We start from the raw sequence: 57,671 nt of genomic DNA on the forward strand, positions 1-57,671 counted from the left end.
ACTCATTTTTGATAGGAAAAATCCACTTTTTTACCTTGAAATTTCGCTGCTTTTACTAGCCATCTCAAACCTTGATCTAACGCTTAAATTTATCGCTGTCATCGCTATTTACGCACTTTGTCTATTTAAAAAAGAGGTGATAAATTTAAAAATTGCTCTTGGCATTTTGGCAATTATCTTTGTCGTTTTTGTCATCCGTGGCGGGCTAAATCCTATAATCTTTCAACTTAAATTTTACGTCTTTAGAGATGCGCCTGAAGTTGGTGGCATGAGCTTTCACTTTTTTAATGTCAATCAAACTATCCAAGAGTCAAGCGTCGTTGATTTTACGCTATTTTGTGAGAGGATCAGCGCAAATGTCATAACATTTTTGATCTCTCTTGCTGGTGTTGCTCTTTTTTGTTACAAGCACCGCTCATTTGCCGTCTCGCTTGGCATGCTCGCACTTGGCTTTTTAGCATTTAAAAGCGGCCTTAGATTTACCATTTACGCTGTGCCTATCATGGCGCTTGGTTTTGGCTACTTAGTGGAGTTTGTGCTTGCAAATTTAAAGCTAAAAGGAGCCGTGCTAAATCTCATAAGAGCCTTCATAGCAGCTCTTGTGCTTGCTCCAGCGCTCATTCACATCTATGGTTACAAGGCTGAGCCAGTCTTTGTAAATAAAGAGGTTGAAATTTTAAATAAGCTAAAAAGCATCGCAGGACGCGAGGACTACGTGGTTGCGTGGTGGGACTATGGATATCCGATTAGATATTACAGCGATGTTAAGACGCTAATTGACGGCGGAAAGCACCTTGGACGTGAAAATTTTGCCGTGAGCTTTGCGCTTGGAAGCGACGAGATGAGCTCGGCAAATATGGCAAGGCTCGATGTAGAATACACTGAGCGAAATTTCAAAGAGCACTTTAATGGCAACTTGGCTCAAATTTTAAAAGATAGAAATTTAAGCGTTGATCAGTTTTTTAGTGAGATAAAAGAGGAAAATTTTAGCCTGCCAGCAAAGAGCAGAGAGATATATTATTACCTGCCAGATAGGATGCTTAGCATCTTCCCGACCATTTTGCAGTTTAGCAAGATTGATCTAAAAAGTGGTAAAAATTTAAACAACGGACTTTTTATCACCACTAGAGCGATCTCGCAAAGCGAAAAGGGCATTAGGCTAAGTGGTGGATTTACTCTAACAAGTGATGTCACAAATTTGATCTATGATGGCAATGTCTTACCACTAAGATCTTTCATAGAGACTGACTACAACGAGGCTGGCAAGCTAAATGTAAAAGAGTATAAAAATAATGAAAGTTCAAATATTTCTGTCATTTTTATGAGGGATTATGGTAGATTTATCATCCTTGATGAGAGCATTTTAAATAGCGCCTACATCCAGCTTTTTGTGCTTGAAAGATACGATCCAAAGGTCTTTGAGCCAGTCATACTTGACGGGGCGGCAAAAGTTTATAGGCTAAAGAGGTAGAGATGGCAAGGATAGGATTTTTAAGCCACGCTGATATGAGCATACACTTTTTTAGACGCCCTATCATGCAGGCTTTAAAAGATATGGGGCATGAGGTTTTTGCTATCGCTCCAAAAGGAAATTTCACTAATGAGCTTGCTAAAAGCTTTCACACCGTCACCTACGAGCTTGATAAGGCGAGCCTAAATCCGCTAACCGTGATAAATAACTCTAAAAAATTATCTCAAATTTTAGGTGAGCTAAATTTAGATCTGCTGCAAACTGGCGCTCACAAGTCAAATGTCTTTGGCACGTTTGCCGCTAAAAACGCTGGCATAAAACACGTGATAAATTTAGTTGAAGGCCTTGGTAGCTTTTATATCGATGATGATCTTAAGACAAAGGCAGTGCGCTTTGTCATGGAGAGCCTTTATAAGCTCTCTTTTGCAAAAGCTGATGCTTGCATCTTCGTAAATGACGCAGATCCAGACTATCTGATCTCAAAAAAATTGATAGATAAAAGCAAAGTGTACCGCATAAAAAGTGTCGGCGTCGATACTGCTAAATTTGATCCAGCTATCACGCAGGCGGCGGACCTTGGTGAAAAAAAGGTGGTTCTCATGATCGCCAGAGCCATGTGGCACAAGGGCGTTCGTGAATTTTACGAAGCGGCAGAAATTTTAAATGGCTATAAAAACTGTGAATTTGTCTTTGTGGGTGAGGGCTTTGCTGGTAATAAATCAACCGCAGACGAGAGCTTTTTAAAAGGTGGCAAGGTGCGATATCTTGGCGCTAGAAACGACATACCACAGCTTTTAAAAGCTTCTTACTTGCTGGCTTTGCCAAGCTACAAAGAGGGCTTTCCAAGAACGGTTTTAGAGGCGATGAGCATGGCTAAAGCAGTCGTTGCAAGCGACGTGACAGGCTGTAATGAAGCTGTAAAGGACGGCTACAACGGACTTTTATGCAAGGTAAAAGACGCAAGCGATCTTGCTAGTAAGATAAAAATTTTACTTGATGATGAGGAGCTTTGCGCTAAGCTTGGAGCAAATGGCAGGGACTGGGCAGTTAGTGAGTTTGACGAGAAGCAAATCGCGAAAAGATATATAGAAATTTATAGGAAATTTATAGATGTATAGAAATTTTTTAAAGAGGGTGATTGATATTTTGGGGGCCTTGTTTTTGCTCATTTTAACATCACCTATCATCATAGCAACGGCGATTTTTATCTATTTTAAAGTAAGCCGTGACGTCATTTTTACGCAGGCAAGACCAGGACTAAATGAGAAAATTTTTAAAATTTATAAATTTAAGACGATGAGTGATGAGCGTGACGCAAATGGCGAGCTCTTGCCAGATGAACAGCGTCTTGGCAAATTTGGCAAGCTGATCCGCTCACTTAGTCTTGATGAGCTGCCACAGCTCTTTAACGTGCTAAAAGGCGATATGAGTTTTATCGGACCAAGGCCGCTTTTGGTTGAGTATCTACCCATCTATAACGAAACGCAAAAGCATCGCCACGACGTGCGCCCTGGTATCACGGGCCTAGCGCAGGTAAATGGCAGAAACGCCATAAGTTGGGAGAAAAAATTTGAATACGACGTCTATTACGCTAAAAATTTAAGCTTTATGCTTGATGTAAAGATCGCCTTGCAGACCATCGAAAAGGTGCTAAAACGAAGTGGCGTCAGCAAAGAGGGGCAGGCGACGACGGAGAAATTTAATGGCAAAAACTAAGAAAATTTACATCTACGGAGCGAGTGGGCATGGTCTTGTGATCGCTGACATCGCTAGAAATAACGGCTATGATGAGATAGTTTTTTTAGACGATGCTAGCGAGTGTAAATTTAGTCCAGAGCTTGAAAAAGCTGACATCATAATAGCCATAGGCGATAATAAAACAAGGCAAAAGATCAGCCAAAAGGTGGAGGTCGCTGGCTTTGAGATAGTAAATTTGATCCATAAAAGTGCGGTTGTGAGTGAAAGTGCCGTGCTAGAAAAGGGCGTAGTAGTCATGCCAAATGCCGTGATAAACGCAAAAGCTTGCATAAAAGGGGGCGCTATCATAAACTCTGGCGCAGTGATAGAGCATGAGTGCGTGATAGGTAAATTTGCTCACATCAGCCCAAATGCAGCCCTTGCTGGAAACGTGAGCGTGGGTGAATTTACGCATGTTGGCATTGGCTCAAGCGTCATTCAAGGCATAAGCATCGGCAAGAACTGCATCATAGGCGCTGGAAGCGTAGTTGTTAGAGATATAAAGGACGGCATAAAGGCTTACGGCGTGCCTGCATGTGAGCGCGCTAAGATATAAATTTAAAAATAAGTGCTAAAATCGCCAAAAAATCACGAAAGGTATGAAAATGGATAGGGTTTTTTTATCTCCACCAAATATGAGTGGAAAAGAGCAAGAATATATAAAAAAAGTTTTTGAAAGCAACTACATAGCGCCACTTGGCGAATATGTCAATAAATTTGAAGATAGCATAAAAGCTTACACTGGCGCCAAAGATGCGCTTGCACTATGCGCTGGAACTGCGGCACTTCACCTAGCACTTCGCGTTCTTGGCGTAAAAGAGGGCGATTTTGTGCTGGCTTCTAGCTTTACTTTCATGGCTTCAGTCTCGCCGATACTTTACGAAAAAGCAACTCCAGTCTTTATAGATAGCGACGAGAGCTGGAATTTAAGCCCAGAACTACTTAAAAAAGCGATATCAAATTTACCTAAAAAGCCAAAAGCGCTAGTCGTCACTCATCTTTACGGACAAGCTTCAAAGATGAAAGAAATTTGCGAAATTTGCCAAAATGAAGGCATCGCTTTGGTTGAAGATGCAGCTGAAGCACTTGGTGGATTTTACGGCGGCAAGGCACTTGGCACATTTGGCGTGATGGGCGGATATAGCTTTAATGGCAACAAGATCATCACCACTTCAGGTGGCGGCATGCTAGTTGGAGATAGTGAGTTTGTAGAAAAAGCTAGATTTTACAGCACACAAGCAAGAGAACCTTTGCTTCACTACGAGCACAAAGACTACGGCTACAACTACCGCTTAAGCAACGTCCTAGGCGCTATTGGCGTGGCTCAGATGGAAGTTTTAGAAAAGAGAGTCGAGCAAAAGAGAAGAGTATTTGAAATTTATGAAAAAGAGCTTGGCGATATTTTAGAATTTATGCCAGAGCTGCCAAATTCTCGTGGAAACAGATGGCTTACAACCGGCGTTTTTGCTAAAAAAGATGCACATTTAAAAGTTATAAAAGCACTAGCTGATGAGAACATCGAGAGCCGCCCGCTTTGGAAGCCTATGCACTTACAGCCAGTATTTAAAGGCGCGCTAAGTTTTGTTGATGGATATAGCGAAGATCTATTTTCAAGAGGAATTTGCTTGCCAAGCGGCAGCGATATGAGCGAGCAGACACAAGAAAGAGTGATAAAAATAGTCAAGGAAAATGCGTAAATGTTTCATGCAACGAAGTTAAAAAGGCTCGTATTTTTCCTTCTTGGCGATGTTTTTATATTTGTTTTTTCGATATATGCAGCTTATCTTTTAAGATTTAACGCCGACATCCCAGATATCTACGTGCAAGGGCTTTTTGTAACGGCTGGATTTTTGATCGTATTTAAGCTCTTTTTTATGTGGATGTTTAAAATTTACAAGGTGCCGTGGAGATTTTTTGGCTTAAATGAAGCTCGTAAAATTTTCCTAGCTCACGTTTGCGCGGCGATCTTATTTACGATCGTATTTTTTATCATACAAGATTTTTTAAATCCTTACCCAAGAAGCGTCATCTTTATCGACCTTCTCATCTCGTGCCTACTCATCGGGCTTTTGAGAATTTCAAAGCGTATGGTGCTTGACTTTTCAAATAGACCCCACAAAGGCGAGCCTTGTATCGTTATAGGCGCGACCTCAAAGGCGCTTCACGTCTTACGTGGCTTAAAGCAGGGATACCTTGACTACTACGCAGTTGGCGTGGTAGATGGCAGAAGCGACCTTGTTGGCACATATTGTGATGGATTTTTAGTTCAAGATAAAAAAGATATACCAAGCCTTATAAAAGACTACGACGCAAAGACTGCTATCATAGCGCTTGCGCTCGATCAAGACGAGCTTCAAGCTTTAGTTGATGAGCTAACTGGATATGGCATAAGAGATATGAAACTCTTTTCGCTTATCGAAAATGAGCCGATCAAAGATATCTCGATCGAAGATTTGCTCGCTAGAAAGCCAAAAGACCTTAATCCAGAGGCTATTTCAAATTTCTTAAAAGATAAAAAAGTGCTTGTCACTGGAGCTGGCGGTAGTATAGGAAGCGAAATTTGTAAGCAGTGCTTGAAATATGGCGTAAGCGAGCTTATAATGGTCGAGCACAGCGAGTTTAACCTTTATAAAATAGGCGAAGATACAAGAGATAAAAGAACTGTTAGCAAGCTTGTAAATATCACAAATTTAAAAGACTTTGAAGAGGTTTTTGAAGAATTTAGACCAGAGATCGTCATCCACGCTGCAGCCTACAAGCACGTGCCGCTTTGCGAGCTAAATCCTCGCTCAGCAGTTGAAAACAACATCCTTGGCACAAAAAATGCAGTCGATCTTTCTAAAAAATATGGTGCTAAGAAATTTGTCATGATCTCTTCAGACAAGGCCGTGCGCCCAACAAATATAATGGGTACAACTAAGCGTGTTTGCGAGCTTTACGCACTAAATTCAAACGAAGCAGGTGTGTGCGAGATAGTTTGTGTGCGCTTTGGTAATGTCCTTGGCTCAAGTGGCTCAGTCATACCTAAATTTAAGGCGCAGATCGCTGCAAATAAGCCTTTAAGCGTCACGCACCCAGAGATCACAAGGTACTTTATGCTTACATCTGAAGCGTGTCAGCTAGTCCTTCAAGCAGCTTCTATCGCAAAAGGTGGAGAGCTTTTTGTGCTTGATATGGGCGAGCCAGTTAAGATCGTAGATCTTGCTAAAAAGATGCTTTTGCTTTCAAATAAAGAGCATCTGGGTATAGAATTTGTAGGGCTTAGACCTGGCGAGAAGCTTTATGAGGAGCTGCTTATAAACAAAGATGACGTTCAAACTAAGTATGAGTCGATCTTTGTGACACACTCACAGCCTTATGATCTGACCCTTTTAAATTCACAGATAAATGGGCTTTTGCAGCTTGAAGATGACGAGGTGGCATCTGCTCTTAAGGTGATCGTGCCAGAGTTTAATCATGCATTAAATTTAAAAGGCTAGTTTTGGTTATAAAAGATATTAAGAGATTTAGTGACACGAGATACAAGGCAAGGGCATATATCTGCTATTTATTTAGTAGAAATTTGCCAAACAGACTGCCTGGAGTCTGCTTAGAAAACATAAAAGCTGGCTTTGATAAGATCAGCCACGAGATAGAAAATTTTGATGCACTATACATCTTAGATGAAAATGGCATACAAATCGAAGACTCGATCAGCCTAAATGAAAAGTATAAAATTCCAAAAGGTGAAAATCGCGCAAATAAAGCTTACTACTACACCGCTGTGCGCGAGAAAAGGTGCGTTTTAAGCGATCCATATCCATCAAGTCTAAATGGAGGTTTGTGCGTCACAGCAAGCGTGCCTATCTACAATGAAAAAAATGAGCTTAAATTTATCGCTTGCATCGATATAAGCCTAGAAAATATCCTAAATATGGTCGATAGCGGCTTTGTTGAGGAGCATTTTGGTAGATTTTTAAAGACAGTTTATGCGCTCTTTTGTGCATCGCTTTTTATGATCTGTGCATTTTTATTTTGGCACGGTGTAAAGAGCTTTATCTCAAAGAGTATCGAGCATATAAATGTCGAAGAAATTTTTGAATCAACCATCATTTTAACGCTGGCTCTTGCCATTTTTGACCTTGTAAAGACGATATTTGAAGAAGAAGTTTTAGGCAAAAATCACGAAGAAAATAGCGTTATTTATAAGACAATGGTTAGATTTATCGGCTCTATCATCATCGCACTTGCGATCGAAGCGCTTATGCTTGTGTTTAAATTTGCTATCACCGCACCTGAAAATATCATAAATGCTATCTATCTAATAGGCGGCGTGGCGATGCTGATGGCGGCACTTAGCTTTTATCTCTTTAGCGTAAAAAGACAAGAGAACAGATGATTGCTATTATTGATTATGGCGCGGGCAACATCAAAAGCGTGATAAATGCTTTTAAATTTCTTGGGCATGAGTGCGTTTTGCTAAGTGAGCCTGAGAGTTTAAAAGAGCACTCACACATCGTTTTACCAGGTGTTGGAGCTTTTGGTGAGGCGATGAAAAAGCTCAAATTTAACGGCATGGACGAGGCGATAAAAGAGGCTGTGAAAAATGGCAAGGCTTTTATAGGAATTTGCCTTGGCATGCAGCTTTTGTTTGAAAAGAGCTTTGAATTTGGCGAGCATGATGGGCTTTCTCTTTTGCCAGGAGAGGTTGTTAAATTTGATGAAGCTAAATTTGATAAGCCACTAAAGATCCCACACGTTGGCTGGAATACACTCGAGTTTAAACAAAATAGCCCTTTAAGATTAGGATTAAAAGAGCTTGAGTATTTATATTTTGTGCATAGCTACCATGTAATCTGTGATGATAAATTTGCACTTGCAAAGACGGGCTATGGCTATGAATTTACAAGCGCGGTGCAGCATGAAAATCTCTTTGGCTTTCAGCCTCATCCAGAAAAAAGCCACGAGGTTGGGCTTAAAATTTTAGAAAATTTTGCGAGGTTGTGATGGAAATTTTCCCAGCGATAGATCTAAAAGAGGGGCAGGCGGTTAGGCTTAGTAAAGGGCTCATGCAAAGTGCTAAAATTTACAGCAACGAGCCAAGTGAGCTTGCTAAGAGGTTTGAAGGTTACGGCGCAAAATGGCTGCATGTGGTTGATCTTGACGGAGCATTTGCAGGAGAAGCTATAAATTTTAACACGATCGAAAAGATAGTAAAAGCTACGAATTTAAAGGTGCAAGTTGGTGGTGGCATAAGGGATGAAGAGCGCATAAAGCGCTATTTGGACCTTGGAATTAGCAGAGTGATCCTTGGCTCAGTTGCCCTTCGTGATCCAGAATTTACAGCAAAAATGGCTGGAATTTACAGGGTCGTAGTTGGCATAGATGCCAAAGATGGCTATGTGGCAGTGCAAGGCTGGGGCGAGGTTTCAAACATAAAAGCGGTCGATCTTGCAAAAAAATTTGCAGATGTGGGTGTAGAAGCTGTGATTTGCACCGATATTAACAAAGACGGAATGCTTGGTGGAGTTAATGTTGATTTTAGCTTGCAAATAGCTAGAAGCAGCAAGCTTGAGACTATAGCAAGTGGCGGTGTGAGCGATATGAACGACATTTTAGCACTTAAAGAGACAAATGAGATAGCTGGCGTGATCGTTGGTAAAGCTTACTATGAGGGACGACTTGATTTAAAAGATGCTTTCAAACAAGTTGGCTAGCGTTAAAGCTTTTATAAATTTTAATTAGCTAGAATAGGGCAATTTTTACTAAAAGGATATTATGTGAAGATTTTGGTTGTAGATGACAGCTCAACAATGAGAAGGATCATAAAAAATACTTTGCAAAGGTTAGGACATCAAGAAATTCTCGAGGCTGAGCACGGTCTTGAAGCTTGGAATATCTTGACGCAAAACGAGGGTATTGAGGTTCTTATTACTGACTGGAACATGCCTGAGATGAATGGTCTTGAGCTTGTTAAAAAGGTAAGGGCTGAGCAAAAATATGTTGATATGCCTATCATAATGGTAACAACAGAGGGCGGAAAAGCCGAGGTTATAACAGCTTTAAAAGCAGGTGTTAATAACTACATCGTTAAACCTTTTACGCCACAAGTTTTAAAAGAGAAGCTTGAAGACGTTCTTGGTTAATGAAAGATAAATTTTACGAATTAAGCATCAAAACATCAAATTTTTATGATGAAATTTTAGAGTTAGTTTTTTCTTTTGGGGTCACCTGTGTAGAAGAGCTAGATCATAAGATCATCATCAGGGAAGAGTATGATCTAAAAGATATAGCTTGGGGTGTCGAAGAGTATGCAAAAGGGCTCTCTAGTGTTCGTAAAATTTCAAATGATTTAAAAATTTCTCTTAATTTAAAAGAAAATAAAGACTGGCTAGGCGAATATAAAAAGGCAGTTAAGCCTATTTTGGTTGATAAAATTTATATTAGACCTAGCTGGGAAGAGCCACTTAATGGCGTAACAAATATAATAATCGACCCAGCTCTAGCCTTTGGTTCAGGGCACCATGAAAGCACAAATTCTTGCTTGCAACTTTTACAAAAATATGCAAAAAGTGGTGATAGCGCTTTAGATGTGGGATGCGGAAGCGGGATATTAAGCATAGCTTTAGCAAAGCTTGGCTGCAAGGTCGATGCCTGCGATACAGACGAGCAGGCGACGCAAAGTTCGCTAAGTAACGCCCAGCTAAATGAGGTTAAATTTAATAAAATTTGGACAGGTTCTATTGCAAATTTAGAGCAAAAATATGATATCGTCGTAGCAAATATCATTGCTGATGTCATTTTTATGCTCTCAAATGACTTGAAAAAATCGCTAAAAAAAGGCGGCTATTTAGTATTGTCTGGAATTTTGAACAAATACGAAGATAGGATTAAAGATACGTTTAAGGATTTGGAGCTAGTTGAGATAAAACAGGCTAATGATTGGGTTAGCTTTGTTTATAAGGAAATGGATGAATAATCAAAATAATAACCAAAATAATGGCGATAATAACGGGTTTTTCAACAAAAATCCCATTTTTATCTTTGCTATTTTTGCGATAGTTATAGTTCTAGCTTTTAGAAGCTTTAGTGGCGACGGACTAGGCGGCTCATTTGGGCTTGGTAGCAACGCTCAAAGCAAGATGGTGGCCTACTCCGAATTTAAAGATATGCTAAAAAATAAGCAACTAAATGAGGTTGCGATATCTGAAACCACGATAAAAGGCGTTGGTAGTGACAAAACCATCTATCTCGCAAAGCGCATAAATGATCCAACGCTCATTGGCATACTTGAGCAAAACGGTATAACTTACAGCGTTTATAGCGAAAATAACTGGTTTGGAGATCTTATATTTTCATGGATCATACCGGTGTTTATATTTTTTGCTATTTGGATGTTTATCGCTAGTCGTATGCAAAAGAATATCGGCGGTGGCATACTTGGCATAGGAAGTGCAAAAAAGCTTATAAATTCTGAAAAACCAAAAGTTAAATTTGACGATGTTGCAGGAGTTGAAGAGGCAAAAGAAGAGGTTCAAGAGATAGTTGATTATCTAAAGAGCCCAGATAAATATCTAAGACTTGGAGCTAAAATTCCAAAAGGTATTTTGTTAGTTGGCCCTCCAGGTACTGGTAAAACGCTTCTTGCAAGAGCTGTTGCAGGCGAGGCTAGCGTGCCGTTTTTCTCTATGTCGGCATCAAGCTTTATAGAGATGTTTGTTGGCGTTGGCGCAAGTAGGGTTAGGGATCTTTTTGAAAATGCAAAAAAAGAGGCCCCAGCGATTGTATTTATAGATGAGATCGATGCGATCGGTAAGAGCAGAAATTCTGGTCCGATGGGTGGCAATGACGAGAGAGAGCAGACGCTAAATCAGCTTCTTTCTGAGATGGACGGCTTTGATGCGGACAAGTCGCCAGTCATCGTCATAGCAGCTACAAATAGACCTGAAGTTTTAGATGCTGCACTTTTAAGACCTGGTAGATTTGACAGGCAAGTGCTTGTTGATAAGCCTGATTTTAAAGGACGTTGCGACATCTTAAAAGTCCATATGAAAGATGTGAAAATCGGCAAAGATGTAAATATCGAGGATATCGCAAGGCTTACTACTGGTTTAGCTGGCGCTGATCTTGAAAATATCATAAATGAGGCGGCACTTCTTGCAGGACGTAAGTCAAAGACTTTTGTCGAGCAGGCTGATCTGGTAGAGGCTGTCGAGAGATCTATAGCTGGCCTTGAGAAAAAATCACGCCGCGTAAATCCAAAAGAGAAAAAGATAGTCACTTACCATGAAAGCGGCCATGCCCTGATAGCTGAGCTAACAAAAGGTGCAAAAAGAGTGACAAAAGTCTCAGTCGTGCCACGCGGTCTTGCAGCACTTGGCTATACGCTAAATACGCCTGAAGAGAATAAATTTATGATGCAAAAGCATGAATTACTTGCAGAAGTGGATGTGCTTTTGGCTGGTAGGGCTGCTGAAGAGGTCTTTATAAAAGAGATATCAACTGGAGCTAGCAACGACTTAGAGCGTGCAACTGATATCATAAAAGCTATGGTTAGTATGTATGGTATGAGCGATGTTGCCGGTCTTATGGTACTTGAGAAGCAACGCGCGACATTTTTAAATGGCGGACAAAGCATAAAAGACTATAGCGACAAGATGGCTGAAAAAGTCGACGAGTTCGTAAAAGCACTTCTTCATGAGAGATATACGGCTGTGCTTGGTCTTCTTGAAATTTATAAAGGTGCCATTGAAAACATGGTCTCAGCACTTTATGAAGAAGAGACTATCGAGGGAAAAAGAGTTAGAGAGATCATCAAAAACTATGAAGAAGAAAATGGTCTTGAAAGCAGGCTTGTAGAGCTTGAAGAAGAGGAAAAAGGCAAAAAAGAGGAATAAAATGAGTGGTTACATCGCTAAAGCAGGGTATAAATTTATATTATTCTTTTTGATTTTATTTGTTATATCTGTTTTATTTGGTATTGCGCCGCTATTTTTTATAGCGTTGCTTCTTTTAACTCTTTATTTTTTTAGAGATCCTGAAAGAGAGCCTTTTACTGACGACAAACTAGCCTTACTTTCACCTATAGATGGCAAGATAAAAGAGATCAGCGTTTCAAATTTTGATGATAAAGAGGTGGCTAAGATAGTTATCTCAAAGCCATTTTTTGGCGTAGGTACGCTAAGAGCGGTGAGCGATGCAAAAGTTATTGATATAAAAAGAAGGCACGGACTATTTTTGTGCCAGGCTATGAAAATTTCAGAGATGCTAAATGAAAGAGCGATAATTCGTTTTGAAAAAGGAAATATCAAATTTGCTATGAAGATCATAGCTGGAGTTTTTAGTAGAAGTTTAGAAATTTATAACATTACCAGTCTAAAAGCCTCTAGAAAATTTGGCTTTTTAGGAAGCGGCGAAGTGATATTATACTTGCCAAGAGATACTAAAATTTGTGTAAGTGTTGGCGAGAGCGTTAAAGCTGCTTCACTTCTTGGATACTTTGAAGAGGAAAAATAAAATGAATAGCTTACAAAAAATGCAGTTAATGTATATCTTGCCAAATTTATTTACCGCAGCAAGCGCTTTTTTGGGCGTTATAAGCATCATTTCATCTATTCAGGGAAACTATTTTAAAGCTATTATTTACATCATTCTTTCACTGATTTTAGATGGACTTGATGGACGCGTGGCAAGACTTACAAAGACTACAAGTAAATTTGGCGTGGAGTTTGATAGTCTTGCAGACCTTGTAGCATTTGGCGTGGCTCCAGCGATCTTGTTTTATCTAACAGTTGGTGCAAAATTTGGCAGATTTGGTGCACTAATAGCAGCTATGTTTGTAGTCTTTGGAGCTATTAGACTTGCTCGTTTTAACGTCACCACCGGCACATACGAGCCAAATGTATTTATCGGACTTCCTATACCATCAGCAGCTATCATTGGAGTGCTTTGGGTTGGTATTTATCTAAAGCATGATTTTTTATATGGCTTTGAGTGGTGCTTGATACTACTTGAAGCGGTTTTGGCTATCTTGATGGTTAGTAATATCCGCTACCCAAGCTTTAAAAAGATGAATTTAAAACAAACTCATGTTATACGAATTTTAGTAGCGCTCGTGGTTGTCTTTTCTATGCTTTATCTATATCCTTACGAGAGTGCGACCTTTTTGATGAGCGTTTATATGCTTTATGGTATTATTAGAGCGGCTATAATGTTTAGCAAAAATCACAAAAAAAAGGAGAGCGAATGAGCGAAAATGGCATAATAAAATCGCGTAAATTTTTACCAAAAATCGAAATCAAAAACTCTCTACTGCTGCTACTTAGGTAGCAAATTCTTCTTTACTTAACTCATTAAATTTAAATATAAAAAATAATAAAAGGAAAAAAATGGATAAAAATAAAATTATAATCTTTGATACGACTTTAAGAGATGGCGAACAAAGCCCAGGAGCTTCTATGAACACAGCTGAAAAGCTTCAGATCGCACTTCAGCTTGAAAGACTTGGCGTTGATGTGATGGAGGCTGGATTTGCAGCGGCTAGTCCAGGGGATTTTGACGCGGTAAATCAGATCGCAAAGCAGGCCTCAAATATCACAGTTTGCTCGCTTGCACGTGCAGTTGAGCGTGATATTAAGGCAGCTGGCGAGGCACTAGCTCCAGCAAAAAATAAAAGAATTCACACCTTCATAGCAACAAGCCCGATCCACATGCAATACAAGCTAAAAATGAGCCCAGACGAGGTGATCAGGCGTGCGGTTGAGGCGGTACAATACTCAAAAACATTTTGCGATGACGTAGAGTTTAGCTGCGAGGATGCATGCAGAAGCGAGATGAACTTTTTAAAAGAAATTTGCGACGCAGCGATAAACGCAGGGGCAAAAACCATAAACATCCCAGATACGGTTGGCTACTTGTATCCAGAGGAGATCACAGCTCGCATTAGTGAAATAGTAAAATTTATAGGCGATAGAGCGGTAGTTTCGGTGCATAACCACAACGATCTAGGCATGGCTACGGCAAATTCGCTAGCCGCCATAAAAGCTGGTGCAAGGCAGGTTGAGGGCACGATAAATGGCATAGGTGAGCGTGCTGGAAATGCTGCGCTTGAAGAGATCGTGATGGCTATAAAAACTCGCCAGGACGTATTTGCGCCACTTTACACAGGCATCATCTCAAAAGAAATTTATCCAACTTCAAGGCTGATCGCTAGCATCACAGGCATCGAGCCACAGCCAAACAAAGCAATCGTTGGCAAAAATGCCTTCGCGCACGAGAGTGGCATCCACCAAGATGGCGTGCTAAAACACAAAGAGACCTACGAGATCATCAGTGCTGAAAGCATTGGTTTAGAGAAAAATTCACTTGTTCTTGGCAAGCACAGCGGCCGTCATGCGTTTAAAGATAAGCTTGCTAGCCTTGGATTTGACCTTGATAGCGAGGCGCTTAATAAGGCATTTGAGAAATTTAAAGACTTGGCGGATAAGAAAAAAGAGATATTTGACGACGATATCAGGGCGCTTGTGGCAGAAGAGATCACCAAGATCCCGCAAGCTTACGAGATCACGGACTTGCTTCAAAGTAGCGGTGGCAGCTTAGCAAGTGCCTCTATGAGCATCAGGCACAACGACGAGATCGTTAGTGACTCAGCCCTTGGCAATGGCACTGCTGATGCGATATTTAAGGTAGTTGATCGCATTAGTGGCATTAGTGGCACACTAAAAGACTACAAGGTCACAGCTGTTTCTCAAGGCAAAGACGCTCTTGCAAAGGTTGATGTAAAAGTTGAGTTTGAGGGCAAAACAGCCGTAATGGGTCACGGACTTGATATCGATACGATGATGGCAAGCGCTAAGGCCTATGTTGGCGCACTAAATAGCTACCTCCGCATACATAAAAACTAAAATTTTTGGCTGGCTGCTGAATTTGCAGCTGGCTACTTTAAATTTAACTCTCTTTGAATAAAGGTTTAAATTTATTGGTTTTTAAATTTCTAAATCTTTACCAATTTGAAAATTTAATCAAGCTATTTTTGAAAATTTTAAAATTCCATTCACCCCTAAGAATTGACTACTAAATTTAGATCTCGCAAAGCTCACCACTAAATTTAGAGCCGTGATATGTTTGCTCATAAAATTTAAAATTTACTAAGCACTTTTAGGGTTAGAAAACGCAAATATTTATAAATCCAAGAATTTAAACAAATATCCTAAAATAACCAAAAAATTTAAAGGAAATTTCATGCAAAATAAGCTTTTTACGCCGCTTAAGATAGGTGGCATCGAGATCAAAAACCGCATTATCATGGCTCCGATGTGCATGTATGAGGTCAAAAAAGATGATGGCCGTCCAAGGTGCTTCCACAAGCTCCACTACGCTACAAGGGCGATCGGCGGCGTTGGTATGATCATAGTTGAGGCGACGGCTGTTGAGGCGCGTGGCAGGATCACTAAAAAAGACCTTGGGCTTTGGAATGACGAGCAGATCGAGGCTCACGCGGAGCTTGTAAAGGGCTGCGCTAAATATGGCGCCAAAATGGCCATCCAGCTAGCTCATGCTGGCAGAAAGGGCACGTGTGAAGGCATTATTGCGCCAAGTGAGATCAAATTTAGCGATGACTACGCCACGCCAAAAGAGATGAACGCACAGGATATCGCAAGCGTAAAGCAAAGCTTTATAGATGCCGCAGTGCGTGCAAAGAGCGCAGGATACGAGGCTGTGGAGATCCACGCAGCGCATGGATATTTGATAAATCAATTTTTATGCGCTGGCACGAATAAACGAGATGACGAATACGGCGGCACTTTTGAAAACCGCATAAGATTTTTGGTTGAAATTTTAAAAGAGATAAAATCAAGAGTTGATATTGCAGTTGGCGTTAGGATCAGTGCAAGTAGCTGGCTTAAGGGCGACTGGGACGTAGAGGAGAGCGTAAAGCTAGCGCGTGAGCTAGAGAAAAATGGAGCTGACTTTATCCATGTCTCAGCTGGCGGAGTCTACGCAAATGTCGATGCCGCGCCAAAATTTACCCCACTTTATCAAGCAGGCTACGCAAAAGCGGTGAAAAAAGCAGTTAAAATCCCAGTTATCGCAGTCGGACTCATCACAAAGGCAAGCGAGTGCGAGGCGTTGCTGCTTGGTGATGTCTGCGACGGCGTGGCGCTTGGCAGGGAGCTACTACGCAACCCATATTTTGCTTTTGGCGCCATGAAAGAATTTGGAGAAAGCGAAAAGATAGAAAACGCCTATAAAAGGGCATACTAAGATTTTATGGCAAGGTGAGATCCTTGCCAAATTTCACTTTTCTTAAACAAAATATCCAAAATTTACTTGCTATTTTTTCTACACAGCAAATAGAAATTTCTATATTTATAGCTATAAAATCGCATTTATTTTAAGTTTTTACCTAAAATTTATATTTAAAATTATAATATTCAATCTCAAAATTAGATTATAAACTAAAATAGTAATTTTAATAATCAAATTAGGAGGAGAGATGGGATTTAAGGGCTTATTTAAGCTTTCTCTTGCAGCAAGCGTGGCAGTTTGCGCAAACGCAGCAGGCGAGAGCGTGCTAAGCGGTGTTGAGGTGACAAGTAGCAGTGGTGGATACGGCGTTGATGATATCAAAATTTCAACTAGAAACGCTGGTCTGGCAAAAGACGTGATGAGGGACATCCCTGGTGTCTACGTGGGCGGCACAAACGGCATGAACCAAAAAATTTATATGCGTGGTGTGAGCGATCGCGGCCTAAATATCACGGTAGATGGCGCAAAACAAAATGGAAACACCTTTCACCACAACGCCGACTTATTGATCGATCCTGATCTCATAAAAGCTATCGACGTCGAGGTTGGCTCAAGATCGGTCGTAAATGGCTCTGGCGCGCTTGGCGGCTCGGTCGCTTTTAAAACGGTCGACGCAAGGGACTTGCTTGAAAGCGGTGAGAAGATCGGCGCAAAGATAAAGACAGGATACGCCTCAAATAACAGCGAATTTTCTCAAGGTCTTATGCTCTTTACCGCCCCAGTTGAAGGGCTCGATTTTATAGCAGCTATTAATCACAAAGGTTACGGCTACGGCAAAAGTGGCAATAAAAGAAAGATAGGCGGCGACGGAAACGACCTTAGCTATCTTCTAAAGCTTGGTTATAGCTTCCTTGACGCGCATAGAATTTCTATCTCAAGAGAGCATAATGAATTTAAGGGTCTTTATCCTATGAGGGCCGAGTTTGGCAGCTGGTATAGTGACTCAAATGCTGTTGATAACCGCAAATATGAGCGCGATACGACAACGCTAAAGTATGAGTATAAGCCTAGCGATCTTTTAAATTTAGAGGTAACAGCATATAACACCGAGCACAAAAAAGATGACCCAGTCTTAAAAATTTTAGGCGTAAAGACAAACGGCATAAATGCAAAGGCTAAAAGCGTAGTCGAGAGCGGCGCTTTGACGCAGACGTTTAGATATGGCGCTGAGTTTTATCAAAGTAAAAATTTCAACAAACCAGATAATAACTACCCAGAAAAGGTAAATAACTACTCAGTTTATGCAGAAGATGCGCTAAATTTTAACTCGCTAACCATCACTCCATGCATCAGATATACGCACCATGAGCTAAAAGCTACGACGGCAGAGCTGGAAATGTAAAGAGCTACACCTATAAATTTAATGAATTTACGCCAGCACTTGCGCTTGATTATGAAATTCTTAAAGGGCTAAATGCGTTTGCAAGCTATGCAAGAGTCTTTAGAGGGCCTGACGTCATGGAGTCGATGATGGCAGGTGGAAGCAGAAACTGGGAAGCAAACAAAGATCTGAAACCTACAACTGGCAACAGCTACGAAACTGGTCTTAAATACCACGGCGATATAAATGAAGCTAGCTCATATAACCTCTCTGCAAAATATTTCATAACAAAATATAAAAATTTAATAGTTGATAACAACACAGCAAATGGAGCTTTAAAGAGGATAAACGCTGGCGGAGCTGATATAAGCGGTATCGAGCTACTTGCAAGGCTAAATTTAGACGCACTTAGCCTAGCTGCTAGCTACACTCATCAAAATGTAAAATATAAAGATAGAGTCGCAAACCCAGCAAGGGGCGGATACTACACTTCAAACATCATCGGCTACCGCGATCAAGGAGATAAATACACATTTAACGCAGAGTACGCATTTTCAAGGATCGATACGCTAATAGGCTACAACCTAATCTACTTTGCTTCAAAAAATACCGTCTCAGCTGGCGACGACAAGAGCGTCAAGATACCAAGCTATGCAGTTAGCGACATCTACGCTACCTATGCGCCAAGCAGCGGTAAATTTAAAGGGCTAGAGATAAATGCTGGAATTTACAACCTCTTTAACAAAGCATACGCTTCGCAGTCACAAAGAATGGCTGATTACACAGGCAGACAAGACACGATAGACTGGGAGCCAGGTAGAAATTTCAAGGTAAATGTCTCTTATAAATTTTAGCTTCATGGCAAGGTGAGATCCTTGCCAAATTTCACTTTTACACAGCCTATTTTTCACGCCTCGCTTTTTGCTGTTTGATTTAAATTTAATATAGTATCATTTGTGCGACTAAACTTTCAGGGGAGAAAATGAGGCAAAAGCACTTTGAAGTGGCAATTGTTGGAGCGGGCATTAGCGGGACGGCACTCTTTTACGAGTTGGCTGCATTTAGCGATATAAAAAAGGTCGCACTTTTAGAAAAATATGACGGCGTAGCGACGCTAAATTCAAGCGGCAAGGGCAACTCGCAGACCATCCACTGCGGCGATATCGAGACAAACTACACGCTAGAAAAGGCAAAAAAGGTCTCACAAGTGGCAAACATGCCGGTAAAATACGCTCTAAAATACAACTTAGATGGTAAATATATGTTCGCTCATCAAAAGATGACGCTAGCCATCGGAGATGCCGAAGTAGAGCGCATCAAGGAGCGATATGAGAGCTTTAAAGAGCTATTTCCTTATCTTGAAATTTATGACAAAGAGAAGTTAAAGCAGATCGAGCCAAATGTCGTTTTTGACGCAAATGGCAACGAGCGCCCAGAAAACATCATCGCCATTGGTGCGCAAAATGGCCAGTATACGACGATGGACTTTGGTGGCGTGGCAAATTCGCTCGTGCAAAATGCGCTAAATTTAGGTGGGGAGGGCTATGAGATCAGCCTAAGTTCAGAAGTGACTGACATGAAAAAGGTGGGCGATACATTTCACATCAAGATAAATGACGGCGAGGTGATCACCGCAAACTACGTCGTAGTCGATGCTGGAGCGCACTCGCTATTTCTAGCTCACAAGATGGGTTACGGCCTTCATCTTAGCACGCTGCCAGTTGCTGGGAGCTTTTATTTTGCTAACAAGCGCCTGCTAAACGGCAAAGTCTATATGGTGCAAAACGACAAGCTGCCATTTGCCGCACTCCACGGCGACCCAGACATCCTAGCTAATGGCAACACTCGTTTTGGACCAACAGCCCTTGTCATACCAAAGCTTGAGAGATTTCACGGAAATTCTAGCTTTTTTGACTTCTTAAAGTGCTTAAAATTTGATAAAAACGTCCTTGACGTCTTTACAAATTTACTTAAAGACGATGACATCAGGTCCTATATCCTAAGAAATTTCTTGTTTGAAGTGCCATTTATCAACAAAAAAGAATTTGTCAAAGACGCCAGAAAGATCGTGCCAAGCCTAAGCGAAAACGACCTAAGCTATGCTGTAAATTTTGGCGGTGTAAGACCGCAGGTGATCGACCGCAACAAAAAACGGCTTGAGCTTGGCGAGGGCAAGATCAGCACAGGCGAGGGCATAAGCTTTAACATGACGCCAAGCCCAGGGGCTACTAGCTGTTTTAAGACGGCAAGGGCTGATATGGAGGAAATTTGCAAATTTTTGGGTAAAAATTTCGACGAAGAGAAATTTAACGCCGAGTTTTTTGGGTAGAAGTGAGCATTTGATATTTTTAAAAAAGGTGTAGATATGTCAAAAACAGCACAACAAAGAAAAGATGAGAGCATAAAAATTTTAAAACAAGAGGGAGTGGCAGTGCTTGAGAGCTTGCCGCTTCGCTACGAAAACAGTGAAGTTACGCCAAGAGACGTGGACGAGATAGTAAGGCGTGCAGTTTGTTCATTTACAGCGATCATGTGTGCTTGCACGATCCGTGATGAGGGCTCTTTGGGCAAAGAAAATATGGCGTGGGCAAAGAGCTTTTTAGGCGATGCCTACGAAGGACTTAGCGTAAAAGAAAAAGAGGTCATTGAGGATAGAGCTGATATGGACACGGCTGTGAATATGGGCTGGAAATATGAGTCGCTTTGGGTACTTCTTTGGGCGCTTGGCATCGCTGAAGATATCGGCCAGATGGATAAAATTTGCGACTGTGAGTTTGTGATGAACGTCTTTAGAGATGGTGGGCTAAAAAGCCGCTCAAAGCTTCGTAGCATGGATGAAATTTTAAGCAAACTTGATCTAGTTTATCGCTACCACTGGGCGTGCGTAAATGCAAGAGTAAATGGCAAAAAAGCGGCCGGACTTGATGAAGAGGTCGTTATGGAGAGGCGTGCAGGACTTGAGTGGTTATGCTGCAAAGGGCAGGAAAATGACGACTTGAGCACTGAGTTTAACTGCTGGGACTATCCTGATCTAAACACTTGATCTAAGAAATTTTAAGCTCAAATGAGCTTAAAATTTATCTTAATGTAAATGCTATAGGAAAGCGAAGATATCGAGCTTCTTTTGGCTTTGGAAACTCAGAGTTTGCTTTCTACCTCGCTTTTAATAAGTGGCTAAAATGCTCATATATATATCGCAATAAGCTTAACTAGCTTAGTACGGTTTAAACGGTAGAAAAACTAACTCTCAAGTCCTAAATTTGCTCTGTATTCTTCGTATGTGCCTTTAAAATCAACGACTTCGCCATTACCTTTTAGGTGTAAAATTCTATTTGCAAAGGCGTCTATCAGCTCCCTGTCGTGGCTCACGCAGATGACTGAGCCATTGAAGTTGTAAAACGCCTCACCAAGCGCGATGATAGCCTCGAGGTCGAGGTGGTTGTTTGGCTCGTCCATAACAAGCAAATTTGGTCTATGAAGCATGAGCTGAGCTAGTCTTACTCGGTGTTTTTCGCCACCGCTTAGCGCTCCGACTGCTTTTTCTTGCTCAGCGCCACTAAAAAGCATCCTGCCAAGGCACTTTCTGATCTCGTCGATGTCCTTGTTTTTGGCATCTTGTAAGTACTCATAAAGCTTTAGCTCGCCATCTATCTTATTTACCGTATCTTGCGCAAAATATCCTAGCTCGATGGTCGCACCTATATGCACTTCGCCCGCGTCAGGCTTTATCTCGCCCATTATGATCTTACAAAGTGTGCTTTTACCAACGCCGTTGTGGCCGATGATAGCTAGTTTGTCGCCCTTTTCAAGCTTAAAGTTAAAGTTTTCAAATATCACTTTATCATCAAATTTCTTGCTTACATTTTTAAGCTCTATTAGCTCATTGCCTATCTCGCGGTTTGCACGAAATAGTATGCTTGGATCACGCCTGCTTGATACTGCGATCTCTGCTATGTCAAGCTTTTCAAGCTGCTTAGCACGTGAAGTCGCCTGCTTTGCCTTGCTCGCATTTGCTGAAAATCTCGCGATAAATTTCTCCAGCTCCTCTTTCTCTTTTAGCTTCTTGTCACGCTCCATATCATGCTGCTTTGCGATCAAATTTGCAGCCATATACCAGTCGTCGTAGTTGCCTGAAAACTCGCGAATTTTCTTAAAATCCACGTCCAAAATATTTGTGCAAACTCTATTTAAAAAGTGCCTGTCGTGGCTGATAACCACAAGCGTGCCCTCGTGGCGGTTTAGCTCGTTTTCTAGCCATGCGATCGCGTCTATATCAAGGTTGTTTGTTGGCTCGTCTAAAAACAAGATGTCTGGCTTTGGAAAGAGCACCTGGGCTAGCAAAACCTTAACTTTATCTGAGTTTTCGACCTCGCTCATAAGCTTATCAAATTCATTTAGCCCTAGCGAGCTTAAAATTTTTTCTATCCTAGTCTCATACTCGTAGCTTGGATCCTCCTCAGCGCTTATCATCTCAAGCTCGCTTAAGCGCTCATTTATCTCATCTGTAAATTCCTCACTCATATAGAGCTTCTCTTTCTCTTTGACAGCGTTGTATAGGCGTTTGTTACCATAAAGCACCGCATCTTTTAACGTGAAATTTTCAAACGCAAACTGATCTTGCCCAAGCACGCCAACTTTTAGTCCATTTTCTATGATGATCTCGCCGCTAGTTGGCTCGATAGCTCCGCTTAAAATTTTTAAAAATGTCGATTTACCAGCGCCATTTGCACCGATGAGCCCGTATCTGTTGTGGCGATTTAGCTTTAAATTTACATCCTCAAATAGCAAACTACTTGCAAATCTTTGAGTAAGTCCCCTAACTTCTAACATTATTTTTCCTTGAATTTATTTTTTGCGATTTTGCCTTAAATTTGATTAAAAAGCCATTTGCTACTTTAGCCTAAAATGCCCCGTGATCTTGTAGCTATAAAGTATGTTTTCTTCTTGCACACCAGAGCCGATATTGTGAATGACAAGCGGTATTTTGGCGTAAAATTTATCTGAGATCACGCCGATGTGAGGCAAATTTCCTGGTAGCGTCCAAGTGACGATATCGCCTGGTAAAAATTTATCATCACTTACCTCAAAACCTTTTCTTTTTAGATAGGTAGCGATGTTTAAAACACGCCTGTGATCGATGTTTTTATCAGCCTTTTTAAGTCCCCATTTTTTAGGATAAGCTGAAAAATTTTTGCTCATATCTTCAAAAATGAGCCTTTGCAGATCCATATCTTGATGCCGCAAAGCCCTTACTACAACGTCGGTACAAACGCCCTTTTTGATATCCACGTCGCCCATTGGGTAAGCGAGCCGCTCGTAGCTTGGATCGTAACTTATCGTCACGCCGATCTGCGATCTAGCGTCATTTACAAATTTATTCGCCGAAAAGGCAAAAATTTGCGTGGCAAAAAGAGCTAAAAGTAGAAATTTCTTCATTTTCTACTTTAAAAGCATGGTTTTTAAGATACGTTTTCCTATCTCAACGCCTGGCTGATCGTATGTGTTGATGCCTAGCATGATACCAGTGGCTGAGGTTAGTAGCTCGTAGTAAAAAATGAGCCAGCCAGCGTGAAACTCATCAAGCCTCTCAAGCGTGATCGTATCGACACTTATGCCCTCTTGCACCAGCGCCATAGCCGTCGCGTCGCACTGCAAATTTATAAGCTCATTTAGGCTTAGACCCGCCACAAAATCGCACTCTTCAAGCCCTTTTAGGCTCAAATTCGGGATAGTCTTGTCGCTTGCGTGATCTTTTATCTTTATAAATGTCACACTCTTATCTTTTACGCCGTCCATGATAAGCTGCAAAAAGCTGTGTTGATCACGACTGCCAACAAGTCCAACTGGCGTAAGGCCTACCCTTTTATAGCCTCTTTTTTTACCAAGGCTCTCAGCCCAAAGCTGCACGTACCAGTCGTTAAATTCAAAAAATCTATCGCAATAGCTAAAAATGACATTTATGCTGGCATTTCTGCTAGTAGCGTAGTGGTAGGCTTTTGCGACTATGGAGCTATCTTTTTGCTCGATGTATTGCTTCTTGCAAGCAAGCGCGCCATCTAAAAGTGCCTTTATATCGTAGCCACAGATACCAAGAGGCACAAGGCCGATCGCACTTAGCACGCTAAATCTCCCACCAACATTTTTTGGGATATTAAAAAATTTAATGCCATTTTCTTTGGCAAAATTTTCTAAATTTGTGCCTGGATCAGTTATGATGAGGAAATTTTTGCCTAAATTTTGAGGCTTAAAGTCATCAAGTAAGCACTTAAAAATAGTGATCGTCTCGATCGTGTTGCCTGATTTTGAGCTTATTACAAAAAGCGTCTCGTCAAATTTAACCCCATCAAGCGTGCTTTTGTAGCTACAAGGATCGACATTGTCTAAAAATAAAAGCTCTCTTTTTATCCCCTTTGTGCCTTCAAGCATTGATTTTAGCGCTTTTACGCCAAGACTGCTGCCGCCAATGCCAACAAGTACTACATTTTTGATATGAGCTAGCCCCTTTTCATACTCCCGGGTCTCGCCAAGCAAATTTTGCCCAAGAGCTGGTAGGTGGTAGTAGCCTATCTCGCCGCTTTCGTACTCGTCGTTTATGCGTTTGGCGTAGGAGTCGATGACCTCGCTGCTTGCAAAGTTAAATTTGAATGAAGTCTCTATCATTTACTGCGCTCGTAAAAGAAATTTGTAGCCTCGACAAAGCCATCGATACTGCCACAATCAAACCTTTTGCCCTTAAATTTATAAGCTAGCACCATGCCATCTTTTGCCTGCGTTTTTAGTGCGTCTGTGATCTGAATTTCTCCGTTTTTGCCTGGTTTTGTTCGCTCTAAGATGTTAAAAATATCTGGCGTTAGGATGTAGCGCCCAATTATCGCTAAATTTGTCGGAGCCTCAGCAGGATCAGGTTTTTCAACCATATCATCAACCATTATAAGATCATCTTCTATAAACCTACCACTTACGACGCCATAAGACTTGGTCTGCTCTTTTGGCACTTCCATCACAGCAACTACGCTGCAGCGATACTTTTCATAAATTTTAACCATCTGCGAAAGCACGCCCTCGCCGTTTTCATTTATGCACAGATCATCTGCCAAAATGACCCCAAAAGCCTCGTCACGAACTAGCGTTTTACCCGTATAAATGGCGTGTCCAAGCCCTTTCATAGCATTTTGCCTAGTAAATGAAAACGTGCATGAGTTCATTAAATTTCTAACTTCGCTAAGCAGTGACTCTTTTTGGCTGCCTGCGATCTCTTTTTCTAGCTCGTAGCTAATGTCAAAATAGTCCTCAAGCGCCCTTTTTCCGCGTCCTGTGACAAAGGCCATATTATCCATGCCGGCCTCAAGCGCCTCATCAACGCCGTAGTGAATGAGCGGTTTTGTAAGGATCGGTAGCATCTCTTTTGGGAGCGATTTTGTAGCTGGTAAAAACCTCGTTCCATATCCAGCCGCTGGAAATAGGCAAGTTTGTATCATTTTAGTCCTTCGTGAAAAATTGCAAAATTCTACTATCTTTTCCTTAATAATATAAATTTGTCTGAATTTACAAGGCTTTAATTAGCAAATTGATAAGATTTTTAAAATTTTAAAAAAGGGCAAATTTGCAGACGATTGATAGGATTTTTAAAGCTCAGCTTGATATAAAAAAGTCAAATTTCTTAGCATTTTTATGCCCGATAAGCTCGTTTAAAAGCTTGCATGAGCGCCTAAAAGAGGAGCATTTTAAGGCTGTTCACGTAGTTTGGGCGACAAGAGAGCTAAACAAATACGGGCAAATAGTCGAAAATCAAAGTGATGACGGCGAGCCAAAGGGCACTAGCGGCCAGCCAAGTCTAAATGCCCTGCGTGGCGCCAAACTAATAAACGTTGGGGTCTTGATAGTTCGCTACTTTGGCGGGATAAAGCTTGGCACTGGAGGGCTTGTAAGAGCCTACTCAGGGGCTGTGAATGAAGCGATAAATGAAGCGATAAAAGATGGTGGCGTGATCAAATTTGAGATAAAAGATGAGATCAAATTTTTTGCCCCTTTTTCACTGATGAGCCGTTTTGAGCACTATTTTTCCACTAAAAATTTAAGTGAATTTGAAAGAGAATTTAATGATACTGGAGCGATCTGGAGCGTAAATTTAAACGAAGCCGAGTTTGCTGAGCTGTTTAAATTTTGCAAAGAATTTGAAGCAAGCGAGTTTAAATTTCTAGCCTTGCCACTTGGTAGCAAAGCGCTGTTTATTTATTAATTGTAAAATCGCATAAATTTAAAAAGAAAGTAAAAAATGGAAATTTGGAACGACATTTATAACCACTTTAACCCAGTCGCCTTTAGCCTCTTTGGCTTTAGCGTGCATTGGTATGGGCTTATGTATATTTTGGCCCTTGTTTTAGCACTTGCCATGGCAAAGTATCTCGTTAAAAAAGATGATATCCCTATATCAAATCAGCTTTTGGATAACTACTTTTTTTGGGTAGAGATAGGCGTTATTTTGGGCGCTAGACTTGGCTGGGTTTTAGTTTATTCAGGTGAAGCAAGTTACTATCTAACGCAGCCTTGGCAAATTTTTAACCCTTTTCACAACGGCGAGTTTATAGGAATTCGCGGTATGAGCTATCACGGCGCCGTGGTTGGCTTTTTGCTAGCGACAATTTTATTTTGCAAAAGATATAAGCAAAACGCTTGGCAGCTACTTGATCTTTGCGCCATCTGCATACCTTTTGGCTACACCTTTGGCAGGATAGGAAATTTCTTAAATCAAGAGCTTTTTGGACGCGTCACAGACGTGCCTTGGGCAATAAATGTCTTTGGTCAGCCAAGACATCCAAGCCAGCTTTACGAGGCATTCTTAGAAGGTTTAGTTATTTTTGTCATTTTATTTTTATATAGAAAATATAAGAAATTTAATGGTGAACTCATAGCACTTTATGCCATTTTATACACATTTGCAAGATTTATTTGCGAGTTTTACAGAGAGCCTGATTCTGGACTTGGATTTATTATCTTTGGTCTATCGATGGGGCAAATTTTATCACTTATTATGTGTGGGCTCGGAATTTTTGTCTATATTAAACTTTATAAGAGTTTTACGAAAATTTAATGTCAATATTTAAAATTTATTAAAGTAAAGTTCTGATAACATTAGCTTTATCAATTAATGCTAATGTTTAAATTAGTATTAAGAAATGATAACTTATTTCAAATTTCTTAGGAGGGCTCATGACCGGGCTTATAGAAGGTTTTTTGGGGAAACGGTCGGACGGCAAAAAAAGCCGCACTCCAGCCGCTTGGGATAGATGGCAAAGTATTACAGGATTTATTCTAGCCTGTTTCATATTGTGCCATATGGTTTTTACTTCTACTATACTACTTGGCAAAGACGCATTTAACGCTGTCGTAGGATTTGCAGAGGCTAAATTTTTATTTGGCGAAGCTACTTGGTGGATCACAAATGTTATAGCTGCTGTTATCTTTGTAGTTTTTGTTACTCACGCCTTCTTGGCAATGAGAAAATTTCCTGCAAATTTTAGACAATACCTAATGTTTAGAGGCCATAAAGACCGCATGAAGCACCTTGATACCACACTTTGGTGGTTCCAGTTTTTAACAGGCTTTGCTCTATTTTTTGCAGCAAGCGCCCACATAATCGATATCATCTTTGGTGGTCACATCACTGCTGACAAATCAGCCGCTGCGTTTCACAAACTAGAAATTTTCTACTTCGCTCTACTTGTTTTCATGGTTGTTCATGCTGGCATTGGTATGTACCGCTTATATGTTAAATGGGTAAGCATAGATGGCGTAAACAAACACGAAATGCTCGCAAAAAGAAACAAGGCAAAAACTGTTGTATTTGCTGTTTATGGAGCACTTGCTGTGATCGCTTTGATCGCCGATTTCGTGTGGATCAGCCACTAAAAAGGAGCTAGAAGATGAATGTAAAATATTATGACGCATTAGTAATTGGTGGTGGTCTAGCCGGTCTTAGAGCTGCTGTGGCTGCCGGAGAAAAGGGCTTAAGCACCGTAGTTTTAAGCTTGATCCCTGTAAAACGCTCTCACTCTGCTGCTGCACAAGGCGGTATGCAAGCAAGCCTTGGTAACTCTAAAATGAGTGAAGGCGACAACGAAGATGTCCACTTTGCTGACACAGTAAAAGGTAGCGACTGGGGTTGTGACCAACAAGTTGCACGTATGTTTTGTCAAACTGCTCCAAAAGCTATCCGTGAGCTTGCAGCTTGGGGTGTGCCTTGGACTAGGATCACAAAAGGTGAAAGAAGCGCTATCATCAACGCTCAAAAGACAACTATCGTTGAAAAAGAAGAGGTTCATGGCCTAATCCACTCACGTGACTTTGGTGGTACAAAAAAGTGGAGAACATGCTATACAGCTGACGCAACTGGTCACACCATGCTTTTTGCTGTTGCAAACGAAGCGCTTAAACACAATGTAGAAATTCACGACCGCAAAGAGGCGATCGCTTTGATACACCAAAACAACCGCTGTTACGGCGCAATCGTTCGTGACCTAGTAAATGGCGAGATCACAGCTTATGTTGCAAAAGGTACACTTATAGCAACTGGCGGATACGGCAGAGTTTATAAACACACTACAAACGCTGTTGTTTGCGAAGGTATCGGTGCTGCGATCGCACTTGAGACTGGCGTAGCACAGCTTGGTAACATGGAAGCTGTTCAGTTCCACCCAACTCCGATCGTCCCATCTGGTATTCTTTTAACAGAAGGCTGCCGCGGCGATGGCGGAATTTTACGTGACGTTGATGGCTACCGCTTTATGCCTGATTATGAGCCTGAGAAAAAAGAGCTAGCTAGCCGTGACGTCGTTAGCCGCCGTATCATGGAGCACATCCGTGCAGGCAAAGGCGTGCCTAGCCCTTATGGCTATCACGTTTGGCTTGATATCTCTATCCTTGGACGCGAGCACATCGAGAAAAATTTACGTGACGTTCAAGAAATTTGCGAAATTTTTAACGGCATCGATCCTGCTGACACTGAAGTATATACTGACGAGACAGGGCATCAGCGTGGCAAAGGCTGGGCGCCGATCCTGCCTATGCAGCACTACTCAATGGGTGGCATCAAGACAAAACCAACTGGCGAGAGCCCAACACTAGCTGGTCTATTTAGTGCTGGCGAGGCTGCTTGCTGGGATATGCACGGCTTTAACCGCCTTGGTGGTAACTCAGTTTCTGAGACAGTTGTCGCTGGTATGATCGTTGGTGATTATTTTGCAGATTATTGCGCTAGTCACGAGATAGAGATAAATACAGCTGATATCGAGAAATTTGTTAAAAAACAAGAAGACTATCTAAATAGCCTCGTCACAAAAGAGGGTAAATTTAACGTCTTTGATATCAAAAACAAGATGAAAGAGGTAATGTGGGAACACGTTGCGATATTTAGAACAGGCAAAGGTCTAGAGCTTGCTGTTAAAGAGCTTGAAGCACTTTATAAAGAGTCACTTGATGTAAAAGTAAGCAACAAAGCACTATTTGGCAACCCAGAGCTTGAAGAGGCTTACCGCGTGCCAAAGATGCTAAAACTAGCGCTTTGTATCGCAAAAGGTGCGCTTGATAGAACAGAGAGCCGTGGTGCTCACTGCCGTGAAGACTATCCAAAAAGAGATGACCTTAACTGGCTAAACAGAACACTTACAAGCTGGAAAGAAGGCGACACTATGCCAACTATCACTTATGAGCCACTTGATATCATGAAGATGGAGATGCCGCCAGCATTTAGAGGTTATGGTGCAAAAGGAAATATCATCGAGCATCCAAACAGTGCTATCCGTCAAAAAGAGGTCGATGAAATTCGCGAAAAAATGCAAGCTGAAGGCAAGAGCAGACAAGAAATTCAAGAGGCTTTGATGCACTATGACCTTCAACCAAAATATAAAGCACCAAATGAAAGAGCAGGTATAGGAAATGAGTAGAAAAATAACCATAAAAGCTTTTAAATACAATCCTTTAAGCAAAGTTTCAAAGCCTCATTTTGCGACTTATGAGCTTGAAGAGACTGATGGTATGACGCTATTTATCGCGTTAAATCAAATTCGTGAGAAATTTGATCCGGATCTCAGCTTTGACTTCGTTTGTCGTGCGGGAATTTGCGGAAGTTGTGGCATGCTAGTAAATGGCAAACCAAGCCTAGCTTGCAGAACCCTAACAAAAGACTTTGAAAGCGGTGTCATAGAGCTTATGCCTTTGCCAGTCTTTAAACTACTAAAAGATCTAAGCGTAGATACTGGCAACTGGATGAATGCTATGAGTAAGCGCGTCGAGAGCTGGATACATACAGATCACGAGACAGATATCTCTAAGCTTGAAGAGAAAGTTGAGCCAGAAGTCGCTCAAGAAGTTTTCGAGCTTGATCGCTGCATCGAGTGCGGAATTTGCGTCGCATCTTGTGGAACAGCTATCATGAGGCCTGACTTCATCGGTGCTGTTGGTCTAAACAGGGTTGCGAGATTTAAGATAGATGCGCTTGATAAGAGAACTGACGAGGACTTTTACGAGCTAATCGGCGATGACGATGGAGTATTTGGTTGTATGACTTTGCTTGGTTGCGAAGACAACTGCCCAAAACACTTACCACTTCAAAGCCGTATAGCTTATATGCGTAGAAAAATGGCTGCTATAAAGTAGCAAAGGGGCTGTAAAAAGCCCCAAATTTATTTAAAAACTCTACAAACAGACACCAAGATACAGATACAAATATCTAACGCTGCAAATAAGAAAAAGATAAATATTAAAAGCGGAAACGACAAGACTAAGCCCATTATATAGGCAAGTGGCAAAGTAATAAAAAATAAAAGATCAAATCCGGTGCTAAAGTAAAAAAATAGTACAAACAATGAAGCGATCACGCTCATAAATAAATTGATATTATCAGAGAAAAACTCTGTTAGACTTACATATTTCATGCGGTGATTATAGCTTTTAAGATTACAAAAATTGATGAAAATTTTTCTAGCATTTTAGAAAAATGGACTATGAAACTGGAAGCCTTACAAACAAAGGACCAGATGGCGGGGTAGATGGCATAATAGACGAAGATGAGCTAGGACTTTCTAAAATTTACATCCAAGCAAAGAGATATAAAGATAGCAGCAACATCACTAGCCAAGAAATTCAGCAGTTCATCGGCGCTATTTCAAATAAAAACACCAAAAAAGGGTCTTTATCACAACGGCTAAATTTACAAAAAATGCCGAGGAATTTGCCAAAAATAATCAAAATTTTAGCGTTGTCTTGATAATGGCGACAGGCTATCTGAGCTAATGATAAAGTTTAAAGTCGGAGTCCAAACAGGTCAAATTTATGAAATTTGCAAGATCGACACTGACTTTTTTGAAGAAAGTATTTTTTAAATAGTCGCCATTCGCTACTCCATTTGGTTTGTTGCCTCTAGCAAAATTTTACAGCTTAAAAAGGCAAATTTAGCTTCTCATCGCCCTTTTTATCAGCTAAATTTACCAAAGCAAAACACTTTTTAAACCAAATTTCACTCTTATAAACGCCGTCTAAATTTATAGTGTTATAATTACGGCAAAATAACGATTTTAAGGAGAGTGTATGTCTTCACGCATTATCACTGGCGTTTTGATGTTTGTTGCTATTTTGGTAGTTTTTTTTATAGATAATTATATTTTAAATTTTATTTTGCTTGGCGCTGTGCTTTACTTTGCCTTTAATGAGTCGCTCAAGCTTTATGGCATCGATCACAAACAGCTAGTTTATGCAGCGCTTGCATTTTACGTGCTTACATATTTTACAAATCCGATCTTCATCGCGATCCTTGCGATCATGCTAGTGGCATCTATCCTTGCGCACATAAAAAGCGAAAATTTAAAGCTAGTTGCCCCTTTTGTCTATCCGACAACTCCTATCTTTATGATGTGGATGCTCTACTCAGAGTATGGCATGGGCTATCTTGCATGGCTTATCTTAAGTGTCATTGCAAGCGATAGTGGCGCATTTTTCGTTGGTAAGATGTTTGGCAAGCATCCATTTAGCCCAAGCTCACCAAACAAGACTATCGAGGGCGCAGCAGGCGGGGTCTTGCTAGGCACGGTAGTTGGCTGCATAGTTGGAAATTTCGTAACAGATGGTTTTTTTCAAATTCTATTTTCAAGCTTCTTAGTCTGCGTCTTTGCGGTCTGGGGAGATCTCTTTGAGAGCTATCTAAAGAGACTTTGTGGCGTCAAAGACAGCGGCACACTTTTTCCAGGACACGGCGGTATGCTTGATAGGATAGATGGCTATTTATTTGGCGTTGTTGCGCTACTTTGGTCGCTATCGTGGTAATACTTGGCTCAACTGGCTCGATCGGCAAAAATACTCTAGCGCTCTGCGAGAAATTTGACATTAGCGTCGAGGCGCTAAGCTGCGCTAAAAATGTTGATCTTCTAAACGAGCAAATTTTAAAATTTAAGCCAAAATTTGTCTGTGTGGGCGATAAAAAGCTAGCTAAAAATGTAAAAAACATTGAGGCCAAAAACATCTTTTCTAGCGAGGCTGGACTGTTAGAAATGCTTGAAATTTCAAGCTCAAAAAAGGTGATAAATGCCCTTGTTGGCTTTGCTGGTCTAGCCCCTAGTCTAAAGACGCAAGCGCTTGGCAAAAGGCTCGCCCTTGCAAACAAGGAGAGCCTTGTAGTTGGCGGTAAATTTCTAAAAACAAGAGAAATTTTGCCCATTGATAGCGAGCATTTTGGGCTTAAATTTCTACTAGAAAACAAAACTCCAGCCAAAAAACTCATCATCACAGCAAGTGGCGGGGCATTTTATAAAAAGCCGATCAAATTTCTAAAAGATGCCACGCCGTCTGACGCGCTAAAACACCCAAACTGGGATATGGGCACAAAGATCACCATTGATAGCGCGACGATGACAAACAAGCTTTTTGAGGTGATGGAGGCCTACTGGCTTTACGGAATCAAAGATATCGAGGCTGTGATAGAGCCAACCTCCGCCATCCACGCCGTAGTTGAGTTTATCGACGGCTCAAGCACGATGCATCTCTCACGCACAGATATGAAGCTAGCCATAGCTCACGCCATCTTTGAAAAAGTAGATAAAAACATCGTCTCTCACGCAAATTTACTTGATCTTAAAAATATAAAATTTCACAAGATCAGCCTTAAAAAATATCCAGTCTTTTCGCTAAAAGACGAAGTCTTAGGCAGTCCTGATCTAGGCGTTGTAATTAACGCTGCAAACGAGGTTGGAGTATTTAGCTTTTTAGAGAAAAAGTGCTCATTTTTAGATATATCAAGGCTCATTTTAGGTTCAGCTAAAAAATTTAAGAGTCTTAAAATTTCAAGCGTAGATGAAATTTATGAAGTTGATAAAGAGGTTAGAGAATACGCAAAAAGGATGCTAAATGCAAAGGTATGAGGGGTATAAATTTGATCTTAGGCAAAGTCTCATCGGTGTGCAGTTTCTGTTCGTCGCCTTTGGCGCGCTCGTGCTCGTGCCTATCCTTACGGGGCTTGATGCAAACGTCGCGCTCTTTACAGCAGGTCTTGGCACGCTGCTTTTTCAGCTAATAACTAGAAAAAATGTCCCGCCGATCTTTCTAGCAAGCTCGTTTGCCTTCATCGCTCCGCTTCAGTATGGCATCGAAAAATGGGGCATACCAGTGACGATGGGCGGCGTTATATTCGCAGGGCTTTTCTACGTCGTGCTAAGCTTTGTGGTTCGCTTTGGCGGAGAGAAAATTTTGCATAAAATTTTGCCTCCAGTTGTCGTTGGTCCTGTCATCATGACCATAGGTCTGATACTAGCTCCAAATGCCGTTAAGATGGCGACTTCAGCTACCGAAACCTACACTCAAAACGTAGCTATGATGGTAGCAGCCACCTCGCTTATCGCCACTATCTTTGTCATGATGCTAGGACGCGGGATGTTTAGGCTTATACCGATCCTACTTGGCATCATCGCTGGCTACATCGTGGCTTACTGCTTTGGCATGGTTGATTTTAGCGCCATCGCTAACGCTCCTTGGTTTAGAGTGCCAAGCTTTAGCGCACCAAAATTTGAACTCGAAGCGATCATCTACATGATACCTATCGCCATCGCCCCAGCGATTGAGCACATCGGCGATATGCTCGCTATCTCAAACGTCACAAAAGAGGATTTTTTGAAAAATCCAGGGCTTAAAAACACCCTTTTAGGCGACGGTCTAGCCACCTCGCTAGCTGCTACCTTTGGTGGTCCGCCAAATACCACCTACTCAGAGGTCACAGGCGCAGTTAGCCTTACAAAAGCGTATAATCCAGCGATCATGACCTTTGCAGCGATCACTGCTATCGTGCTAGCCTTCGTTGGTAAGCTTGGTGCGGTGCTCTCGACCATCCCAGCGCCAGTTATCGGCGGTATCATGCTGCTACTTTTTGGCATCATCGCAAGCGTTGGCATGGAGACACTTATAAAAAATAAAGTAGATCTTGCCGATCCTAGAAATATGATAATCGTAGCCCTAATTTTCATCTTTGCCATCGGTGGCATGGTGCTTGACCTTGGAGCGGTTAAATTTTCAGGTATCGGACTTGGCGCGGTTACTGGTATAGTTTTAAATTTGCTTTTGCCAAAGACAAAGCATTACGAAGGATATTAATGCGTAAATTTAGACTTTTTCTAGCAGCTCTAGCGGCTGCAAGCCTTGCAAATGCAAGCGCACTGGACTATGCACTTATCAAAAAAGGTGAGCAAAGTAGCAATACTATGCTCTTAATCGGTGGCATCCAAGGCGACGAGCCAGGCGGCTTTTTGGCGGCTTCTATCGTGGCGACTGATTATAACATCACAAAAGGCTCGCTTTGGGTCGTGCCAAATTTAAATTTCCCAAGCATCATCGAGCGAAGTCGCGGCACAAAGGGCGATATGAATAGAAAATTTGCCCACGTCGAAAAGGACGATCCAGACTACAACTCAGTGATGAAGATAAAAGACGTCATCACCGACAAAAACGTCACTCTCATCTTAAATTTACACGATGGTAGCGGATATTACAGAGATAAATTTATAAGCAAGGACGAAAACCCCGACAAATGGGGCAACACCTGCATTATAGACCAAAGCACGCTACCAGGCTCAAAGTACCCAGAGCTTGAAAGTATAGCCTCAAGCGTAAAAGACGTGCTAAATAAGCACCTCATAGACCAAAAACACCAATATCACGTCAAAAATACGCACACCGCGATGGGCGATAAAGAGATGCTAAAAAGCCTCACCTACTACGCGATCACGCAAAACAAGTCAGCCTTTGCAAACGAAGCTAGTAAAAATTTAAATGCCGAGCAAAGGACATATTATCACCTAGTAGCGATCGAAGAGTATATGAAAAAGGCTGGCATTAGCTTTACTAGGCCATTTGAGCTCGATGTTAAAAGCGTGAAAAAAGCGATCGAAAAAGAGATTAGACTTGAGCTATTTGACAGCTACGCTCTTAGCCTTAAAAATTTAAAACCAGTGATAAGCTTCGTGCCATTTAAAAAGGGCGAGCTAAGCTACCACTCGCTAAATCCGCTAATCGCCGTCATAAAAGAGAATGACACTTACAAAGTGCAGTATGGCAACCGCTCTGTCACAAGGTTAAAACCGCAATACTTCGAGTTTGCAAAGCCACTTGATAAAATTTCTCTTTTGAGCGATGGAAACGAGCAGGTGCTAAAAAGTGGCGACAAATTTAGCGTTAAAAAAAGCTTTAAGATAAAATCGCTCAAAAACGTGCGCGTAAATGTTATAGGATACGGCACTAAAAGCGTTGATGAGAGCGAGCAAGAGATCGATAAAAACAGCCTAAACAAGAGCTACAGTATAGATAAAGATGGCAAAATTTACAGGGTCGAGTTTTACAAAAGCGAAAATGGCAAAGAGAAATTTGCTGGCATGATACTAGCGGAGTTTAGATGATACTTGGCATAGAAAGTAGCTGCGACGACAGCTCTGTTGCGCTCATAAATGAAGGCACGCTAGAGCAAATTTATTATAAAAAGATCTCGCAAGAAGAGGAGCACGCTATCTTTGGTGGCGTGGTCCCAGAGCTTGCAGCGAGGCTTCACACAAAGGCACTGCCAGCACTTTTAAATGATATCTTGCCAAATTTAAAAGATATAAAAGCAATCGCTGTGACAAACGAGCCAGGACTAAGCGTGAGCCTGATAGGTGGTGTGAGCATGGCAAAAGCGCTAAGCATCGCCCTAAATATACCGCTAATCGCCGTAAATCACCTAGTTGGCCACATCTACTCGCTATTTTTAGACCGTGAAGCCACCTTTCCTCTTGGCGTTTTGCTAGTTAGTGGCGGACATACGATGATTCTTGAGATTAATGAGAGAGGCGAAATTTTAGAGCTTGCAAGTACAAGCGATGATAGCTTTGGCGAGAGCTTTGACAAGGTGGCAAAGATGCTTGATCTTGGCTATCCAGGCGGCGCTGTTGTGCAGCAAAACGCACTTTTATGCGAGGATAAAGAGAGGTTTAAATTTACCGTCCCACTTCTTCACGATAAACGCCTTGAGTACAGCTTTTCAGGGCTTAAAAACCAAGTCAGGGTTGAAATTTCAAAGCTTGAAACTATCACACAAAAAGATGTTGCCGACATATGCTACGCCTTTGAAAATACAGCCTGCGAGCACATCTTAAATAAGCTTGAAAAGGTTTTTAAACTAAGAAACTTTAAGCACTTTGGCGTCGTTGGCGGAGCAAGTGCAAATTTAAATTTACGCAAAAGGCTTGAGGCGCTTTGTCAAAAAAATGAGTGCGAGCTTTTGCTAGCCCCACTTAAGTTTTGCTCTGATAATGCGCTGATGATAGCAAGAGCTGGACGTGAGAAATTTCTAAAAAAAGAGTTTATAAACCATGGCGAGCTAACTATAAATCCAAGGGTTAGCTTTAAGAAGTTTGAAATTTAAAATTATAAATTAATTAGATAAATTTGATGGTGGCTAAAGTTAGCCACCTTGCTTAAATTTAAAGCCTTGTCTTCATCTTTTCAAATTCATCTTTTATCACTTGCTCGTGTGGTTCGCTAGTCATTTTATTTATCGCGTCACCCCAGATACTGACCATGATGATGGCTAGACTTGAGGTTAAAATGCCTGGTAAAATTTCATAAACATAGGCATTTAGCCCTGATGTTATCCAAAATATTACGGTCGCACCGCCAGCTATCATGCCAGCAAGCGCTCCAAGTGCGCTCATACGTTTCCAGTAAAGGTTAAAAAGTAGCACTGGACCAAAGCTCGCGCCAAATCCAGCCCAAGCGTTGCCAACGACGTTTAGAACGTTATCTGTAGAGATAAAGGCAAGCACTGTGGCGATTAGTGCCACAACCACGACTGCATAGCGGCTGATCGCTGTTTGCGTGCTTTGACTCACCTCTTTTTTATAAAAGGCAAAGATGAAGTCTTTTGTGACCGAGCTTGAAGTGACTAAAAGCTGGCTTGAGATGGTACTCATGATCGCTGAAAGCACGGCTGAGATGATGATACCTATAAAAAATGGTGGGAAAAGTAGCTCACCAAGCTTTAAAAATACGGTCTCAGGGTCGCTTAGTCCGCCTCTTTGGCTAAAATAGACAAAGCCGATAAGCCCGCTCATAATTGCACCAAGTAGGCCGATCGTCATCCAGCCAATGCCGATCCTTCTTGCCTTTGCAAGCTCTTTTGAGTCACGTATCGCCATAAATCTAACTATGATATGTGGCTGCCCAAAGTAGCCAAAGCCCCAAGCTAGAAGGCCCAAAATGCCCCAGAAAGTCTGATCTCTAAAAGGATTTAGGTGATTTGCGTCAAGTCTGCTTATCTCTTTTATCAAATTTGTATCGCTTGGCAGGTCTAAATTTAGATATGCCACGACTGGGATCGAGACTAGGACACAAAACATCAAAAGTCCCTGAAATGCGTCAGTTATGCTAACAGCCTTAAACCCACCAAAAAATGTGTAAAAAACCACGATACAAAGCGTAAATATCGCGCCATATTTAAAGCCTATGCCAAAAAAGCTCTCAAAAGTCTTGCCTCCAGCGATGATACCGCTGCTTACATAAAGCGTGAAAAATATCAAAATGATAAGGCCAGATACTATCCTTAAAATTTTAGTCCTATCTTTAAAGCGATTTTCTAAAAAGTCTGGTATCGTGATGCTATCGCTTGCGACCTCAGTATAGACCCTGATCCTTTTTGCTAGAAATAAGTAGTTGCAGTATGCGCCCACGATAAGGCCAGCTATCATCCAGACATTTGCTATACCAGTTGCGTATAAGGCCCCGGGCACGCCAAGTAGCATCCAACCACTCATATCAGAGGCGCCAGCACTAAGTGCGGTGACGACTGGACCCATTTGACGGTTATCCAGCAGATACTCGTTCATACTTGCATTTTTATCGTAGAAATATCGTCCGATGAAGAGCAAGAAACCAAAATAGATGGCGATGGCTAAATAAGACCCAAAGCTCATAAATTTCCTTTCAAATAAAATAAAACGCTTATGTTATTACAAATTTATTTAAATTTCAATGCTAAGACAATCCTTAAATTCATTTAAGCAAAATGATATATTTTTTTTCGTATCATTTAAGGCTACATTTTAAAGAAAGGACGAAGTTGAACGCTCAAAATTTAGCCAAATTTCTATTTTTTATAATAATTGTCTCGCTTGGAACATATTTTTTCTATCCAAGAGATCTTAGCGAGGCGCAAGAGATCGCATATATCAAAAGTTACGGAGTGACGCTAGGCCTTACGATAGGTGGTATTGCTATAGGTATAACACTTGGATTTATTTTAGCTTTCATTAAATTTTTAGATATCAAGGTTTTAAATTTCGTCATAGATGAATATATCGACATCTTGCGTGGAACTCCTGTAATACTTCAACTTCTAATATTTTCAGTGGTGATTTTTGCCACTTGGAGCGACAACTTCTATGTCGCCGTGATCGCACTTGGACTAAATAGCTCGGCATACGTCGCTGAGATCGTAAGAAGCGGCATAAATAGCGTCGATAAAGGTCAGATGGAGGCAGCTAGGGCGATGGGACTAAACTACTACGTTTCGATGCGTGAGATAGTCTTCCCACAAGCTACTAAAAATATCTTGCCAGCGCTTGCTAATGAGTTTATCTCACTTTTTAAAGAGACCTCAGTCGTTGGCTATATAAGCGTCGTTGATATTACGATGCAAAGTAAGAGCCTTCAAGCGGTCTTTTACAGCCCAGAGCCAGTCATTTTTACGGGCATTGTATATTACGTGAGCGTTAAATTTTTCACCCTTTTGGTGAAACTACTTGAAAGGAGACTAAATCGCCATGATTGAGATTAAAAATTTAAACAAAAGCTATGGCGATTTGCGTGTTTTAAATGACATCAGCGTGGATATCAAAAAAGGTGAGGTTATAGCGATAATTGGTCCAAGTGGCGGTGGAAAAAGTACATTTTTACGTTGCATAAACCGCCTTGAAGAGCCAGATAGCGGACATATCAAGATAAATGGCGAAGATATTTTGGATAAAAAATCAGACATAAATAAAATTCGCCAAAAAGTGAGTATGGTTTTTCAGCACTTTAACCTTTTTGCAAATAAAAATGTCTTGCAAAATTTAACCCTAGCTCCGATAAAAGCTGGGATCTTAGACAAAGAGAGTGCCGAGAGGAGGGCAGATGAACTGCTAAAGAGTGTTGGGCTAAGCGATAAGAAATTTGCCTATCCGCACAAGCTCTCAGGCGGGCAAAAGCAGCGTATAGCAATCGCTAGAAGCTTAGCTATGGATCCAGAGGTGATACTATTTGACGAGCCGACAAGCGCGCTGGATCCTGAGATGATCGGCGAGGTGCTTGATATCATGAAAGATGTCGCAGCAAGGGGTATAACGATGCTTGTGGTGACTCATGAGATGGGCTTTGCAAGAAATGTGGCAAATAGAATTTTCTTTATGGACAAAGGCAAGATAGCAGTTGATGACACACCAAAAAATGTCTTTACAAATCCGCAGCACGAGCGTCTGCGAGAGTTTTTAGGTAAAATTTTAAATCACTAATAAGGAGAAAAATTGAAAATTTTTTTAAAAGTTCTAGCGTTAGGGTTAGTTATGTTTTTTATAGGTTGTGGTGATGATAGTGGCAAAAAAGCCACTTCAAATGCGCTAGAAGCTAGCAAAGAGGTGGTTTATAAGGTAGGTTCAAGCGCTGATTACCCTCCATTTGAGTATTTTGATGATAAAAATCAAATCGTTGGTTTTGAGATCGATCTTCTAAATGAGATTACTAAAAAAACTGGGATCAAATTTGACGTTGCAAATATGAGTTTTGATGGGCTAATACCAGCTTTAAAAACGGGCAAGATCGATATCGCGATAAGCGGCATGAGCGCGACTGACGAGAGAAGAAAGTCTGTTGATTTTACTAAGCCATATTATTTCTCAGAGAATTTATTTATCCGCAAAAAAGGCTCAGACGTAAATAAAGACAATCTTAAAGATAAGAAAATTTCAGCTCAAGTTGGCACGCTTCAAGAAGAGGCAGCTAAAAATATCACAACTCAGTCAATCCCAGCTGAAAACGTAGCGGCAGCTATAATGTCACTAAATGCCGGCAAGATCGATGTTGTGCTTACTGATAGCCCGATAGGTGTTGAGTTTTTAAAACAAAATCCAGACTTAGAGGAGTTTTTAAGACTTCCTGACGGCACAGAGGGCTTTGCGATGGCATTTGATAAGGGCAAACATACTGATCTTATCAAAAAGATAGATGCTGCGATCGAAGAGCTACAAAAATCTGGCGAATTTGACAAAATGCTCGCTAAATACGACCTTAAAAAATAAATCCTAATATAAATTTGCAAGAGGCAAGATGCTTCTTGCAAAAAATCTCACAAATTTCTAATTTTTAAATTTTAAGCAAATATAAAGTCAATATAGTACAATTACTCGTTTAATTTAAGGAGAATATAATGAAGTCACTCAGGATGAGAACGGCACTTGTGCTAAGTGTCATGCTTTTGATTTGTGTTAGTGTAGTTGGTCTTGTGACCTATAACATGGCTAAAAATTTATATACCGACAGGGTCGAAAGTAAAGAATTCCCACTTGCTGTCAATGAAGTTGGTTATAAAATAGAATCTTACATCGATAAGATAATCGACGCTTCTTATCAAATAACTCAAAATAGCTTTTTAATAGACTGGGTTAAAAACGGCGAGGACGAGCACGGCAGAAAGGTCTTGTTTGACTATTTTCAAACTCTTGCTAAAAATTTAAAACTAGATACGATAATGTTTGGCTCAGATAGAACCCTAAACTACTACGTCGAAGATAAAATTTTAAAGGTCATTAACCCAGAAAACGACAAGTGGTACTACGCCTTAAAAGATGGCAGCAGCCTAAGCCTGATCGACATCAACAAGGCTGAAGACGGCAGCGGTAAGATAATGATGTATATAAACTACAAAGTTCAAAAAGATGATAAATTTTATGGTATCGCAGCGACTGGCGTAAATTTAAGCGAGATAGTAAATTTTGTCCAGTCACAAAAGATAGGTCGCGGCGGTAAATTTCTACTAGTTGATGAAAAAGGCGACATCAAAATCGGCAAAGATGAAAGCGGCAATCTAAAAGATATAGTAGGCGAAGCAAATCTTAAAAAGCTAATCAACGAAAATGGCAGCTACATATCGCTAGATAAAGATGGCAGAAATTTATTGATCGGCTCAAAATATATCAAAAGTATGGGCTGGTATCTGATCGGCGAGCTTGACAAAGATGAGCTTTTAGAGGATCTAAACTCACTTGCTTATGCGTCTGTTGGAGTGCTTGTAGTGGTACTTATTTTAGGACTATTGCTCTCACTTTACCTATCTTCTTACCTCCTAAAAATCATCCTCAAACTAAAAACAGGCCTGCTATCTTTCTTTGATCTACTAAACCACAAGACAAACAAAGCAGAGCCTATAGAGATAACATCTAAAGATGAATTTGGCCAAATGGCAGAGCTAATAAACAAAAACACAAAGGCCATTGAGGATGGTATGAAAGATCAAAGTATATTCATCCAAAAAGCCAACACCTTTGTAAATGAGATAAAAGATGGCAACTATGAAGCAAGCTTAGAAGCTGATACTAATAACCCAGCTCTAAATCAACTAAAAAGCACATTTAAAGATCTACAACTTGCTCTTAAAAATGCAATATCAAGTAATGGTAAAGATGTACTTGATCTACTAAACACTTATAAAAACCAAGACTTTACAAAAAGACTTGATGATGATGGTAAGATAGCAAGTGGTATAAACTCTCTTGGCATTGAGATATCTAAAATGCTAAATGACAATCTAAACCAAGCTCAAGTACTAGAAGAAAAAGCTAAACTTCTAGCTAGCTCAGTATCAAAAGTAGCAAGCTCAGCAAATACTCAAGCAAATAGCTTACAAGAAAGTGCTGCTGCAGTTGAGCAAATGAGTAGCTCAATGAATGCCATCTCTCAAAAGACAGCTGATGTTATAAGACAATCAGATGAAATTAAAAACATCATAACTATCATTAGAGATATAGCAGATCAAACAAACCTACTAGCTCTTAATGCTGCTATTGAAGCAGCTAGAGCTGGAGAGCATGGTAGAGGATTTGCAGTTGTTGCTGATGAAGTTAGAAAACTAGCAGAAAGAACTCAAAAATCTCTAGGTGAGATAGAAGCAAATACAAATGTCCTAGCTCAATCAATAAATGAGATGAGTGAATCAATCAAAGAGCAAAGTGAAGGCATAAATATGATAAATCAATCAGTTGCTCAAATAGATAATCTAACAAAAGAAAACGTTGTAATTGCAAACCAAGCAAATGAAGTAACATCAGAAGTAGATGAGATGGCTAAAGCCATAGTTGAAGAGGTTAGGAAGAAGAGGTTTTAACTTCTTAATAAACAAACTCAAATTTGTTTAAACAAGGCTACAAAACTTATTGTTAAGGGGGAAGAGGCTTGAATTACGCTCTGCTTGCAGTTGTGAGCTTGCGAAGCAAAGAAGCTCCCTTCCCCCTTAACAATCCCCTGTCTGCTTGCAGTTACGAGACGAAGTCGAAGTAAAGCCCGACGACGTTATAGGTAGCATGCCTCAGTGCTTCGCACTGCATGTGGTTTAAAAGCTCTAATAAATTTTTAGATACGCTCGCTCATAAATTTTTAAAATTTGCCTGACTTCTTTTAGCGCACTTGCCTATACGCTTTACAAGCTTATGTAAATTTCTGTCATTACGCTAAATTTAAACAAATTTTAATAGATAAATGCCGATAATTAGGGCATTAAATCACCTTAAAGGATAGACATGAAAAAGATATTTGCTCTTTTACTGACAGCTTTTGTTGCTCTTTGCGCAAACGAGCTAAAATTTGGTACAGCGGCAAACTACCCGCCATTTGAATACATCGATGAAAACAACAAAATAACAGGCTTTGACATCGACCTTATAGATGAAATTTCAAAGCGTGCTGGCTTTTCATATAAGATAGTAAATATGAGCTTTGATGGTCTCATCCCAGCGCTTAAAGCTGGCAAGATAAATGGCATCATAAGTGCGATGAGTGCGACTCCAGACAGACTAAAGTCGATCGACTTTACAAAGCCATACTACCTAACTGAAAACATCTACCTAAAGAAAAAAGGCAACGACGCTTTAAAAGCTAAAGAGGAGCTAGCTGGCAAAAAAGTAGGCGTGCAACAAGGCACCATCCAAGAGCTAGCTGCAAATGCGATAAATGGCGCAAAAGTAGTGCCTTCAGAAGATACTGTGCCACTCATCATGGGGCTAAAAGTTGGCAAATTTGACGCGGTTATCCTTGATAGCTCGATCGGCTATGGCTTTATCAAGAAAAACCCTGAAGTAGAGGCATTTTTCAAAGAGGTTGATGGCAGCGAGGGCTTTTCAATAGCTTTTGATAAAAATAAGCAGAGCGAGCTTATCGCTAAGATAAATCAAATTTTAGATGAGATGAAAAAAGACGGCAGCTACGACGCATTGCTTAAAAAATACGAACTAAAATAATACCTCCCAACTAGCCTGCTAAATTTGCAGGCTAGCTTTATCTTGCATTTTAAAATTTATACTAAAATCCGCTTTTACATAGAAATTTAAAGGATGGATTATGAGAAAAATTCTGCTGTTTTTGTGCCTGGTGCTTAGCCTAAATGCACTCCAAAATGACAAAGATATGCTAAGTGGCGAGCTTGAAAACGGGCTTAAATACTATATAAAAGAGAATAAATTTCCGCAAAACACAGCCATCTTTTACCTAGTTGTAAATTCAGGCTCGACTGATGAGAGAGAGGGCGAGCAGGGGCTTGCGCACTTTTTGGAGCACATGGCGTTTAATGGCAGTCGCGACTTTAGCAAAAATGAGCTCATTAAACAGCTTGAGAGCCTTGGGGTCAAATTTGGCGCTGATCTAAACGCACAAACCAGCTACGATCAGACGAGCTACACGCTAAGCATAAATGTAAATGATAAAAATTTAAAGGACGTTTTCAAGGTCTTTTCAAACTGGATCGATGGCGTAAAGATCGATGCAGGCGAGCTTGATAAGGAGCGTGGCGTCATAATGGAAGAGGAGCGCCAGCGAAACACGCCAGCTTATAGGCTCTATCTTGCCCAAAGTAAGGATATCTTTGCAGGTAGCATCTATCAAAAAAGAGTGCCAATAGGCGACATGAACGTGATAAAAAGCGTGGATGCTAAGCACATGCAAGAGTTTTACGAGAGGCTTTATCAGCCAAGATTTATGAGCTTTGTGGCAGTTGGCGACTTTGATAAAAACGAGATAAAAACTCTGATAGAAAAAAGCTTTAGCGCAGCAAAAAATAGCAACTATTACGCTCATCCAGACAAAAGTATCGCTTTTAAAGATGGGCTAAACGTCTTTAACTACGACGCAAACGAGACGGCGGCTCAGTTTGTAAGACTTAGCTTTTTTGATAAATTTAAGCCAGTCTTGGATGAGGCTGATGTGAAGAGAAATTTAAAAGATGCGCTAATAGCTAGCCTTATAAATATGCTTTATGAGCAAAAAAATGCAAATAATTCATCAAATTTAAGCGTTGATTTTATGGCGCAAACGCTTCAAGCAAAGCAAAAAATTTATAGCTTTGAGGCAAATGTGATCGGAGATGATTTTAACGCTAGCCTTAAAGATATGTTAAGCGTTTTAAAGGGCATTGAGAAATTTGGCTTTAACAAAGGCGACTTTGCCGATGTTAAAAAGGCGTTTGTGGCAAACGTGGAGACTAAATTTAAACGCTCAAAAACTAAAAAATCAAGCGTTTATGCAGGTGAAATTTTAAATATGATCGAAAATGGCGGCTTTGTGCTAAGCGATGAAGATAGCAAAAACCTTAGCCTAAAGCTCTTAAATGAGATCACGCTAGAGGATGTTAATGCGAGATTTAGGCAAATTTTAGCCATACCTGATGAGCGCGTGAGGGTCTTTAGTAAAGATGGCTTTAAGCTTAGCAAAGATGCCTTTTTAAAGCTAAAGGATGAGGCAAAACCTTACGATACAAATTTAGCTAACGTGAGCCTAAATAAGAGCCTTGGCAATGAAAATTTAGAGCCAAAAGATACCCTTTCTAGTGAATTTGACCAAAAGCATGGCATCTACACTTATAAGCTGCCAAATGGCTCGCAAGTCATCTTTAAGCCACTAGCTACCAAAAAAGATAGCATTTTGTTTGCAGCCATTAGCAAGGGTGGCACTTCAGATCTAGCTGATCCTAAGCTTGGTGGTTTTGCGGTTGCGCTCACAAATGAAAGTGGCGTTGGCAAATTTAACAACTACGAGCTTTCAAAGGTGCTAAACGACAAGATAGTAAGCTACGAAAAGAGCATAGAGGCGCTTACACAGGGCTTTTACGGCTCTTCAAGCAGTGGTGATCTTAGCTCGCTGCTAGCTGTTATAAATTTAGAGTTTAGCTCTCCAAGAGCCGACGCAAACGTGCTTGAGAGGATAAAACAAAGAGCAAAAGATGAGCTAGCTAAAGAGCAAAATTTACCTGAATATAAATTTAGCACCGAGTTTAGCAAATTTTTTTACGAAAACAACAAGCGTGTAGCGCCCATTGAGATGGCTCAGATCGACGCGCTAAAGCTAAATGAGCTAAAAAAGGTCATCAAAGATAAATTTACAAACGCAGCCTCATACACCTTTGTAATCATTGGCGACACCGACGAGCAGAGGCTTTTGCCACTTGTTAAAAAGTATATCGCCACCTTGCCAAAGCTTGGCGAGGCTGAAAATTTTAAAGATGATGGCGTGCGAAGTATCAAAGGGCAGCACACCTTTAAAAGAGAGTATCAAAGCACAAAAAGAAGCGATGTGAGCGTGGATATAATAAATTTAGATACAAAATACAGCTTCAAAGAGGTGGTCAAGCTAAGAGCGCTAAGCTCAGTCTTAAAAACGGCGCTTCGTGAAAAGATCAGAGAGGACAAGGGGCAAACATACGGCTTTAGCCTAAACGCCAAGCTCTCACGCTATCCGTATGAGCACTCAAAGGCGGTGATCGGCTTTACTTGCGACCCTGCAAACACGGACAAGATCATCGCCGAGATAAAGGAGATAATAGCTAACATCAAGCGCAGTGGCGCGCTCTTGCCAAAACATTTGGAGGATTTTAAGGCGCAAAGTGAAATCTCTATAAAAAAAGACTATGAAAAGCCTGAGTTTTGGCAAAATCTCATCATCTCAAATAAAATTTTTAACACGCCACTTTATACGGCTGATGAGTATATAGATGCGGTTAAAGCGGTCACAAATGACGATATCAAAGAGGCTGCTAGGCTATATCTTGATGAGAAAAATATGGTGATAAGTATAAATAATCCGAAGTAGAAATTTTGGGGGCAGCTGGCTTTTTAAATTTAAGACTAAGTAGAAATTTAGAGAGCTAAATCAGTCCCCAGAAATCTAAGCCCAGGCAGAAATTTGAGAAGTCAAACTGGCTTTTTAAATTTAATATAGAAATAGAAATTTAGCGCGCTAAGCCAGCCCCAAAATTTAAACCTAAAGCTAAGCCAGTATATCCTTTGGTTTTATCTTGTTTAGCTTTTGCACCAGATCATCAAAGCTTGCGCCGTTTTCGACCTCACGCCTGATAAATTCCTCAAAAAACTCGCGTTTTATATCTTTATCCGTGTAGGTCACGCTCTTTTTGGTAACTTGCATAGGCTTAAATTTCTCTTCTTCTATATCCTCATCACCATCTTCCCTAACTGGCACAAGAGCGATATTTTGCAGCACATCAGCGATATTTTCGCCCTTTTCATAACTTGTTTTTAGAAATTTCAAAAACTCATCTTTGCTGTTTTTATCAGCGTAGCTTACACGCTGTGGCATCGCTTGACCTAAGATCTCTATGCGCTTCTTAGCCGATGTTTGCTCGTAAGAGAGAGCCCCGTCTTTAAAAGAAATTTTCACATTTGCATGCTCACCAAGTATCCTTTCGGCGGTAAATTCCAGCCATTTGTCTTTAAAATCGTCGATACTTAGATCAGAGTCTAGTAAATTTGTAGCCTCACGACTTAGATGAAGTGTGCCATTGTCGTGATTGTTGATTAGAGCGCCAAGAGTATTGGTAACGTTAGTAGATATTTTGTAGGTTTTGTTAAACTCATCTACGCTAAAGCCATTTTTCTCGCTAGTTAGGATAGAATTTAACCTCCAAAGCTTCGTGCTATCAACGAAATTTTTAAGGCTAGCAACTTCATCTTTACCCATAGAGCTATCAAGCCCGTTCATCTTGCCCCAGATAGAAATTTTATCATTTGACGAGTAGCCAGAGAGCGATAGATGCTTGATGTCTAGGGCATTGGGAGAAATTTTTACTTTGCCTAAATTTGCGATAGTCGTTGGCTGCTTATTAAAAGCGTCTTGATAGTTAAAGCTTTGATTAAGTCCATTTAGCGCATTTATCATGTCAAATCCTTTAACACTATATCGGCAAATGGATTTAAATTTTAAGTTGGATTATTTTTTATTGCGGTATTTTTCGAAAATGGCGATCATCTGGTGCGAGTCTTGCGCGACTTTGAGCTTGTTTGGGTTTTTGCTAAGCAGCTCTTCTCTTAAAGCGTCGATGAACTCCTTGTCCTTTTTGCAGGCTTCAAGGCTCACACGTCCTCTAAGTATAGCCATAAAAATAACATCGGCAGTCGCGTTTATCATCTCAAGCATCTTTTCTTCGCTCATTTTTCTAAATTTTGCCCCTTTTTAAGCAAATATTATTCCTTTACGCTTACAAAATTTATTATTTTCACCTCTTGGCTCTCTTTGCAAGCCTCCAGAGCAGCTGCGTTTTTCACCATGTGAGCGCTCTTCATGTGCTCTTTTTGGCTCTCTAAATTTTCCCAGCTCTCCATAAAGCAGTATTCGCTTTTAGAGCCCGCAACCACGCCACACTCGTAGCTTATGCAGCCTTTGTCTTTTCTAGAAGCTGGCACGATCTCTTTTAAAATCTCTTCAAATTTTGCCTCACATCCAGCTTTTAACTTTACATTTACATAAAATCCTACCATTTGCCTATCCTTTAATATTTTTTGGCTAAAATAACGCAATTTAGACGCAAGTTTGCGTATTACATTACAAGGCCTTTTCATGACTAGATGATACAAAATACTAAATTTATAACTCATAAAACTAACCAAAAACAGTAAATTTAACTAAAATCGGAGAAAACATGAAAAGACGAGACTTTTTAAAGCTTGGTGCCTTAAGCGCAGCAAGCCTTCAAGCAAAAGAACTTGACGGAGCAGCTCAGGCACTTTTTGACAAGCAAAGTGGCCTAAGTGCAAACAAATTTGGCCCATTTTATGTAAAAACTATCGCAGGTCGTGTGGTAGAGACTGAGCCATTTGAGGGCGATGCGTGCCCAAATGAGCTAAACAACGCACTTCTTGATCATATCCAAAACGAAAGCCGTGTAAAATATCCATTTGTTAGAAAGAGCTTTTTGGCTGACCCAAACAACCCAAAGCCAGAGCTTCGCGGCAAAGAGGAGTTCGTGCGCGTTAGCTGGGATGAGGCGATAAAGCTAAGTGCGAAAATTTTAAAAGAAAATTTCGATAAATACGGCTCTGAAGCGATATACGGACAAGTTTATCAGTGGGGTAGCCTTGGCAAAGTTGGCCACAGCCAAAAGACCGCAAAGAGGCTACTTAACGTGCTTGGCGGATATGTAAATGAGCTTGGCGGCTACTCGTACGGCGCAGCAACTGTCATCATGCCTCACATCACAGGCTCGATCGACCCGACGCTCGCGCCAACAAAGTGGGAGGCTATCTTAAAAAATGCCAAAACGATTGTATTTTGGGGCACAAACCCAGTCGTTTCAAACAAGATCGCCATTGGCGTGCCGCTTCACAACTCATATAAATACTACGACGAGATCAGAAAAAAAGGCGAGAGCGGCGAGATGAAAATTTATAGCGTGGACGTTTATCACAATGAAAGCGCAAGATATTTTGGCGCAAAGTACCTTGAAGTCGTGCCTTGCACCGATACGGCGATGATGATAGGTATGTGCAACTACCTTTTTGAAAAGGGGCTTTACAGCAAAGAATTTATAGAAAAATACACCGTTGGCTTTGATAAATTTAAAGAGTACATGCTTGGCACAAAAGACGGGGTCAATAAAAACCTAGCTTGGGCAAGCAAAATTTGTGGCGTGATCGAGCAAAAACTGGCGAAATTTAGCGAGGATCTAGCCAAAAACGACTCAGTTATAGTTAGTGGCTACGCCATACAAAGGCAAGATCACGGTGAGATGGCGTATTGGGCGCTTGTGACGCTAAATGCGATGCTTGGACACATCGGCAAAGAGGGTTGTGGCTTTGTCACAAATGACGGAATGCACAAAAATGCTGATGAAAGCTTCATAGCGCCTAAACTAGCGGCTTTTGAGACGAAAGTGCCACAAAAATTTATTGATAGCGGGCTGGTGCCAAAGACTAAGGGCTACGAGCTGCCAAACTCAAGGCTCATAGACGCACTTTTAAGCCCTGGCAAAGAGATAACTAGAAATGGCAAGAGTTACAAGCTACCAAAGATCAGAGTGATGTTTAACGCCAATGGCTCGACATTTACAAGGCATCCAGAGACAAATAGAGCGATAAAAGCGATGCAAAAAGTGCAAGCGATCATCACTTGCGAGCCATTTTGGACGAGCACAGCCAAATTTAGCGACATCGTCCTGCCAGCTGCGCTTGAGTGCGAGCGAACAGACATCGAGTTGGCAAACTCAACAAGTGAGTATCTCTTTGCTATTAAGCCGCTTGTCACGCCATTTGGCGAGAGCAAGAGCGACTTCGAGATCGCAAGGCTCATCGCAAAAGAGTGGGGCAGGGAAGAGGCATTTAGCGAGGGCAAAAGCGAGCTAGAGTGGGTCAAGGAAATTTACGAAGATGCCGTTAAAAAGGCTGCTGGGCTTGGGTATGAGAGCATGCCAAGCTTTGATGAGTTTTGGCAGAAGGGATATTTTAGATTTGACAAGGTAGATGAGTCAAAACGCTACTTTACAAACTACAAGAAATTCCGTGATGACCCAGAGGCAAATCCGCTAAAAACGCCATCTGGAAAGATAGAAATTTACTCTGAAACGGTTGCTGGCTTTGGCTACGACGACTGCCCACCGCATGCGACGTGGCTTGAGCCGTTTGAGTGGCTGGGTGCGAAAAATAAAAAGTATCCTATCGCTATCAGCGGTGCGCACTCTAAATTTAGGCTTCACTCGCAGCTAAATAACTCTGTGCTTCGCCATTTTAACGAGATCGCAGAGCGCGAGCCAGTGCTCATAAACCCAAAAACAGCCGAAACTAGAGGGATAAAAATGGGCGATGTGGTGAAAATTTACAACGACAGGGGCGAAATTTTGTGCGGTGCATTTGTGACCGAGGACGTGCCACAAAACGTCGTCATCGTGAGCGAGGGCGCTTGGTACGACCCAGATGTGCCAGGCGAGAAGAGCCTTTGCTTGCACGGAAATTTAAACGTGCTCACAAAAGACGTGCCATCAAGCAAGATGAGCCAGAGCAACACCGCCCATACAAGCCTTGTCGAAGTCGAGAAATTTAAGGGCACGCCAAAGCGTGTCAGGGCGTTTGACGCACCAAAGATCGGCGCAAGAAAGGCCTAAAAGTAACACTTTGAAAATTTAAAGTGCTAAAAGCTATCCTTTTTTAAATAATTAGAGTTAAAATCTAAGAAAAAAGAAAGGATAGCTCATGAAAATCACCGAGATAGACACCCCAGCGCTACTCATAGACAGGGAGATAGTGCTAAAAAACTTAGAAAAAATGCAAAAATACGCTGATAAATTTAATGTAAGCTTAAGACCACATACCAAAACGCACAAGATGCCATACTTTGCGAAAATGCAAGTGGCTCACGGTGCAAAGGGCGTCACGGTGGCAAAGGTGGGCGAGGCTGAAGTGATGGCAAAAGAGGGGTTAAGCGACATTTTCATCGCAAATGAGATCGTCACAAGGCAGAAATTTGCTCGTATCATAGCCATGCAAAAAGCCGGCGTTAAAGTGAGCTTTGGCGTCGATAGCGTGGGCGTTTTAAGGCTCATTGATGAGGTATTTGGCGAGGCTAAAGAGGTGGCTGAGCTACTTGTCGAGATAGAGGTTGGCGAAAACCGCTCAGGTGTCATAGAAGAGGGCGATTTTAAGGCTTTGATGAGCGCTTTTGGGGAGTGTAAAAACGCGAAATTTTGCGGCGTTTTTTCGCATGATGGCCACTCATACAAGGCAAAAGATAAGCGTGAGTGCGAGCAAATTTTTAAAGTAGCGACCGAGAGAACGCTAAAATTTGCTGGTATCGCGCGAGAGTTTGGATATGAAAATTTTACCGTTAGCATCGGCTCGACGCCATCACTAATAAACGACTTTGAGATACCAAAAGGTTTCACTGAGCTTCGCCCTGGCACATATATATTTATGGATGCGTCGCAGGCAAATGCTTATGGCAGCTTTGATATGAACGCTGCTAGCGTGCTTAGCGTCGTGATCTCAAGGCCGACCGCGACCCGCACGATCCTTGATGCTGGGGCAAAGGCGCTAACTAAAGAGAGGCGCAGTGAGGGCTTTTGCACGACGCCTGGCATGGGGCTCATCGCAGAGCATGAAGTGTGGATAGATAGCCTGTTTGACGAGCATGCGATCATCTTAAACGAGAAATTTGCTAACAGCGTGCGTGTGGGCGATCTTGTACGCATCTATCCAAATCACATCTGTCCGGTGGTAAATCTATACGACTACGCCTATCTCGTAAATGGCGATGAGGTGTGCGAGAAAGTGCCTGTTTTGGCAAGGGGCAGGGTAGAGTAAAATTTAGTTGATATATCTGCGCATGCAGTGCGAAGCACTAAAGCATGCACCTCTAACGTCGTCTGGCTTTACTTCGACTTCGTCTCGTAACTGCAAAGCAGACAGGGGATTGTTAAGGGGGAAGGGAGCGACTTCGTAATTCAAGCCTCTTCCCCCTTAACAAAGAAGCAAAACTTTAAATTTATAAAAACTATTTTTGCGAATTTTAAAATTCCATTCGCTCGCAAGAATTGACTACTAAAATTTGGCTTCGCTTATCGCTTAGCTCAAATTTTAGAGCCGAAATTACTCGTTCATGAAATTTTAAAATTTGATAGACAGTCACTTAGCGCGGTTAATTTAATACCACCGAACTCCCTTTTAGCTTTTTTAGCTTTAAAATTTGCTCTTTTGGTTTTGCTTTTAGGCGTTCAAGCATCGCTATCCTTTGGGCGTAAATTTCATTAAATTCAGCCTTTATATCAAGCAAAGTTTTATTTAAAAAAGAGTTGTTTGAGCACATAAGATCGTCAAATTCATAAAGGCTAAAGGCATTTAGCATGCGATCAAAAACCTCTTTTGCGCTCGGGATGTAAAGTGGTGTGCCCATTTGCAGGTGCGAATTTAGCGAGTTTTCGATCTTTTGCTTTAGAAAATAAACCGCAAGCTTAAGCGCATTTTCGTAGTTTGATGCGACCTTTACGTCAAGCTTTTCAAAAAAGAGCGATATCTTTTGCGTAGCCTTAAATTTGGCATTTTCATACTCTCTTAAGAAGTTCTCATAGGTTCTGCCAGCGTAGGTGTTTATAGATTTTGTCTCGTAGTTTGAGGCAAACTCATCAAATGGATTAAAACTCTCGTAGCGAGATTTGTAAATAAAAAGCTCATCTTCTAAGCTTTTATAAAGCTCATCAAAAGCCGATATGATCTCGTTTTCAAGCTCTTTTAGATCTCTTTTGTAGCGTTTAAAAAATTTAGAAAAGACGATATCTTCATAGATGAGCTTTGAAAAGACCTCGTCCGTATCAAGGCTCATCATCTCAAAGTTCTCACGCTTATAAATTTCTTTGTTTAAAAGCGTCTTTGCTGGGTTAAATTTTGTCCTAGAAAATGGCTTAAGTAGCTTAAAAACCTCATCACTAGCAAGCTTTATAGCCTCGCTCATATCGCTATATCTCAGGGTGATTTTAGGCCTAAACTCCTCTTTTATAGCTTCTAGTTTTTCTTCAAGCGTGCCATTAAATTTATCCAAAATTTCACCAGCTGCACTATAAACTTTAAGGCGGTTTTCTTGCTCAGCTATTAAAAAATTTACTATCTTTTTCGCCCTTGCTTTTATGAAATTTTCTTTAAAGTTCACGTTTAAAAACGTCTCTTTTACCGCACTTAGTGCTTTAGCAAAATTTGAGCTTTCTAGCTCGCTCTTGTTTTCATTTGTGATGCCATTGAGCGCTTGCTTTGATGAGATGGCGATGATATCTTCAAAAAGCTCGCCATAAGTTTGCCTAGCATGCTTTAGCAGACTTTCAAGCTCGTCCTTGCTTAGCTTGTCCTTTTGGTTAATGAAACAAAGCGCCTTTAGGTCGTTTGTCTTTAAAATTTCTTCTACGCTTTCAAGCTCGCTAGCCTTTGCTGCGTTATTTGCAAGGCTTAGCCAGATCGCGCCGCAGACCTTTTTTAGCGTGTTTTTGGTCTCTTTTGTGTCGGCATCTCTTAGCGAGTTTAGCCCTGGAGTGTCGATGAAATTTACCTCTTTTAAAATTTCACTTGGCGCATAGAGCGTCATGCTTTTTATCTGCTCGCTCATAGCGTTTAGCTGGGCAAGCTCGCTGCTGGCTAGCAAGCTCTCGCTGCCGTTTTCAAATTTCACGCTAAGAAGCGGCATCTTTGCAAATTTTAGCCGCACAGCCTTTGCTGTTACAGGCGTTAGACCTGATGGCAAGATGTTTTGTCCAAGCAGAGCGTTTAAAAATGTTGATTTGCCACTTGAAAACTGCCCTATAACAGCGATGAGAGGTGGCTCATTTAGCGTGTCGATTAGTAAATTTAGGCTCTCTTTTATCTCATCGCTTGCGTGCAGGCTTGGATCATTTAGCTCATTTACCAGCCTTGCTAGCTCGCCCTTAAAGTCGCTTGTAAAAACCTTAAAATATCTCGCCTTATAGGCATTTATAAACTCGTTAAACATTTTCTAGCTCCCCTAAAAGCGAGCAAATTTCATCTTGCAGGGCACTTTGCTCTTTTAGTTTTAAAAGTGAGTTTTGATTTTGCGAGCTAAGATTTTCTAGCTCATGATCTAGCTCTTTTAGCCTCCTATCAAGCGTGGCTTTTTGTGCGGTTTCATAGGTTTTTATGAGATTTAAAAGGCAATTTTTTTCATGATCAGTTAAAATTTCACAAAATTGAGAGATATTTTTATCTTTAAGTAAGCCCTCTTTTAAGTCTAAAAGTGCGTCACTTGCATCATTTGAAATTTTAGCTCTAAATGCAGCTAAAAGTTCCTTAAATTCAAGCTTTACGCCCATTTGCTCTAAAAAGTCATTGATGTTAAAAACCTCGTCTTTGCTCATCACATAATCATCAAAATTTAAAGCGATGTTTTGCTCGCAAGCCTTTGTTTGCACCAAAGTCTCGTTTCTAGCTTCTCTCATAAGTGCCATCACACCGTCACGAAGCGTCGTTTTTGCTATTTGCTCTAGTCGCTCTAAATTTAAGCTTTGCTTTTTACTTTTGCAGTAGGCTATCTCACTTTTTACCTTGTCATTTAGATTTTGCAAAAGCGTCTCAAGCCCCATTTTATAGATATTTTTGGTGTTGCTACTTTCAAGTTTTGCAAGCTCATTTTGAGTTAGACTTTCAAGTTTGGATAAATTTTCATTAAGTGTGTTTTTGACGTTTGCCTGCTCATTTTGAAGCTTTTTAAGCTCCACTTCATAAGCTTTGAGCGACAAAATTTCAGCCTTAGTAGCTTCAAGCTTGCTATTTAGGATATTTTTTAGCTCCTTTTGATACGAGCTTAAGATAAGGGCTGATTTTTTAGAGTTTTTACCAAAGAGAACCTCGTAAAGATAGTCTTTAAACTCCTCTACACCGCTATTTACAGCGCCTTCTAAGTAGCTTTTTGCACTAAGCGCAAAATAATCAATCTCCACGCCATTTATCCGCTCGCCGATCGCTTTTTTAGTGTAGTTTAGCGTCTCGTTTAGCTCTTTGGCACTTAGCTCATCAGCGTGAGTTAGCACCACGGCAAGCCTTACGATATGCGAGTTTTCAAGGCATTTTTTCAAAAATAGCGCGTCCTTTTGTGTGGCACTTTGTGAGGCGTTCATCAGGTGAGCTAAAAGGTCGCACTTTTTCATAAAATTTGTAGTGATCTGCTCTCTTAAAACCACCGCGTCATCGATGCCTGGTGTGTCTATGATGCAAACATTGTCATTTAAAAGCTCCAAGTCGTCATAAAGCTCGACACTTTTTACAAGATTTGCTGTTTTTGAGCTTGAAGAGGTGTAGTTTTTTATCTCGTCTATGCCGATATCTACGCTTTTGCTTGGTAAATTTTCGCTTGGTATGCCAAGCGCTAAAAGCTCATCTAAGGTATAAAAATTTACCCTTGCAAAGCTATCTTTGGAGTATTTTAAAATGGTTAAATTTATCGTTTCTGGCACGTTTGAAGCGCCAAGGACGGATTTGTTTAAAAGGGCATTTAAAAGGGTTGATTTGCCAGAGTTTATGACGCCACTTGCAGCTATGTTAAAAAGCGTTTCGTTTGATCTTTTTTTGGCTGCCACAAGCGCCTCTAAAAATGTTTTTTCATTATCAAGCAAGCTTGCTTTTTCGTTTATCTCGTTTAAAAAGTCTAGGTTTTTATGGAAGTGATCTTTTGGCTTTATATGAGAAATTTTAGCCTCATTAGCACCTTTGTTTTTGCTTATGATCTTTTCTAAAAAGCCAAATTTCTCATCATCTATGATCTTTTCATCACGCAATATTTCTAGGTATTTTAATATCTCATCGCTTGAAATTTTAGCCTCATTTAGCGCTTTAAGAGTCGCAAGCTGCGCACTTTGTATGCTAAATATATCAAGCTCAACCTTAAGCCTTTTTAACACCGCTCTAAACTCATCAAGCGCCATAAACTGATCTAAATTTTTCTCGTCGCAAACTAGAAGAAGAGCTAGCAGATCTGGGTAAAATGGCACGCTAGCAGCAGCATTTGTATAAATTTTATTTGCACGCCAAGCCTGTTTTAAAAACTCATCCATAAAGACTCTTTTTGTTGATATTTTGGGATTTTATTAAATTTTTACTTATGAAGCTATCAAAGAAGAGTTACGAGCTTTAGTAGATGGTAAAATATAATTTTAACTTCTCAAAATAACAAATTTGCTCTTATCAAAATGAGTAAGAGCATGCTTTTAAAATGTAATACTTTTAAACTTAAATATATTTATTTTAGTATCAAAATTTATCTTGCGTAAAACATCGCCACCAAACCGCGGTTTATATCTTTTGTATCGCCGTCATCTATCTTTGTAACCTTTGAGATATTAACACTTTTATCGCTATTTATCGTGAAGGTAAGCTCAATAACTCTCTCATTTATCTTTTTAGTATTTTCACCAAAATAGATCACTTCTGGCTCTTTTTGCGAGTAGTAGGCGGCATATTTGCTTTGAGCTACGACGTTGTCAAAGACCCATTTTTGCTTGATATCTAAAATTTGAGCAAGCTCATTTTTAAACTCAAGATCACAGCTAACAGAGGCTATGTAGCTAGCGCTTTCTTTCGTCGGATCAAATTTACAGTGCTTGTTCGCGATAGATAAAATAGTCTCTTTGTCTATGCTTTTGCCGTTCTTTAATATGCTATTTGCGCTATCAAGTGCTAGCTCCAAGCTGTTATCAACTTTTTTTTGCTGAGCAGCCTTGGCATTATTTAGAGCTTTTATGTAGCCATTATTTTTTCTTTTAAACTCATCTTCAAGTACATTTTTCCCCACTACGCAGCTTACTTTAACCACTTTCTTTCCATCACTACTAATGTCTTGCCACTGAGTACTTGAGCAACCTTTAAAGCTATCTATCGCCGAGCCTATTGTTATTGATTTATTACCTTTTAAAATATAGTTTTTAACAATGCCTATATTGCTTTCCTTGCAGCCCACTAATAATAAAAGTGCGCTAAATCCTAGAAATAGAGCCTTTTTCATCATTTTACCTTTTTGTAAATCTGACAAAATAGTACCAAACTAAAGTTTAAATTATTATGATTTTATTAAAATAAATTACATAAATATAATTTATTAAAATAGTTTTAGCGGTCAATTCTTACCAATAGTGAAAGTTTTAAAATTTGCAAACACGGCTTGATTGAATTTAAAAATTTGTTTTATCATAATTCAAAATAAATTTTACGAAACCAGCTTAGGTTTAGAAATTTAGCTCAATTATCTTTTGTAAAATTTTGATATTTTCTTTGATGTTGCCATCTTTGTATATCG

Annotated in this window: 49 protein-coding genes and 3 pseudogenes (2 of these 52 running past the window's edge); 40 read left to right on the plus strand and 12 right to left on the minus strand. The window is 40.6% G+C overall.

Annotated elements, in window-relative coordinates; all coding sequences use genetic code 11:
- From CVT08_RS02535 to CVT08_RS02625, 20 genes and pseudogenes are all read left to right on the plus strand, one after another.
- Positions 1-1,471: the 3' portion of an STT3 domain-containing protein gene (locus CVT08_RS02535; protein WP_107856397.1), read on the plus strand. The gene continues 629 nt to the left of window position 1, outside the view; 1,471 of the gene's 2,100 nt are visible here — the last part of the coding sequence; its start codon lies beyond the left edge, outside the window; its stop codon occupies positions 1,469-1,471.
- A gap of 2 nt (positions 1,472-1,473) precedes the next feature.
- Complete coding sequence (gene pglA, locus CVT08_RS02540) at positions 1,474-2,589, plus strand: N,N'-diacetylbacillosaminyl-diphospho-undecaprenol alpha-1,3-N-acetylgalactosaminyltransferase (RefSeq protein ID WP_107856396.1); 1,116 nt, start codon at positions 1,474-1,476, stop codon at positions 2,587-2,589.
- Positions 2,582-3,187, plus strand: coding sequence for an undecaprenyl phosphate N,N'-diacetylbacillosamine 1-phosphate transferase (pglC, locus tag CVT08_RS02545; protein WP_021088589.1), 606 nt, complete (start codon positions 2,582-2,584; stop codon positions 3,185-3,187). Before pglA ends, pglC begins: the two co-directional genes overlap by 8 nt.
- On the plus strand, positions 3,174-3,764 hold the full coding sequence (gene pglD / locus CVT08_RS02550; RefSeq protein WP_107856395.1) for a UDP-N-acetylbacillosamine N-acetyltransferase: 591 nt from the start codon (positions 3,174-3,176) through the stop codon (positions 3,762-3,764). The genes pglC and pglD overlap by 14 nt, the downstream gene beginning before the upstream one ends.
- A gap of 49 nt (positions 3,765-3,813) precedes the next feature.
- Positions 3,814-4,905 carry a UDP-N-acetylbacillosamine transaminase gene (pglE, locus tag CVT08_RS02555; protein WP_107856394.1) on the plus strand — a complete coding sequence of 364 codons (1,092 nt, stop codon included), beginning with the start codon at positions 3,814-3,816 and terminating at the stop codon, positions 4,903-4,905.
- Entirely contained in the window at positions 4,906-6,687 is a 1,782-nt protein-coding gene (pglF, locus tag CVT08_RS02560) for a UDP-N-acetylglucosamine 4,6-dehydratase (configuration-retaining) (protein ID WP_107856393.1), read from the plus strand.
- 2 nt (positions 6,688-6,689) lie between these two features.
- The gene (locus tag CVT08_RS02565; RefSeq protein WP_009294679.1) at positions 6,690-7,586 is read left to right on the plus strand and encodes a PDC sensor domain-containing protein; all 897 of its coding nucleotides are present in this window, start codon (positions 6,690-6,692) and stop codon (positions 7,584-7,586) included.
- Positions 7,583-8,194 carry an imidazole glycerol phosphate synthase subunit HisH gene (gene hisH / locus CVT08_RS02570; protein WP_107856392.1) on the plus strand — a complete coding sequence of 204 codons (612 nt, stop codon included), beginning with the start codon at positions 7,583-7,585 and terminating at the stop codon, positions 8,192-8,194. The genes CVT08_RS02565 and hisH overlap by 4 nt, the downstream gene beginning before the upstream one ends.
- On the plus strand, positions 8,194-8,904 hold the full coding sequence (gene hisA, locus CVT08_RS02575; protein WP_107856391.1) for a 1-(5-phosphoribosyl)-5-[(5-phosphoribosylamino)methylideneamino]imidazole-4-carboxamide isomerase: 711 nt from the start codon (positions 8,194-8,196) through the stop codon (positions 8,902-8,904). The genes hisH and hisA overlap by 1 nt, the downstream gene beginning before the upstream one ends.
- Before the next feature lie 63 nt (positions 8,905-8,967).
- Complete coding sequence (locus CVT08_RS02580) at positions 8,968-9,333, plus strand: chemotaxis response regulator CheY (RefSeq protein WP_002939933.1); 366 nt, start codon at positions 8,968-8,970, stop codon at positions 9,331-9,333.
- Positions 9,333-10,166, plus strand: a complete 834-nt coding sequence (locus tag CVT08_RS02585; RefSeq protein ID WP_107856390.1) for a 50S ribosomal protein L11 methyltransferase — start codon at positions 9,333-9,335, stop codon at positions 10,164-10,166. The genes CVT08_RS02580 and CVT08_RS02585 overlap by 1 nt, the downstream gene beginning before the upstream one ends.
- Positions 10,159-12,084 (plus strand): ATP-dependent zinc metalloprotease FtsH, encoded by a 1,926-nt coding sequence (gene ftsH / locus CVT08_RS02590; RefSeq protein ID WP_107856389.1) that lies wholly within the window; start codon positions 10,159-10,161, stop codon positions 12,082-12,084. The genes CVT08_RS02585 and ftsH overlap by 8 nt, the downstream gene beginning before the upstream one ends.
- A gap of 1 nt (position 12,085) precedes the next feature.
- On the plus strand, positions 12,086-12,703 hold the full coding sequence (locus CVT08_RS02595) for a phosphatidylserine decarboxylase (RefSeq protein ID WP_107856388.1): 618 nt from the start codon (positions 12,086-12,088) through the stop codon (positions 12,701-12,703).
- 1 nt (position 12,704) lies between these two features.
- Complete coding sequence (gene pssA / locus CVT08_RS02600) at positions 12,705-13,436, plus strand: CDP-diacylglycerol--serine O-phosphatidyltransferase (RefSeq protein WP_103558772.1); 732 nt, start codon at positions 12,705-12,707, stop codon at positions 13,434-13,436.
- Positions 13,437-13,575: 139 nt separating this feature from the next.
- Positions 13,576-15,090: a 2-isopropylmalate synthase gene (locus tag CVT08_RS02605; RefSeq protein ID WP_107856387.1), complete on the plus strand. Its 1,515-nt coding sequence runs from the start codon at positions 13,576-13,578 to the stop codon at positions 15,088-15,090.
- Between the two features lie 337 nt (positions 15,091-15,427).
- Positions 15,428-16,450 (plus strand): NADH:flavin oxidoreductase/NADH oxidase, encoded by a 1,023-nt coding sequence (locus CVT08_RS02610; protein ID WP_107856386.1) that lies wholly within the window; start codon positions 15,428-15,430, stop codon positions 16,448-16,450.
- A 232-nt stretch (positions 16,451-16,682) separates the two neighbouring features.
- Positions 16,683-17,837 (plus strand): TonB-dependent receptor plug domain-containing protein, encoded by a 1,155-nt coding sequence (locus CVT08_RS10115; RefSeq protein WP_230855952.1) that lies wholly within the window; start codon positions 16,683-16,685, stop codon positions 17,835-17,837.
- Between the two features lie 32 nt (positions 17,838-17,869).
- Positions 17,870-18,670 (plus strand): annotated as a pseudogene (locus CVT08_RS10120) (TonB-dependent receptor domain-containing protein); the annotation flags it as partial.
- A 128-nt stretch (positions 18,671-18,798) separates the two neighbouring features.
- On the plus strand, positions 18,799-20,145 hold the full coding sequence (locus CVT08_RS02620) for an FAD-dependent oxidoreductase (RefSeq protein WP_107856385.1): 1,347 nt from the start codon (positions 18,799-18,801) through the stop codon (positions 20,143-20,145).
- A gap of 36 nt (positions 20,146-20,181) precedes the next feature.
- The gene (locus tag CVT08_RS02625) at positions 20,182-20,859 is read left to right on the plus strand and encodes a DUF4272 domain-containing protein (protein ID WP_107856384.1); all 678 of its coding nucleotides are present in this window, start codon (positions 20,182-20,184) and stop codon (positions 20,857-20,859) included.
- Between the two features lie 197 nt (positions 20,860-21,056).
- Here CVT08_RS02625 and abc-f read toward each other — a convergent pair whose 3' ends face one another.
- The 4 genes from abc-f to galU are packed head-to-tail and all read right to left on the minus strand — an operon-like array spanning position 21,057 to position 25,294.
- Positions 21,057-22,646 (minus strand): ribosomal protection-like ABC-F family protein, encoded by a 1,590-nt coding sequence (abc-f, locus tag CVT08_RS02630; RefSeq protein ID WP_107856383.1) that lies wholly within the window; start codon positions 22,644-22,646, stop codon positions 21,057-21,059.
- 60 nt (positions 22,647-22,706) lie between these two features.
- The gene (locus tag CVT08_RS02635; RefSeq protein ID WP_107856382.1) at positions 22,707-23,252 is read right to left on the minus strand and encodes a DUF1287 domain-containing protein; all 546 of its coding nucleotides are present in this window, start codon (positions 23,250-23,252) and stop codon (positions 22,707-22,709) included.
- 3 nt (positions 23,253-23,255) lie between these two features.
- Positions 23,256-24,476 carry a glucose-6-phosphate isomerase gene (locus tag CVT08_RS02640; protein WP_107856381.1) on the minus strand — a complete coding sequence of 407 codons (1,221 nt, stop codon included), beginning with the start codon at positions 24,474-24,476 and terminating at the stop codon, positions 23,256-23,258.
- Entirely contained in the window at positions 24,473-25,294 is an 822-nt protein-coding gene (gene galU, locus CVT08_RS02645; protein ID WP_103557951.1) for a UTP--glucose-1-phosphate uridylyltransferase GalU, read from the minus strand. The genes CVT08_RS02640 and galU overlap by 4 nt, the downstream gene beginning before the upstream one ends.
- Positions 25,295-25,419: 125 nt before the next feature.
- Between galU and CVT08_RS02650 the strand changes: the two genes are divergently transcribed.
- From CVT08_RS02650 to tsaD, 11 genes and pseudogenes are all read left to right on the plus strand, one after another.
- Positions 25,420-26,055: an IMPACT family protein gene (locus CVT08_RS02650; RefSeq protein WP_107856380.1), complete on the plus strand. Its 636-nt coding sequence runs from the start codon at positions 25,420-25,422 to the stop codon at positions 26,053-26,055.
- Positions 26,056-26,091: 36 nt separating this feature from the next.
- Positions 26,092-26,907, plus strand: coding sequence for a prolipoprotein diacylglyceryl transferase (gene lgt / locus CVT08_RS02655; RefSeq protein WP_103599266.1), 816 nt, complete (start codon positions 26,092-26,094; stop codon positions 26,905-26,907).
- Positions 26,908-27,026: 119 nt separating this feature from the next.
- Positions 27,027-27,725, plus strand: a complete 699-nt coding sequence (locus CVT08_RS02660; protein ID WP_107856379.1) for a fumarate reductase cytochrome b subunit — start codon at positions 27,027-27,029, stop codon at positions 27,723-27,725.
- Between the two features lie 14 nt (positions 27,726-27,739).
- A complete protein-coding gene (locus CVT08_RS02665) occupies positions 27,740-29,758 on the plus strand; it encodes a fumarate reductase flavoprotein subunit (protein WP_107856378.1) in 2,019 nt (672 codons plus the stop codon).
- Complete coding sequence (locus tag CVT08_RS02670; protein WP_004317555.1) at positions 29,751-30,470, plus strand: fumarate reductase iron-sulfur subunit; 720 nt, start codon at positions 29,751-29,753, stop codon at positions 30,468-30,470. Before CVT08_RS02665 ends, CVT08_RS02670 begins: the two co-directional genes overlap by 8 nt.
- 340 nt (positions 30,471-30,810) lie before the next feature.
- Positions 30,811-31,106, plus strand: a pseudogene (locus CVT08_RS02675) (restriction endonuclease).
- A 294-nt stretch (positions 31,107-31,400) separates the two neighbouring features.
- Complete coding sequence (locus tag CVT08_RS02680) at positions 31,401-32,132, plus strand: phosphatidate cytidylyltransferase (RefSeq protein ID WP_107856377.1); 732 nt, start codon at positions 31,401-31,403, stop codon at positions 32,130-32,132.
- Entirely contained in the window at positions 32,114-33,223 is a 1,110-nt protein-coding gene (gene dxr / locus CVT08_RS02685; RefSeq protein ID WP_107856376.1) for a 1-deoxy-D-xylulose-5-phosphate reductoisomerase, read from the plus strand. Before CVT08_RS02680 ends, dxr begins: the two co-directional genes overlap by 19 nt.
- Positions 33,210-34,445, plus strand: coding sequence for a uracil-xanthine permease family protein (locus CVT08_RS02690; RefSeq protein ID WP_107856375.1), 1,236 nt, complete (start codon positions 33,210-33,212; stop codon positions 34,443-34,445). Before dxr ends, CVT08_RS02690 begins: the two co-directional genes overlap by 14 nt.
- Positions 34,445-35,743, plus strand: a complete 1,299-nt coding sequence (locus CVT08_RS02695; protein WP_107856374.1) for a M99 family carboxypeptidase catalytic domain-containing protein — start codon at positions 34,445-34,447, stop codon at positions 35,741-35,743. Before CVT08_RS02690 ends, CVT08_RS02695 begins: the two co-directional genes overlap by 1 nt.
- Positions 35,740-36,744, plus strand: a complete 1,005-nt coding sequence (gene tsaD, locus CVT08_RS02700) for a tRNA (adenosine(37)-N6)-threonylcarbamoyltransferase complex transferase subunit TsaD (protein WP_107856373.1) — start codon at positions 35,740-35,742, stop codon at positions 36,742-36,744. The genes CVT08_RS02695 and tsaD overlap by 4 nt, the downstream gene beginning before the upstream one ends.
- A 58-nt stretch (positions 36,745-36,802) precedes the next feature.
- Here tsaD and putP read toward each other — a convergent pair whose 3' ends face one another.
- Positions 36,803-38,290: a sodium/proline symporter PutP gene (gene putP / locus CVT08_RS02705; protein ID WP_107856372.1), complete on the minus strand. Its 1,488-nt coding sequence runs from the start codon at positions 38,288-38,290 to the stop codon at positions 36,803-36,805.
- 146 nt (positions 38,291-38,436) lie between these two features.
- Here putP and CVT08_RS02710 point away from each other — a divergent pair, with 146 nt between their 5' ends.
- The 7 genes and pseudogenes from CVT08_RS02710 to CVT08_RS02735 all read left to right on the plus strand — a co-directional run bounded on the left by CVT08_RS02710 (position 38,437) and on the right by CVT08_RS02735 (position 46,700).
- Positions 38,437-39,147: an amino acid ABC transporter permease gene (locus CVT08_RS02710; protein WP_012140157.1), complete on the plus strand. Its 711-nt coding sequence runs from the start codon at positions 38,437-38,439 to the stop codon at positions 39,145-39,147.
- Positions 39,140-39,868 (plus strand): amino acid ABC transporter ATP-binding protein, encoded by a 729-nt coding sequence (locus CVT08_RS02715; RefSeq protein WP_107856371.1) that lies wholly within the window; start codon positions 39,140-39,142, stop codon positions 39,866-39,868. Before CVT08_RS02710 ends, CVT08_RS02715 begins: the two co-directional genes overlap by 8 nt.
- Before the next feature lie 12 nt (positions 39,869-39,880).
- Positions 39,881-40,651 carry a basic amino acid ABC transporter substrate-binding protein gene (locus CVT08_RS02720; RefSeq protein ID WP_107856370.1) on the plus strand — a complete coding sequence of 257 codons (771 nt, stop codon included), beginning with the start codon at positions 39,881-39,883 and terminating at the stop codon, positions 40,649-40,651.
- Positions 40,652-40,866: 215 nt separating this feature from the next.
- A pseudogene (locus tag CVT08_RS10385) lies at positions 40,867-41,562 on the plus strand (cache domain-containing protein); the annotation flags it as partial.
- 579 nt (positions 41,563-42,141) lie between these two features.
- Positions 42,142-42,732, plus strand: coding sequence for a methyl-accepting chemotaxis protein (locus tag CVT08_RS10390; RefSeq protein WP_232527126.1), 591 nt, complete (start codon positions 42,142-42,144; stop codon positions 42,730-42,732).
- Positions 42,733-43,144: 412 nt separating this feature from the next.
- Positions 43,145-43,861 carry a basic amino acid ABC transporter substrate-binding protein gene (locus CVT08_RS02730; protein WP_107856947.1) on the plus strand — a complete coding sequence of 239 codons (717 nt, stop codon included), beginning with the start codon at positions 43,145-43,147 and terminating at the stop codon, positions 43,859-43,861.
- A gap of 100 nt (positions 43,862-43,961) precedes the next feature.
- A complete protein-coding gene (locus CVT08_RS02735) occupies positions 43,962-46,700 on the plus strand; it encodes a M16 family metallopeptidase (protein ID WP_107856948.1) in 2,739 nt (912 codons plus the stop codon).
- Positions 46,701-46,877: 177 nt separating this feature from the next.
- Here CVT08_RS02735 and CVT08_RS02740 read toward each other — a convergent pair whose 3' ends face one another.
- Genes CVT08_RS02740 through CVT08_RS02750 form a run of 3 tightly spaced genes read right to left on the minus strand, consistent with a single transcriptional unit; the run spans position 46,878 to position 48,382 of the window.
- Complete coding sequence (locus tag CVT08_RS02740; protein ID WP_107856949.1) at positions 46,878-47,783, minus strand: hypothetical protein; 906 nt, start codon at positions 47,781-47,783, stop codon at positions 46,878-46,880.
- 51 nt (positions 47,784-47,834) lie between these two features.
- Entirely contained in the window at positions 47,835-48,056 is a 222-nt protein-coding gene (locus CVT08_RS02745) for a nicotinate phosphoribosyltransferase (protein WP_087581498.1), read from the minus strand.
- Between the two features lie 32 nt (positions 48,057-48,088).
- A complete protein-coding gene (locus CVT08_RS02750) occupies positions 48,089-48,382 on the minus strand; it encodes a putative quinol monooxygenase (RefSeq protein WP_021084216.1) in 294 nt (97 codons plus the stop codon).
- 161 nt (positions 48,383-48,543) lie between these two features.
- Between CVT08_RS02750 and CVT08_RS02755 the strand changes: the two genes are divergently transcribed.
- The gene (locus tag CVT08_RS02755) at positions 48,544-50,997 is read left to right on the plus strand and encodes a molybdopterin-dependent oxidoreductase (protein ID WP_107856950.1); all 2,454 of its coding nucleotides are present in this window, start codon (positions 48,544-48,546) and stop codon (positions 50,995-50,997) included.
- 88 nt (positions 50,998-51,085) lie between these two features.
- Positions 51,086-52,192 (plus strand): D-TA family PLP-dependent enzyme, encoded by a 1,107-nt coding sequence (locus CVT08_RS02760; protein WP_107856951.1) that lies wholly within the window; start codon positions 51,086-51,088, stop codon positions 52,190-52,192.
- A 334-nt stretch (positions 52,193-52,526) separates the two neighbouring features.
- Here CVT08_RS02760 and CVT08_RS02765 read toward each other — a convergent pair whose 3' ends face one another.
- The 4 genes from CVT08_RS02765 to thiE all read right to left on the minus strand — a co-directional run.
- Complete coding sequence (locus tag CVT08_RS02765) at positions 52,527-54,359, minus strand: dynamin family protein (RefSeq protein WP_107856952.1); 1,833 nt, start codon at positions 54,357-54,359, stop codon at positions 52,527-52,529.
- A complete protein-coding gene (locus CVT08_RS02770; protein ID WP_107856953.1) occupies positions 54,352-56,433 on the minus strand; it encodes a dynamin family protein in 2,082 nt (693 codons plus the stop codon). The genes CVT08_RS02765 and CVT08_RS02770 overlap by 8 nt, the downstream gene beginning before the upstream one ends.
- A 203-nt stretch (positions 56,434-56,636) precedes the next feature.
- Entirely contained in the window at positions 56,637-57,380 is a 744-nt protein-coding gene (locus tag CVT08_RS02775) for a hypothetical protein (protein ID WP_103630596.1), read from the minus strand.
- A gap of 220 nt (positions 57,381-57,600) precedes the next feature.
- Positions 57,601-57,671 carry the end of a thiamine phosphate synthase gene (thiE, locus tag CVT08_RS02780; protein ID WP_107856954.1) on the minus strand. 544 nt of this gene lie beyond the right edge of the window, so only the last 71 of its 615 coding nucleotides appear in the window; its start codon lies off the right edge, out of view; its stop codon occupies positions 57,601-57,603.

The sequence above is a fragment of the Campylobacter concisus genome, from assembly GCF_003048835.2.
GTDB classification, from domain to species: domain Bacteria; phylum Campylobacterota; class Campylobacteria; order Campylobacterales; family Campylobacteraceae; genus Campylobacter_A; species Campylobacter_A concisus_D.

What these genes read in the sequence shown, in the direction of transcription:
- pglA (WP_107856396.1), top strand. Translation starts at nt 1,474, where the DNA reads ATGGCAAGGATAGGATTTTTAAGCCACGCTGATATGAGCATACACTTT.
- pglC (WP_021088589.1), top strand. Translation starts at nt 2,582, where the DNA reads ATGTATAGAAATTTTTTAAAGAGGGTGATTGATATTTTGGGGGCCTTG.
- pglD (WP_107856395.1), top strand. Translation starts at nt 3,174, where the DNA reads ATGGCAAAAACTAAGAAAATTTACATCTACGGAGCGAGTGGGCATGGT.
- pglE (WP_107856394.1), top strand. Translation starts at nt 3,814, where the DNA reads ATGGATAGGGTTTTTTTATCTCCACCAAATATGAGTGGAAAAGAGCAA.
- pglF (WP_107856393.1), top strand. Translation starts at nt 4,906, where the DNA reads ATGTTTCATGCAACGAAGTTAAAAAGGCTCGTATTTTTCCTTCTTGGC.
- hisH (WP_107856392.1), top strand. Translation starts at nt 7,583, where the DNA reads ATGATTGCTATTATTGATTATGGCGCGGGCAACATCAAAAGCGTGATA.
- hisA (WP_107856391.1), top strand. Translation starts at nt 8,194, where the DNA reads ATGGAAATTTTCCCAGCGATAGATCTAAAAGAGGGGCAGGCGGTTAGG.
- CVT08_RS02585 (WP_107856390.1), top strand. Translation starts at nt 9,333, where the DNA reads ATGAAAGATAAATTTTACGAATTAAGCATCAAAACATCAAATTTTTAT.
- ftsH (WP_107856389.1), top strand. Translation starts at nt 10,159, where the DNA reads ATGAATAATCAAAATAATAACCAAAATAATGGCGATAATAACGGGTTT.
- CVT08_RS02595 (WP_107856388.1), top strand. Translation starts at nt 12,086, where the DNA reads ATGAGTGGTTACATCGCTAAAGCAGGGTATAAATTTATATTATTCTTT.
- pssA (WP_103558772.1), top strand. Translation starts at nt 12,705, where the DNA reads ATGAATAGCTTACAAAAAATGCAGTTAATGTATATCTTGCCAAATTTA.
- CVT08_RS02605 (WP_107856387.1), top strand. Translation starts at nt 13,576, where the DNA reads ATGGATAAAAATAAAATTATAATCTTTGATACGACTTTAAGAGATGGC.
- CVT08_RS02610 (WP_107856386.1), top strand. Translation starts at nt 15,428, where the DNA reads ATGCAAAATAAGCTTTTTACGCCGCTTAAGATAGGTGGCATCGAGATC.
- CVT08_RS10115 (WP_230855952.1), top strand. Translation starts at nt 16,683, where the DNA reads ATGGGATTTAAGGGCTTATTTAAGCTTTCTCTTGCAGCAAGCGTGGCA.
- CVT08_RS02620 (WP_107856385.1), top strand. Translation starts at nt 18,799, where the DNA reads ATGAGGCAAAAGCACTTTGAAGTGGCAATTGTTGGAGCGGGCATTAGC.
- CVT08_RS02625 (WP_107856384.1), top strand. Translation starts at nt 20,182, where the DNA reads ATGTCAAAAACAGCACAACAAAGAAAAGATGAGAGCATAAAAATTTTA.
- abc-f (WP_107856383.1), bottom strand. Translation starts at nt 22,646, where the DNA reads ATGTTAGAAGTTAGGGGACTTACTCAAAGATTTGCAAGTAGTTTGCTA.
- CVT08_RS02635 (WP_107856382.1), bottom strand. Translation starts at nt 23,252, where the DNA reads ATGAAGAAATTTCTACTTTTAGCTCTTTTTGCCACGCAAATTTTTGCC.
- CVT08_RS02640 (WP_107856381.1), bottom strand. Translation starts at nt 24,476, where the DNA reads ATGATAGAGACTTCATTCAAATTTAACTTTGCAAGCAGCGAGGTCATC.
- galU (WP_103557951.1), bottom strand. Translation starts at nt 25,294, where the DNA reads ATGATACAAACTTGCCTATTTCCAGCGGCTGGATATGGAACGAGGTTT.
- lgt (WP_103599266.1), top strand. Translation starts at nt 26,092, where the DNA reads ATGGAAATTTGGAACGACATTTATAACCACTTTAACCCAGTCGCCTTT.
- CVT08_RS02660 (WP_107856379.1), top strand. Translation starts at nt 27,027, where the DNA reads ATGACCGGGCTTATAGAAGGTTTTTTGGGGAAACGGTCGGACGGCAAA.
- CVT08_RS02665 (WP_107856378.1), top strand. Translation starts at nt 27,740, where the DNA reads ATGAATGTAAAATATTATGACGCATTAGTAATTGGTGGTGGTCTAGCC.
- CVT08_RS02670 (WP_004317555.1), top strand. Translation starts at nt 29,751, where the DNA reads ATGAGTAGAAAAATAACCATAAAAGCTTTTAAATACAATCCTTTAAGC.
- CVT08_RS02680 (WP_107856377.1), top strand. Translation starts at nt 31,401, where the DNA reads ATGTCTTCACGCATTATCACTGGCGTTTTGATGTTTGTTGCTATTTTG.
- CVT08_RS02690 (WP_107856375.1), top strand. Translation starts at nt 33,210, where the DNA reads ATGCAAAGGTATGAGGGGTATAAATTTGATCTTAGGCAAAGTCTCATC.
- CVT08_RS02695 (WP_107856374.1), top strand. Translation starts at nt 34,445, where the DNA reads ATGCGTAAATTTAGACTTTTTCTAGCAGCTCTAGCGGCTGCAAGCCTT.
- tsaD (WP_107856373.1), top strand. Translation starts at nt 35,740, where the DNA reads ATGATACTTGGCATAGAAAGTAGCTGCGACGACAGCTCTGTTGCGCTC.
- putP (WP_107856372.1), bottom strand. Translation starts at nt 38,290, where the DNA reads ATGAGCTTTGGGTCTTATTTAGCCATCGCCATCTATTTTGGTTTCTTG.
- CVT08_RS02715 (WP_107856371.1), top strand. Translation starts at nt 39,140, where the DNA reads ATGATTGAGATTAAAAATTTAAACAAAAGCTATGGCGATTTGCGTGTT.
- CVT08_RS10390 (WP_232527126.1), top strand. Translation starts at nt 42,142, where the DNA reads ATGCTAAATGACAATCTAAACCAAGCTCAAGTACTAGAAGAAAAAGCT.
- CVT08_RS02730 (WP_107856947.1), top strand. Translation starts at nt 43,145, where the DNA reads ATGAAAAAGATATTTGCTCTTTTACTGACAGCTTTTGTTGCTCTTTGC.
- CVT08_RS02735 (WP_107856948.1), top strand. Translation starts at nt 43,962, where the DNA reads ATGAGAAAAATTCTGCTGTTTTTGTGCCTGGTGCTTAGCCTAAATGCA.
- CVT08_RS02740 (WP_107856949.1), bottom strand. Translation starts at nt 47,783, where the DNA reads ATGATAAATGCGCTAAATGGACTTAATCAAAGCTTTAACTATCAAGAC.
- CVT08_RS02745 (WP_087581498.1), bottom strand. Translation starts at nt 48,056, where the DNA reads ATGAGCGAAGAAAAGATGCTTGAGATGATAAACGCGACTGCCGATGTT.
- CVT08_RS02750 (WP_021084216.1), bottom strand. Translation starts at nt 48,382, where the DNA reads ATGGTAGGATTTTATGTAAATGTAAAGTTAAAAGCTGGATGTGAGGCA.
- CVT08_RS02755 (WP_107856950.1), top strand. Translation starts at nt 48,544, where the DNA reads ATGAAAAGACGAGACTTTTTAAAGCTTGGTGCCTTAAGCGCAGCAAGC.
- CVT08_RS02760 (WP_107856951.1), top strand. Translation starts at nt 51,086, where the DNA reads ATGAAAATCACCGAGATAGACACCCCAGCGCTACTCATAGACAGGGAG.
- CVT08_RS02765 (WP_107856952.1), bottom strand. Translation starts at nt 54,359, where the DNA reads ATGTTTAACGAGTTTATAAATGCCTATAAGGCGAGATATTTTAAGGTT.
- CVT08_RS02770 (WP_107856953.1), bottom strand. Translation starts at nt 56,433, where the DNA reads ATGGATGAGTTTTTAAAACAGGCTTGGCGTGCAAATAAAATTTATACA.
- CVT08_RS02775 (WP_103630596.1), bottom strand. Translation starts at nt 57,380, where the DNA reads ATGAAAAAGGCTCTATTTCTAGGATTTAGCGCACTTTTATTATTAGTG.